The sequence below is a fragment of the Thalassospira sp. HF15 genome, assembly GCF_011806525.1.
Taxonomy (GTDB): Bacteria; Pseudomonadota; Alphaproteobacteria; order Rhodospirillales; family Thalassospiraceae; genus Thalassospira.
Genome location: NZ_JAAVKI010000008.1, coordinates 230,686 through 272,163, shown reverse-complemented (window position 1 = coordinate 272,163; position 41,478 = coordinate 230,686). Strand labels below are relative to the sequence as shown.

At 54.1% G+C, this 41,478-nt stretch carries 38 protein-coding genes (1 of these 38 only partly in view); 17 read left to right on the top strand and 21 right to left on the bottom strand.

Features of this window, described 5'->3' with window-relative positions; genetic code table 11:
- Positions 1–696 precede the first annotated feature (696 nt).
- Positions 697–2,004: a M23 family metallopeptidase gene (locus tag HED22_RS18120; RefSeq protein WP_254870273.1), complete on the top strand. Its 1,308-nt coding sequence runs from the start codon at positions 697–699 to the stop codon at positions 2,002–2,004.
- Between the two features lie 211 nt (positions 2,005–2,215).
- On the opposite strand, the gene HED22_RS18115 is transcribed toward HED22_RS18120, so the two are convergent.
- Positions 2,216–4,012 (bottom strand): ABC transporter transmembrane domain-containing protein, encoded by a 1,797-nt coding sequence (locus HED22_RS18115; protein ID WP_167724869.1) that lies wholly within the window; start codon positions 4,010–4,012, stop codon positions 2,216–2,218.
- Between the two features lie 46 nt (positions 4,013–4,058).
- Positions 4,059–4,412 (bottom strand): iron donor protein CyaY, encoded by a 354-nt coding sequence (cyaY, locus tag HED22_RS18110; RefSeq protein ID WP_167724868.1) that lies wholly within the window; start codon positions 4,410–4,412, stop codon positions 4,059–4,061.
- A 251-nt stretch (positions 4,413–4,663) separates the two neighbouring features.
- Here cyaY and rpmE point away from each other — a divergent pair, with 251 nt between their 5' ends.
- A complete protein-coding gene (rpmE, locus tag HED22_RS18105) occupies positions 4,664–4,888 on the top strand; it encodes a 50S ribosomal protein L31 (protein ID WP_008891651.1) in 225 nt (74 codons plus the stop codon).
- A 255-nt stretch (positions 4,889–5,143) separates the two neighbouring features.
- A complete protein-coding gene (locus HED22_RS18100; RefSeq protein WP_167724867.1) occupies positions 5,144–6,982 on the top strand; it encodes an adenylate/guanylate cyclase domain-containing protein in 1,839 nt (612 codons plus the stop codon).
- A gap of 89 nt (positions 6,983–7,071) precedes the next feature.
- Here the strand turns inward: HED22_RS18100 and HED22_RS18095 are convergent, their stop codons facing one another.
- Both HED22_RS18095 and HED22_RS18090 read right to left on the bottom strand, forming a co-directional pair.
- Complete coding sequence (locus tag HED22_RS18095) at positions 7,072–7,518, bottom strand: DUF1465 family protein (RefSeq protein ID WP_167724866.1); 447 nt, start codon at positions 7,516–7,518, stop codon at positions 7,072–7,074.
- A gap of 491 nt (positions 7,519–8,009) precedes the next feature.
- Positions 8,010–8,204 carry a DUF1192 domain-containing protein gene (locus HED22_RS18090; RefSeq protein ID WP_167724865.1) on the bottom strand — a complete coding sequence of 65 codons (195 nt, stop codon included), beginning with the start codon at positions 8,202–8,204 and terminating at the stop codon, positions 8,010–8,012.
- Positions 8,205–8,293: 89 nt separating this feature from the next.
- On the opposite strand from HED22_RS18090, the gene HED22_RS18085 reads away from it, so the two are divergent.
- The 3 genes from HED22_RS18085 to HED22_RS18075 all read left to right on the top strand — a co-directional run bounded on the left by HED22_RS18085 (position 8,294) and on the right by HED22_RS18075 (position 11,258).
- Positions 8,294–9,301, top strand: coding sequence for an NAD(P)H-quinone oxidoreductase (locus HED22_RS18085; RefSeq protein ID WP_254870271.1), 1,008 nt, complete (start codon positions 8,294–8,296; stop codon positions 9,299–9,301).
- A 298-nt stretch (positions 9,302–9,599) separates the two neighbouring features.
- Positions 9,600–10,280, top strand: a complete 681-nt coding sequence (locus HED22_RS18080) for a DUF1013 domain-containing protein (protein WP_167724864.1) — start codon at positions 9,600–9,602, stop codon at positions 10,278–10,280.
- A 165-nt stretch (positions 10,281–10,445) separates the two neighbouring features.
- Complete coding sequence (locus tag HED22_RS18075) at positions 10,446–11,258, top strand: DeoR/GlpR family DNA-binding transcription regulator (protein WP_167724863.1); 813 nt, start codon at positions 10,446–10,448, stop codon at positions 11,256–11,258.
- 94 nt (positions 11,259–11,352) lie between these two features.
- Here HED22_RS18075 and HED22_RS18070 read toward each other — a convergent pair whose 3' ends face one another.
- Both HED22_RS18070 and HED22_RS18065 read right to left on the bottom strand, forming a co-directional pair.
- Positions 11,353–13,287 carry a propionyl-CoA synthetase gene (locus HED22_RS18070; RefSeq protein WP_303047746.1) on the bottom strand — a complete coding sequence of 645 codons (1,935 nt, stop codon included), beginning with the start codon at positions 13,285–13,287 and terminating at the stop codon, positions 11,353–11,355.
- A 356-nt stretch (positions 13,288–13,643) separates the two neighbouring features.
- Positions 13,644–13,808, bottom strand: coding sequence for a YdcH family protein (locus HED22_RS18065; RefSeq protein WP_081944367.1), 165 nt, complete (start codon positions 13,806–13,808; stop codon positions 13,644–13,646).
- A 115-nt stretch (positions 13,809–13,923) separates the two neighbouring features.
- Between HED22_RS18065 and HED22_RS18060 the strand changes: the two genes are divergently transcribed.
- A complete protein-coding gene (locus HED22_RS18060; RefSeq protein WP_167724860.1) occupies positions 13,924–14,541 on the top strand; it encodes a UbiX family flavin prenyltransferase in 618 nt (205 codons plus the stop codon).
- Positions 14,542–14,553: 12 nt separating this feature from the next.
- On the opposite strand, the gene HED22_RS18055 is transcribed toward HED22_RS18060, so the two are convergent.
- A complete protein-coding gene (locus HED22_RS18055) occupies positions 14,554–15,018 on the bottom strand; it encodes a TIGR02444 family protein (RefSeq protein ID WP_167724858.1) in 465 nt (154 codons plus the stop codon).
- Between the two features lie 27 nt (positions 15,019–15,045).
- The gene (locus tag HED22_RS18050; protein ID WP_167724855.1) at positions 15,046–16,152 is read right to left on the bottom strand and encodes an ATP-dependent 6-phosphofructokinase; all 1,107 of its coding nucleotides are present in this window, start codon (positions 16,150–16,152) and stop codon (positions 15,046–15,048) included.
- Positions 16,153–16,272: 120 nt separating this feature from the next.
- On the opposite strand from HED22_RS18050, the gene HED22_RS18045 reads away from it, so the two are divergent.
- Complete coding sequence (locus HED22_RS18045; protein WP_167724853.1) at positions 16,273–16,479, top strand: YdcH family protein; 207 nt, start codon at positions 16,273–16,275, stop codon at positions 16,477–16,479.
- Between the two features lie 112 nt (positions 16,480–16,591).
- Here the strand turns inward: HED22_RS18045 and HED22_RS18040 are convergent, their stop codons facing one another.
- Complete coding sequence (locus HED22_RS18040) at positions 16,592–17,428, bottom strand: diguanylate cyclase (RefSeq protein WP_254870270.1); 837 nt, start codon at positions 17,426–17,428, stop codon at positions 16,592–16,594.
- A 260-nt stretch (positions 17,429–17,688) separates the two neighbouring features.
- Here HED22_RS18040 and purE point away from each other — a divergent pair, with 260 nt between their 5' ends.
- The 3 genes from purE to HED22_RS18025 all read left to right on the top strand — a co-directional run bounded on the left by purE (position 17,689) and on the right by HED22_RS18025 (position 20,250).
- Positions 17,689–18,189, top strand: a complete 501-nt coding sequence (gene purE, locus HED22_RS18035) for a 5-(carboxyamino)imidazole ribonucleotide mutase (RefSeq protein ID WP_167724851.1) — start codon at positions 17,689–17,691, stop codon at positions 18,187–18,189.
- A 112-nt stretch (positions 18,190–18,301) separates the two neighbouring features.
- A complete protein-coding gene (locus tag HED22_RS18030) occupies positions 18,302–19,390 on the top strand; it encodes a 5-(carboxyamino)imidazole ribonucleotide synthase (protein WP_167724849.1) in 1,089 nt (362 codons plus the stop codon).
- A gap of 179 nt (positions 19,391–19,569) precedes the next feature.
- Positions 19,570–20,250 (top strand): thermonuclease family protein, encoded by a 681-nt coding sequence (locus HED22_RS18025; RefSeq protein ID WP_167724847.1) that lies wholly within the window; start codon positions 19,570–19,572, stop codon positions 20,248–20,250.
- Positions 20,251–20,359: 109 nt separating this feature from the next.
- Here HED22_RS18025 and HED22_RS18020 read toward each other — a convergent pair whose 3' ends face one another.
- Together HED22_RS18020 and def are read right to left on the bottom strand one after the other, a co-directional pair.
- Positions 20,360–21,055: a COQ9 family protein gene (locus HED22_RS18020; protein ID WP_167724845.1), complete on the bottom strand. Its 696-nt coding sequence runs from the start codon at positions 21,053–21,055 to the stop codon at positions 20,360–20,362.
- The gene (def, locus tag HED22_RS18015; RefSeq protein ID WP_167724843.1) at positions 21,056–21,640 is read right to left on the bottom strand and encodes a peptide deformylase; all 585 of its coding nucleotides are present in this window, start codon (positions 21,638–21,640) and stop codon (positions 21,056–21,058) included.
- Between the two features lie 253 nt (positions 21,641–21,893).
- On the opposite strand from def, the gene rpsU reads away from it, so the two are divergent.
- From rpsU to HED22_RS18000, 3 genes are all read left to right on the top strand, one after another.
- A complete protein-coding gene (rpsU, locus tag HED22_RS18010; RefSeq protein ID WP_008891676.1) occupies positions 21,894–22,097 on the top strand; it encodes a 30S ribosomal protein S21 in 204 nt (67 codons plus the stop codon).
- A 249-nt stretch (positions 22,098–22,346) separates the two neighbouring features.
- Entirely contained in the window at positions 22,347–22,730 is a 384-nt protein-coding gene (locus HED22_RS18005) for a hypothetical protein (RefSeq protein WP_167724841.1), read from the top strand.
- Positions 22,731–22,818: 88 nt separating this feature from the next.
- A complete protein-coding gene (locus HED22_RS18000; protein ID WP_167724839.1) occupies positions 22,819–24,243 on the top strand; it encodes a PepSY domain-containing protein in 1,425 nt (474 codons plus the stop codon).
- Positions 24,244–24,288: 45 nt separating this feature from the next.
- On the opposite strand, the gene HED22_RS17995 is transcribed toward HED22_RS18000, so the two are convergent.
- The 7 genes from HED22_RS17995 to HED22_RS17965 form a co-directional block, all read right to left on the bottom strand.
- The gene (locus HED22_RS17995) at positions 24,289–25,053 is read right to left on the bottom strand and encodes an SDR family oxidoreductase (RefSeq protein ID WP_175581302.1); all 765 of its coding nucleotides are present in this window, start codon (positions 25,051–25,053) and stop codon (positions 24,289–24,291) included.
- Positions 25,054–25,187: 134 nt separating this feature from the next.
- Complete coding sequence (locus HED22_RS17990) at positions 25,188–25,709, bottom strand: hypothetical protein (protein WP_254870269.1); 522 nt, start codon at positions 25,707–25,709, stop codon at positions 25,188–25,190.
- A gap of 185 nt (positions 25,710–25,894) precedes the next feature.
- Complete coding sequence (locus HED22_RS17985; RefSeq protein WP_167724835.1) at positions 25,895–27,292, bottom strand: NAD(P)(+) transhydrogenase (Re/Si-specific) subunit beta; 1,398 nt, start codon at positions 27,290–27,292, stop codon at positions 25,895–25,897.
- Positions 27,293–27,304: 12 nt separating this feature from the next.
- A complete protein-coding gene (locus HED22_RS17980) occupies positions 27,305–27,736 on the bottom strand; it encodes an NAD(P) transhydrogenase subunit alpha (protein ID WP_167724833.1) in 432 nt (143 codons plus the stop codon).
- Positions 27,729–28,892 (bottom strand): Re/Si-specific NAD(P)(+) transhydrogenase subunit alpha, encoded by a 1,164-nt coding sequence (locus HED22_RS17975; protein ID WP_167724831.1) that lies wholly within the window; start codon positions 28,890–28,892, stop codon positions 27,729–27,731. Before HED22_RS17975 ends, HED22_RS17980 begins: the two co-directional genes overlap by 8 nt.
- Positions 28,893–29,639: 747 nt before the next feature.
- A complete protein-coding gene (locus HED22_RS17970) occupies positions 29,640–31,019 on the bottom strand; it encodes an AarF/ABC1/UbiB kinase family protein (protein ID WP_167724829.1) in 1,380 nt (459 codons plus the stop codon).
- Position 31,020: 1 nt separating this feature from the next.
- Entirely contained in the window at positions 31,021–32,796 is a 1,776-nt protein-coding gene (locus tag HED22_RS17965; RefSeq protein ID WP_167724827.1) for a M3 family oligoendopeptidase, read from the bottom strand.
- Between the two features lie 468 nt (positions 32,797–33,264).
- On the opposite strand from HED22_RS17965, the gene HED22_RS17960 reads away from it, so the two are divergent.
- Positions 33,265–35,085: a long-chain fatty acid--CoA ligase gene (locus HED22_RS17960; protein ID WP_167724824.1), complete on the top strand. Its 1,821-nt coding sequence runs from the start codon at positions 33,265–33,267 to the stop codon at positions 35,083–35,085.
- Positions 35,086–35,109: 24 nt separating this feature from the next.
- Complete coding sequence (locus tag HED22_RS17955) at positions 35,110–35,547, top strand: ATP-binding protein (protein ID WP_254870268.1); 438 nt, start codon at positions 35,110–35,112, stop codon at positions 35,545–35,547.
- 14 nt (positions 35,548–35,561) lie between these two features.
- Here the strand turns inward: HED22_RS17955 and HED22_RS17950 are convergent, their stop codons facing one another.
- Together HED22_RS17950 and clpB are read right to left on the bottom strand one after the other, a co-directional pair.
- Entirely contained in the window at positions 35,562–36,353 is a 792-nt protein-coding gene (locus HED22_RS17950; RefSeq protein WP_254870267.1) for a DUF4197 domain-containing protein, read from the bottom strand.
- 124 nt (positions 36,354–36,477) lie between these two features.
- Positions 36,478–39,069, bottom strand: a complete 2,592-nt coding sequence (gene clpB, locus HED22_RS17945; protein ID WP_167724820.1) for an ATP-dependent chaperone ClpB — start codon at positions 39,067–39,069, stop codon at positions 36,478–36,480.
- Between the two features lie 366 nt (positions 39,070–39,435).
- Here clpB and HED22_RS17940 point away from each other — a divergent pair, with 366 nt between their 5' ends.
- A complete protein-coding gene (locus HED22_RS17940; RefSeq protein WP_167724818.1) occupies positions 39,436–40,200 on the top strand; it encodes an MOSC domain-containing protein in 765 nt (254 codons plus the stop codon).
- A gap of 6 nt (positions 40,201–40,206) precedes the next feature.
- On the opposite strand, the gene HED22_RS17935 is transcribed toward HED22_RS17940, so the two are convergent.
- Positions 40,207–41,478, bottom strand: partial view of a type IV secretory system conjugative DNA transfer family protein gene (locus HED22_RS17935; RefSeq protein WP_167724816.1) — the 3' portion only. Its footprint extends 324 nt past the window's final position; the window shows 1,272 of its 1,596 coding nt (coding positions 325–1,596); its start codon lies beyond the right edge, outside the window; the stop codon is at positions 40,207–40,209.

Below are 41,478 nucleotides of genomic sequence, written 5' to 3'. Positions count from 1 at the left end.
GCACAGACTTTAGCGCCATAACGCTGCCCGCGCATCCCTTCCTTCTGATCTACAATGTCAAAGAACTCAAAGGCCGAGGCCTTAAACCGTCCGGTTCGTGTCGCTCACTCATGAGCGCCGCACCCCGTCGGTGGAGGCGGGTTATAGGCCCCACTCCCAAAAGTGTCAAACCCTTTTTTGGAAAAAAACGCCGGAAAAATACAAATTTGTGAAAACAGGCCAAACAGTACAGAACCAGCGGAATTCACCCCTCATCCCGCGGTTGAGAAACAGAGTTCAAACATGGATTGTACCGTTTTGGGTCTGACGACACGAGAAGCACTCTGGACACCCGAAAATAAGTCTGCTGCCCCGACCGCGCGACGAACGTAACAGGCGACCTATATATATGTGTTATTTCAGGCCCGGAATCCGTCCCGTTGGTGAAGAGGATTACAACCTGTTTTTGTCTGCCTTGTTGTTGCCATTCTGAACTGGCACATCATCGCCGCCCACCATATCCAAGGCAGCAGAAAGCCTTCAACGGTTCGTAAAGGAAATCGCGCCATTATGGTTACGAAGGGTTCCACTCTCACCCGTGGCAATTCGCATTTCACATCGCCTGAGCTTTTATGTATAAAGTCTGAGGCGATGTTGCCGGAAAGAGCAACGGCCCGGGTGAACTGAATATTGGCTTTTTAGGGGAGTTCTACGGCGATGGCCGGAAGAGACTTGGTTTCTATTGCAAGCGTGATGGTTATTCTGGGGGGAACAACCGGATATCTGCTATCCGATCATTATTCCAACGCCTCGGATACGGCCCTGTCCGCCAGTGCTGCCGAGAGCCATACGATGGACGGTGATAGCAACGTCACCGAGACTGCCAGCATCCCGGATCCCGAAACACGCCGCAAAACGGTTGTCCTTGAGAAAGGCTCCAACCTGATGGCAACCCTGACGGCGACCGGTCTTGAGCGCACATCTGCATATAATGCGATCGAAGCACTGCGCGATGTCTTCAATCCGCGCAAGCTGCGCGCCGGACAGGAATTCGATCTTGTTTACGCAGCCGACCCGCAGGACGATTTTGAACTTCTTGATCTGATGAGCTTCCAGCCGGACCCGGAAACAATTGTATCGGTGTCGCGCACCGATGAAGGATATCAGGCGTCCTCAGACAAAATTGAACTGACAGCTGCACGTAATGTTGCGTCGGGCACGATTGAACAGAGCCTGTTTCTGGCCGCCGAGCGCAACGGCGTGCCGATCCCGGTTCTGATGGATCTGATTGAGCTTTATTCCTATGAAGTCGACTTCCAGCGTGACATTCAGCCAGGCGACAGCTTTGAGGTCATGTATCAGGAGCTGACCAATGATGCTGGCGAACGGGTACGCTTTGGCGATGTTCTTTATGCCAGCATGACGCTGAGTGGTCATGAGGTTCGGCTTTATTCCTATACCGACAGCAATGGCGAGACCGACTTCTATAATCAGAAGGGTGAGTCTTATCGCCGTGCGTTGATGCGGACCCCGATCAATGGTGCCCGCCTGTCATCGGGTTACGGCAAACGTAAGCACCCGATCCTTGGATACACCAAGATGCACAAGGGCATCGACTTTGCCGCCCCGACCGGAACGCCGATCTTTGCTGCCGGTAATGGGACCATCGCAAAGATTGGCCGAAATGGTGGCTATGGTAACTACATCCTGATCCGCCATAACGATTCCTATGATACGGCCTATGCCCACATGAAGGGCTTTGCCAAAGGCCTGCGTCAGGGATCACGCGTTAAGCAGGGCGACGTTATCGGCTATGTCGGTACCACTGGCCGCTCAACCGGCCCGCACCTGCATTACGAGATTCTTAAAAATCATGTTCAGGTCAACCCGATCCGCGTGAAGATGCCAAGCGGCAAGACCCTTAAGGGTGATGAGCTGGATCGCTTCCTTGCAGACTCTGACGTACTCCGCCAACAATATGCGGAACTTTCGATTGGTAATCGGAAGATCGCCAGCGCCGAGTAAGATTAAAAATCAAACAGCACTTTCAAAACCCGCCCTTGTGGCGGGTTTTTTGTTTTCTGGCAGAACGGATGACAGAGGCGCCGCGCACCTATGTCACATGCTTATGTTGCTGAGGTAGGTTGCAATGACTGACTGCTATGAGAGTTGGCCGGGAAGCTACTTACAAGATCGCTGTGTCAGAGCATCCGGGGACAGGATAAACTGCTATGGCTCAGGCAGCGTCGCGATCAAACTGCAATTTGGCCAAGCGGCCATAGAGCGGGGAGCTTTCGAGCAACTCTGTATGCGTGCCGATAGCAACCAGCTTACCATCATCAATCACCGCAATGCGATCTGCATGCTGGACCGTGGCCAGACGGTGGGCAATCACGAGCGTGGTGCGCTCGGTCATGATGGTTTCAAGCGCCTTTTGCACAACCTGTTCACTTTCGGCATCCAGGGCACTGGTTGCTTCATCAAGCAAAAGGATCGTCGGATTGCGCAGTATCGCGCGTGCGATCGCAATACGCTGGCGCTGCCCCCCCGACAGGCGAACGCCCTTTTCACCGAGGAAGGTGTCAAAACCATCAGGCAGTCGATCCAGGAACTCACTGGCATGAGCAGCATCGGCAGCGGCCCGCACATCGGCGTCACTGGCCCCCGGTCGACCATACCGGATGTTATCCCAGGCATTGGCCGCAAAGATCACCGGATCCTGCGCCACAAGGCCAATGCGTTCACGCACTGCAATCGGATCGGCCGTTTTGATATCCACCCCGTCAACCCGGATCACGCCGCTTGCCGGATCGTAGAAACGCAACAGCAACTGGAACACAGTGGTCTTGCCCGCCCCTGACGGGCCAACAAGTGCAACAGTTTCACCCGGCTTGACTGACAGACTGAGACCTTCAAGCGCTGAGCTATCCGGGCGCGCCGGATAATGGAAGGTGACGTCTTCGAAACTGATATGCCCCTGATGGGGAACCGGCATTGCAACCGGGTTTTCTGGCGCCTTGATTTCCGGTTCGGTTGAGAGCAAAGCAACAAGGCGCTCGGCCGCACCGGCCGCACGTTGCAGATCACCGATCACTTCACTGATCGCACCAACAGATCCGGCAACGACCACGGCATAAAAGACAAAGGCAGATAGTTCGCCTGCCGAGATTGTGCCATCAAGAACGTCATGACCACCGATCCACAGAATGGTCCCGACCGCCCCAAACACCATGACGATGACAATCGCCGTCAGGAGCGCGCGCGCCGAAATACGCGCAACAGCTGTTTTGAACGCCCCTTCGACATGGCCGCTAAAGCGTTGGCTTTCGATTTCCTCGTGGGTATAGGCCTGAACGGTGCGCAGTGCATTCAGGGTTTCTTCGGAAAAGGCACTGACGTCGGCCACACGGTCCTGGGATTCACGCGACAGGCGCCTCACACGGCGACCATAGCCGATGATCGGGATCACGACCAAGGGTACGACCAGCAAAACCAAAGCCGTCAGTTTGGGGCTGGTAATCGCCAGCATCGTCAGGCCGCCGACAAACATCAGCGCATTGCGCAGCGCAATGGAAACACTTGAGCCAATAACCGATTGCAGCAGCGTCGTATCGGTTGTCAGGCGCGAGAGAACTTCACCGGTTCGGGTAACTTCAAAGAAGGCCGAATCCAGTCGAATGATATGACGATAGACAGCCGAGCGGATATCGGCCACCACACGTTCGCCAATCCAGGAAACCAGAAAGAAGCGCATGTAACTTGCGCCAGCCAACAAGAGTGTCACGGCAAAGAGCACAAACAGGGCGCGATCAAGCAACGCACCGTCGCCTTCGGCAAACCCCTCATCAACCAGCATGCGCAGGCCGTTGCCAAGCGCCAGCACTGTGCCTGATGCTGTTACCAGTGCAACCAGAGCACCAATCAGCTGCAAGCGATACTTTGTGACAAACGGCACAATGGCGCGGAGCGACGAGAGGTTCCGGCTGGTTTCACGATCGATGAGTTTTGCAGAAGAAGTCGGTGTACGCGCCAAGGCACTTTATTCCATATGCAATGCGAACCACACGGCCAATCAAAGATCAGCCAAGATCAAGTTTGTTACCGGTTTTGACCGCAAGATCAGCCGAAAGCTGATCATGAAGCGTGGTCGATCCGCGGGTCGAGGTCCAGGTTTCGTTGTCTTCGTCGAAATCATAGTGGCTGGCACCACTGACGGGTGAAGACAACCAGACCTGACGGTTGGGCCCGTGCTTATTGATGATGAACTGTTCGCCCGAATCGAGTTCGATGGTCAGGATGCCCGACTGCAGATCGACGTCAAGGTCATCGCCCAGTGCATCATCAATAACGTCAGAGAGCGTTTCGATGGTGTCGTCTGCAATCTGATGGAAGCGGGTTTCCTCAAGGGCCACAGTCTGTTCTCCGTCTGTCATCGGGGTCGTACACCCCGGTAAGGCGACAATCAATTGTTGGCGCACCATACTATATAAAGAGGCCTGTGCAAGTATGCATAAGCACGGGTGCGAGAAAAGCTTGAAACACGGGCCAAGCACTGCTAAACGACCGCCAGATCGCTACTGCACTCCCCTCATTTGGCGTTAATCGGATAATTCCCGGTTACAGGGGTTGCGCGAGCCGATTTTTTACACTATACACCGCGCTTCAAATTCCGGAGTGATAGGCGATGAAAAAAGATATCCATCCCGATTACCATGAGATCACCGTTCAGATGACTGACGGCAGTACCTTCACCACGCAGTCGACCTGGGGCAATCCGGGCGATGTGTTGAAGCTCGACATCGATCCGAAAAGCCACCCGGCTTGGACTGGTGTTCACCGTCTTCTGGACAGCGGCGGGCAGCTTGCGAAATTCAAAAAGCGCTTCGCTGGTTTCAATATCGGCAACTAAGCAAAGAACACATCTTTGTGTTCTGTGGGATCAGCGCCCGTCGCATCTTCTTGATGCTGCGGGCGTTTTTCTTTGTCTAAACCGACAATCTGCATAGCTGAGCACGCTAAAAACTGTAGTTAAAACAACTCTCGGCTGTTATTGAGCATATCTGATGGTGATTTCGGCATTTTTTTGCCATAATCCCATTCGTTAGGATAAGGCAGCGTTGATTCTGCAGCCCTGTTCTGCTTGCACGCATCACCAGGCTCTTAAATGAATCAAGTGACAGCACGTAACCAGGTTAGCTATGAGGTCTACGTTAAAGACCGTTCAGGCCGGTGGCAGATCCACGGTCATTTTTCTGGTGCGCAAAAAAAGCAGGCCGAAGAAGAAGCCAAACAGATCGAACGTGCGAACCATGTATCGGGTGTGAAGGTCATTCGCGAGGTTTACAACCACGCAACCAATAGCTCTGACGAATATGTTGTCTATGAAACGCGCGGTCAGGGCAGACTGGAAAACACCAACCCACAGGCAAAGCCAAAGCGTTCGTCGGCTTCCAAACCGCAGGGACCAGCTCCGACCCATTCGCCCGCACCATCGCCTTCCAGGACTGAAAAGTCCGATGACAAGGCCGATACCCAGGCATCGGCGGCAACCCAAAAAAACTCACCGGTAAGGTCATCCAGTGCTCTTGCAGAAAGCCAAAGCCTTGTTGGCCTGGGTCTCAAGATGGTGGTTGCCTTCTGTGTTGCGATTGCCGTTGGCCTTGCAACCATGCTGCTTGCCGCCAAAGGGCTCGAATTCTTGCCGGGTATGGGGCTCAGGATCAGTCAGGGCTTTTATGACAAGGCCAACTTCCTGTCCTTTACCGTTGGCTTTTTGGCCAGCGTCGTCCCGATGTTGATGGCGCTGACCAAAAAGTTCAAGGGCCGCGCCCGCAGGCCATCAAGCACCTCTCCGCGCCAGGCGCGTTCCAAAGCGCCACGCCCGGGCAAGAACCGCGGCGCAGAAACAGGCGCGAGTTCTGATGTTCGGCGCAAAACCGCGGCCGAAATGGCGGCTGAAATCGAGCGTGAAGATAACGGCGAGACCATTGACGACGCAGAAGCGGCGGACGATCAACCTGACGAAGACCCGAAGGAAGAATCCCAGGCCCCCATCGACGATACGCCTGAAAAGCCAATGGTCGAAACGCGTGAAATGCGTACGACCCGCGAACAGATGCGCGACTTTATCACAGGATCGATAGAGGCAATTCAGCGCTCGGTCCCGTCACTTGACGCGTATCACAAGTTTGGCGTCAATCTGTACGTTGCCGGTGCATGTGACGCATGCAGTGAAAAGAACGCCCTTGATCAGAAAGACGGGCGCTTGATCCTGCGTGATTGTATTTCGGCGTTGGGTGCAAACAAGAGCATGGCCGATACATTCTGCAAGAATGTCGACGACTACATTCTGGAACCGAAATACAAGGATATGTACGGTGCCGGTCGTGAGTCGATGGATGCCTATATCAAAAACGATAAGAGCATCAACTCATCGGTATCCAAGGCAATTGCAGACTGGAGCGAAAAGAACGCCGCTGGCCCGCAAGGGGCAGGAGGCAAGAAGCTCCACGCCCTGATGTTTACCGATATTGTCAATTCCACCGCCAAGACCCAGGAACTGGGTGATCATGGCGCACAGCAAATGGTGCATATTCACAACCAAATTGTGCGCACAGCCCTGATCAACAACTATGGCAAGGAAGTCAAACATATGGGCGACGGCATCATGGCCGTATTCCCGTCCTCGGCAAGCTCGGTCGAAGCTGCGATTGAAATCCAGAAGAACATGGCATCGCACAATGCCAGTCAGGACCTGAAGTTCCAGATCCGCATCGGCATCAATGCCGGTGAGGCGATTGCCGAGGAAAATGACCTGTTTGGCAGCGTTGTCCAGCTTGCAGCGCGCGTCTGCGCACAGGCCGGTGGAGACGAAACACTGGTTTCGGACAACGTCAAGAACACCTATAGCGGCAGCCGTGCGAGTTTTGTCTCGCAGGGAACCCGGCAAATGAAGGGCTTTTCCGAACCGATTGAAGTTTTTCAGGTTCAGGCCCGGACGTAACCAGCCAGCCCTTTGGTGTGCAGCCTGACTGCACCGTCTAAGACCAAACTTTCAAAATCATCATGTTTCAGTGATACCCGTGGCGGTGATCAACCATTACTGCGCGCGGCAACCTGAAGCTCCATGCGCGCGGCACGCATGTAAAGTGCGTGTGCCCGCCCCATCAGATCAAGTAGCCCAGGTGAAAGAAAGCCGCATTCTTCGCCACGATCTGCTGTACAGATGCGGATATCAACCATCAGATCATCGATATCGACCGCTTCGTCCCAGGCAATCTCGCCGTCTTCCACGGCACGCACGGCAAGAAGCCACGCCATTGCCCGGATCAATCGCGTGGTCATGCGCATTTCTTCTACGCATTGTACAACAGCCTCGCGGTTTCCATGTTTCTTGCTTTGTCCACGATTTGCCGAAAGGTAGTTTCGGGCCTCTACCAGCAGGGTAAAAGCTTCATCGTAGGTTCGCGAAAAATGAACAACCGAAAAATTGCCATGATACGACGCCTCATTGGACGCCGGTGGATGCTCGTACGTCATCTAAAATATATTGGGAAGGCGGTATGCGGCTTCAAGGCAGGAAGATGTCCAAATAGAAAGACCGCCCACTTTCTGGGCGGTCTCACCTCAACCTGCTAAACTTGCCGGACTTTTTTTGGTTTTGTTTTTTATTGTGCGCGAACTTTAGCCAGCGGTTCACAAGCGGTCAAGGCTATTCATGGCACAAATGTGACAATACGTATTAACCCGTACCCTTTTGCAGATTAATACCTGTCTTCAGCCCCGATCCGCAGGAAAGCCGTTGCCTTAAGTGACTGAATAAGAGGCATAAAGAAAAAGAACCGCCCAAAAATGGGCGGTCCAGTTTAACAGGGAGGCATCGAAACATCACGTTCGACAAGGGGGTCATCAGATGACCCTCTATCCCACATATAAGGCGGCAAGTTTAATTTTCAATTAATCTCAGGTTTAAAAACACCATCCTCACGTCTAGTATTTGGCAACCTACCCTGACGCGATTGTGTCAGATATCAGTTTTTAAACAGGGCTTCCGCCCCTGCGACAGCACCTTTGCGGTGCGTTAGCGCCTCATCCACATGTTTAATTTCGCGTTCCAGTGCCGCGCGATAGTCTTTCAGACTGTCGACTGACATGCCGTCTAGTTTGCGCGGCAGACCAAATTCACCACCCTTGAAGATTGCGCCATCTTCTTCGTCCACGGTCATCCTCCATTGTTTCCGCCTTGGTCTCGGTCATTGAATTTCCTAGAGAGCCTAGATAGGTATAGAACGCAGTTTTCGCCAACGAGGTCCCTATGTCCAACCCAGATTTTCCAGATCGCATGAAAGCCATCGAGATTACCAAGGACACTGACAAGCCTGCCCTTGTGGCTGGTGATGTCGCGGTCCCGGAATATGGGCCCGATGATGTGTTGGTAAAGGTTGCTGCAAGCGGTGTGAACCGGCCTGACCTGATGCAGGTCGCTGGCATGTATCCACCACCCCCGGGGGCATCCGAAATTCCGGGGCTTGAACTGTCGGGTGAGGTTGTGGCTGTTGGCGCAAATGTGAGCGCTTGGAAAGTTGGCGATAAAGTCTGTGCGCTTGTCACAGGTGGCGGCTATGCAGAGTATGCTGCTGTTCCGGCCGCACAGTGCCTGCCCGTCCCTAAAGGTCTCTCTATGACGCAGGCTGCCGGGTTGTCTGAAACCTTCTTTACCGTCTGGCACAATGTCTTTGACAAAGCCGGGCTGCAGGCAGGGGAAACGTTTCTGGTACATGGCGGCACGTCAGGTATCGGAACCACCGCCATCCAGCTTGCCAAGGCATTTGGTGCCAAGGTTATCACGACGGCTGGCACGGATGACAAATGTCAGGCCTGCCGCGATCTTGGCGCCGATGTCGCGATAAATTACAAAACAGAAGACTTCGTCGAAAAGGTCAAGGCGGCAACCGATGGCAAAGGCGCGAATGTTATTCTCGACATGGTCGCTGGCGATTATGTCAGCCGAAACTTCAAAGCGGCGGCCTTTGAGGCCCGCATCCTCATCATCGCATTCCTGCGCGGTCCCAAGGCGGAAACAAACTTTACCCCCCTCTTGCTGAAACGTCTGACTTTGATGGGGTCGACGCTGCGCGCACAGCCGGTCGCCAACAAGGGCGCGATTGCCGACGCCCTGCGCGAAAAAGTCTGGCCATTGATCGAAGCGGGTAAAATCGCGCCCGTGATCTACAAGACATTCCCGCTTGCGCAAGCATCGGAGGCACACGCCATATTGAAGGGTGGCGCGCACATCGGAAAAGTGATACTTGAAGTCGACTGATCATATGGACGAAGGTCTGATATCTTTTATCTGACCAACCCATGGCAACATGAGTATGCTTGCAGCACGAAAAGAAATATTCTTTTCAGAACGCCGCAACAGATTGTTGCATTTACCCGCACATTGATCGAAAAGAACGCAATGGCGGGTCCGATGATGCGCAGCAACCCCTGCGGTTGACCTTGCAGCATTGCCGGACCACCAAATGAGATTATATTCTGGGGCATACATTCCCGCGCTTTTTGGGCCTTATACCCATCGCCGGTCTCCAGAGAGAAAGAAGGAAACAGGAGGAAATATGGCACAGCCCCTCATGCCCAAAGCAACCGCTGTATGGCTTATCGACAATACCGGCTTGTCGTTCCGACAGATCGCGTCTTTCACCGAACTGCACGAGCTTGAGATTCAGGCCATCGCAGACGGTGACGTCGGCCAAGGCATTGTTGGCCTTGATCCGGTCGCCAATGGTCAGCTGACCCACGAAGAAATCGAACGCTGCGAAAAAGATCCGCGCGAACTTTTGAAAATGGCGAAATCCGATCTGCCGCGCCCGCGCGCGCAGTCCAAGGGTGCCCGCTACACCCCGGTTTCGAAACGTCAGGACCGCCCGAACGCAATTGCCTGGCTTCTCAAACATCATCCGGAACTTTCCGATGCTCAGGTTTGCAAGCTGATCGGTACTACCAAAGACACCATTGGTAAAATCCGTGACCGTTCGCACTGGAACTCGGCCAACCTTGCGCCGCGCAACCCTGTGACCATGGGCCTTTGCACCGAGCTTGATCTTGAAAAACAGGTCGTGATTGCGCGTTCGAAGAACCCGGAGAAAATTGCCAAGGATGTCGAACCGGATCCGCTGCCAGAAGAGCTGCAGATCAATCCGGAACCTGATTATCCGGGCAAAAAAGGCGAAGACAAGAAAGAAGAGCCAAAAACTTCCGACTACATGGAAGCGGCGGAAAACCTCTTCAAATCCTGATCGAATTCAAAAGGCCGCCAGTTGGGCGGCCTTTTTCATTGGGTACGCAAACAGAAACACGTAAGGTTTGTTTCACAGGATTGCAGCGAAACGGTAACGTAACCGACACGGATGCCCAATACCATTCGCCAGCTTTTCAAATGAACAACTCCGAAGAACGTTTACATGCAAAAACGTCCAACCGAACGCCAGGCTGGTATTGTCGAACTTGTCCGTGCAGATGGTTTTCGCACCATTGAACAACTTGCTGAACGCTTTGTTGTAACCCCGCAGACCATCCGACGCGATGTCAATGCACTGTGCGATGAGGGCCTGCTGCGCCGCCGCCATGGTGGTGTTGAACCGGCCCTTGAACATGAAAACATTGCCTATCGGGCGCGTAAGGTGCTCAACGTCAATGACAAGCGCAAGATTGCTGCACTGGTCGCACGCGAAATTCCCAATGGCGCATCGCTGTTCTTTTCAATTGGCACCACCCCCGAACTGGTTGCCAATGCGTTATTGCAACACCGCGACCTTCGGATATTTACCAACAACCTCAATGTCGCTTATGTCGCGGCCACCAATGACAGTTTTGAAGTTACCCTGATTGGTGGGCGCTTGCGCAATCGAGACCGCGATGTTCTGGGCCCTGAGGTCGAGGCATTCTTTAACAGCTACAAGGTTGATTACGGTATCTTCGGCGTTGGCGGAATTGACCCGGACGGAAGTCTTCTGGATTTCGATGAACAGGAAGTCCGGGCCCGGTCGGCGATCCTCAAGAATGCCCGAAAATCCTATCTGGTCGCCGATCATACCAAGTTTGGCCGTAACGCGGTTGTCCGGGGTGGTTCCATTCTTGATGTCAGTGCATTCTTTACCGACTGCCCGCCACCAGATCATATTCAACAGATTATCGAAAAATCCCGTGTAGCCCTGCATGTGCCGGAACCAGGTTCAGACTTCCCCACATTCGTCATTCCCGATGATCAGGTCTGATCAAAAAAACACCCGCTTTTGAAACCAAAAGCGGGTGCAAGGCTGCTCCATTAACAATGGGAGCGGGAGTTTGCATCTGTGATGGACAGGCTATCTATTTTGCATAGCCAATCTCTTTGAGAACTTCGGCGATTTCGGGAAGGATCGCCGGATCGTCAATCGTTGCCGGGGTGTTATAGTTTTCACCATCGGCGATGGACCGCATGGTCTTACGCAGGATTTTGCCCGATCGGGTTTTGGGCAAGCGGTCAACCACGGTCGCCTTTTTAAAGGCAGCGACGGGACCGATCTGATCGCGGACCATGGCAACGATTTCGGCCAGAATGGCGTCATGTGGGCGAGTAACCCCGGACTTCAGAACGATGAAGCCAAGCGGCAATTGCCCCTTAAGATCATCATGCACGCCAATGACGGCACATTCGGCAACATCGGGATGCCCCGACAGGACTTCTTCCATGCCGCCGGTCGACAGGCGATGGCCGGCCACGTTGATGATGTCGTCGGTACGCGACATGACATAGATATAGCCATCTTCATCAATGAAACCGGCATCACCCGTGGCGTAATAGCCGGGGAATTCTTCAAGATAGGATGACTTGAAACGGTCGTCGTTCTGCCAAAGGGTCGGAAGTGTCCCCGGTGGCAGCGGCAACTTGGCCGCAAGCGCGCCAATCTGACCGCGTTCAAGCGGTTTGCCAGCCTCATCAAGGACCCTGACGTCCCAGCCACAAGCGGCCACAGTCGGCGAACCGTATTTGATTGGCAGCAATTCGATCCCGCGCGGATTGGCACAGATCGACCAGCCGGTCTCGGTCTGCCACCAGTGGTCAATTACCGGCACACCCAGGCTGTTTTCGGCCCACTGCAGGGTATCGGGGTCCGAACGTTCACCGGCCAGATACAATGCCTTGAGACAGCTCAGGTCATAATTGGCCATATGAGCCGCCTTGGGATCATCGCGTTTGATCGCACGAAAGGCCGTCGGTGCAGTGAACAGGACCTTGACCTTGTGTTGGGAAATTACGCGCCAGAAGGCCCCGGCATCCGGGGTTCCGACCGGCTTGCCTTCAAACATGACCGTGGTGCAGCCCGCCAGAAGCGGCGCGTAAACAATATAGGAATGCCCGACAACCCAGCCAACATCCGATGCCGCCCAGTAAACGTCCCCGGCCTCAACATCGTAGATGTTTTTCATCGACCAATGCAGGGCCACCATATGGCCACCATTGTCACGGACAACGCCCTTGGGTTGCCCGGTCGTACCCGAGGTATACAGGATATAAAGCGGGTCAGTTGCATCGACCGGCACGCAATCAGACGGAGCTGCCTTGGCACATTCGACTTCCCAGTCGTAATCACGTCCATCGATCAACAACGCATCACTTTGCGGGCGCTGGTACAGGATGACGCTTTCGGGTTTGTGATCAGCCATTGCGATGGCCTTATCAAGCAGTGGCTTGTATTCAATAACGCGCGATCCTTCGATGCCGCAGCTTGCCGTCAGGATGAGCTTTGGCTTGGCGTCGTTGATACGCGTTGCCAGCTCGTTGGAGGCAAACCCACCAAACACCACAGAGTGGATTGCACCGATCCGCGCACAAGCCAGCATCGCCATCGCCGCTTGCGGGATCATCGGCATATAGATGATCACCCGGTCCCCTTTGGTCACACCGCGCGCATGCAGCGCCCCGGCAAGACGGGCGACATCATCGCGCAGATGGGAATAGGTAATTGACTGAACCGTATTGGTGACGGGGCTGTCATAGATCAGGGCAGGCTGGTCGCCGCGACCGTCTTCGATATGACGATCCAACGCGTTGTAGCAGGTATTGACCTTGCCACCGCTAAACCATCGATAAAACGGGGCGTTGCTGTCATCCAGAACGCGGTCCCATTTCTTGTACCAGGAAATGTTCTCAGCAGCTTCTGCCCAGAAGCCTTCCTTGTCAGCGATCGAACGTTCGTAGATTTCCTGATAGCGACCGGTCATTGGCGAATTATCCTCCGCGGCGTTTGGTCTGGCATCCAAGCAGGAGCCATCCGTAGCGTTGTGTTCTTAAATCGGCATCATAATACCGATTTAATTTACACATACCCCTTAGACATTGGTAGAGCCCTGCAATCCCTTGTTTTCTGCGGATTACAATTACTCAAAACAGATCAACGATTGATCCCCCGGAGCGGAGGATTCGTATCTGTTTGCATCGATAGAATTAATGTGGGAAGTCGCCGATGGTTTTGAAGTGCGGACATAAAGTTGCCGCCTCACGCGTGGGCGACAATATGAGGCGGCAAAAGCAAGAGTTAGGAAATCTGTGAGGTCTTCAAGCCGTTCGCATGGGAGATCGCGCGTTCTTGCTCACGCGTTTGGCCATGCCAGAACGGCTAATGGGTTATTCGGTTTATCTCGTCCTTGATTTCAAGCTTGCGACGTTTAATGTCTGCGACAACGGAATCGTCGGGCGCCGGGCGGCGCGTCTCGAGGTGGAGTTCCTGCTCAAGTGCAGCATGTTTGGCAGTAAGAGCTTCGATATGGCTTTGAACGCTCATTCGCCTACTCCTTATATCTGACATTGCCCACAAGAAGATGGTATTAATTTCGTAACATGATTTCCAGTGTTTCGATCAAGATCGTGAACAAGAACACAGTCTGGCAAGGAACGGCATGACGCAAAAAGATCGACTTATCATTGGCATAACCGGCGCATCCGGAGTGATTTACGGCATACGTTTTTTACAGCTGCTGAAAAATGCGCCAACCGAGACTCATCTGGTTCTTTCAAAAGCAGCCGAGCGCACCATCGCCTATGAAACCGATTTTAAAATCCGCGAAATCAAGGAGATGGCGGATATTGTTCATGATAATGCCGACATCGGTGCCCCGATTGCATCGGGTTCCTTCCGCGCACGCGGCATGGTCATCGCCCCCTGCTCAATGAAGTCTCTGGCCGAGGTCGCAAGCGGAGTCGCAGATAATCTGATTGCCCGTGCAGCAGATGTGATGCTGAAAGAACGTCGCCGGCTGGTCCTGATGGCGCGCGAAACACCGCTGCACGCGGGCCATATCCGCAACATGGCGCAGGCCACTGAAAACGGCGCGATCATTGCCCCACCGGTCCCGGCATTCTATGCCCGTCCACAATCACTTGATGAAATGGTGACGCAAAGCTGTGCCAGGGTTCTGGATCTGTTTGATATCGACCTGCCCGAAACAGCACGCTGGGGCGATCCCGAGGCCGCCAATTCGATTCCGGTTACCGGCAAACCGAAAAAGCGCGACTAGGACTTCCAAACGCTAGGCAATTCCCATCAACCGGGTCAGTTCGCCAAGCGCGTTGTCGCAGGCCTGCTGATCCATTTCAAACCGGTTGGGCGAAAGATAGGCATGGGCAGCGGCAACCGGATCGTCACTTGGCACCGTTTGGACCGCTTCGCACAGGATTTGCTGTTCGATACGTTCGGCTTGAAGTTCCTCTGTTTTGACCTTCTTACGCAGATCCTGAGCACTGGCACGTGGATCATGGCGCAGGTGGCGCCGCGCATGGCGGAGAGGCTTGATGACGTTTTCGCGCCAGTCGTGAACAGCCGCTTCAAGCGCGGAAATGCTCATTGGTGCCAAACCCTTTTGGCCCAGAAAGAACATGAAAAGCAGCATGTTCACATCAAGATCACAGCGTTCCTGAAGGTCGAGGCACAGTTTGGCCACGCCGTCGCGACCATACATCGCGACCGTAAAGGCCCAGACTTCTTCCTGATCCATTCCCAACCTGCTTGTTATGATTTTAAATCAGACGGTTTTTGCCGTTCTGGCGACTTTTGGCGGATGGCCCATATAGGCCCCAAGCCCTTTGGCAGTCGAGACCATCGTGCCTTGGGTATCAACCAGTCGCGGGCCAACAATAACATCTTCCATCGCCACATCGACGACTTTGCGCTGCTGCCAGGCGCAGACCCGATCAAACTTGTTCTCTGCGATCAAATCCACCGCATGCACCCCAAAGGCAGAGGCAATCACGCGGTCACGCGGTGATGGCGTCCCGCCGCGTTGCACATGACCCAAGACAGTCACACGGGTTTCCCAGCCAGTCCGTGCCCCCAGCTCATCGGCAAGCCAATGACCAATCCCGCCATAGCGGACCTTTTGCCCGTCATCCCCCTGCGTGACGGCCGATCCATCATCGCGTTTAACGGCTTCGGCAACGATGACCAAGGCATGATTACGTCCACTTTTGCGAATATTGAGGCAATGCTGGCTTAGCTCATCAAGGTCATAGTCCATTTCAGGGATCAGGATGACATCGGCCCCGCCCGCAACCCCGGCAAACAGGGCAATATGCCCGGCATCGCGCCCCATGACTTCAAGGATCATGATCCGCTCATGTGACGCTGCGGTTGGCTGCAGGCGATCAAGCGCATCGGTTGCGACATTCACTGCCGTGGTAAAACCGATGGAATATTCGGTCTGGGCAAGGTCGTTATCAACCGTCTTGGGAATACCGACCAGATTGATGCCGCCCATCTTGGCCAGACGATGCAGGATCGCCATGCTGCCATCACCGCCGATTCCGATCAGGGCATCAAGTCCCAGCTTGTGATAGCCGTCAATAACTTCACTAGAACGGTCGGCAAAACTGCCATCTGGCATCGGGTAATGGAACGGATCGCCCTTGTTCACCGTGCCAAGGATTGTACCACCAAGGCGCAGCAAGCCGTCACTATTGACCTGATCATTGAGATCAATTGCCTGGGGCGGGTCCTGCATCAGGCCATGCGTGCCCTGTCGAATGCCAACAACATCCCACCCATAGCCCAAAACCGCACGACGAACGACCGCAAGAATAACCGCATTCAATCCGGCGCAATCGCCGCCACTGGTCAAAACTCCGATCCGCATCTGTTTCCTTCCCAATCGTGCCAATATTGTTTTACAGGGTGGTACAAATCATATGGGTTGCCAATATGATATCTGGTATTATCAACATCCCCTCGCATTGGTTATTAAGCTGGATCAAAAATGGACGAAATCAATCAGATCGAGATTGAAAAGAAACTTCTATCGCTCCGCGAGGAACACCGCGATCTGGATGTCGCCATCGAACAAATGGTTCAGGCACCTCATCATGATCAGCTGCGTCTGGGCCGCATGAAAAAGCGCAAATTGGCCCTTAAGGACGAGATTCTCTATATCGAGTCGCAGCTGGTGCCAGACATCATCGCCTGATTTCTGATTCGCGTGGCGGCCTGCTGCGCCTTCTATACACATATTTTATCGCGTTCCGGACTGTCCGAAACCTTTCGCGCGATACGCGATCACAGCAGTTTATCGATGATTGTCAGATGCCCTGCGGAATGCGGGCAAGTTGCGCAAGATACATTTCCTTGTGCGCACGTAAGGCCGTATCGGCCGCATTCAGTGCCGAACGGGGCGTATCACCGCTATGGGCATGATGAAGACCAAAGACCGGCACAACCGAAATCGGCTGATCGTTATGGACAAAGGGATGTTGATCCAGCCATCGGGTAATCGCGTCGACGCGCTGCCAGATGTCTTCCTCGTCAACATTGTACATCAGTGCCGCAAAGTCATTGCAGCCGAGATACCCCAGATGATGCGGTGACATGATAAAATCTGCCATGATACGGCGGACATAGTTGAACAGGCCCTCTTTGCAGTCCTGACCGTGGCGCTGAAGGATTTCGTCAATATCGGCCAATTCGCACAGCAGCAGCGTGCGGTTTGTACGATCAGCCCCCACCAGCGCCATTTCATTTTCAAGTATCTGCATGAATGCCGGGCGACTGATCGCACCGGTAAAGGGATCACGGCCTTCACTGCGTGCAAGATGCGCCTGACGTTGCTTAAGTTCGCTCAGATTTTCAGTCAGCCCGTTGATCCGGACCATCAAACGACCAATGGCCTGTTCGACCGCAGGTGTTACCTGATTATCGGGAATGCCCAGCACGTTTGCCATATCGGGGGTATGGTAGGGTGCCTCTTCAACCGCGTCTGGAACATCGTTGGTATCAATATCGACCTGATGGTCCTGATTGGGCGCACGACGACGGCCAGAATCCTTGCCATAGGCAAAGAGTCCGTAGGGGCTTGATGGATATCGCCCATCCCCGCCCCCCATCGAGGGTGTCATTGATCCGGGCCTTGTGACTTTCATGTCTGACCTTCCCGTGCTACCTGCACAGTTATATGAGGCAATAGTAAATAATAGATCAAAAACGCAATCAATTCACCAAGATTTTCAATCCAGAGTGACATAGACCGCTATTTGTCCATATTTCGGATATTTCTTAATAAGATATTACTGATATACAAGGCTTTTCCCAACGATACAATCCCTCAAGCAGGCTTGCATGATAGGGCTTGCTGCATATAATGCGGGCCTTCATGAAACCGCCCGAAAACGGAGCCGCCAATATGAGCGATCAAACCCCGGTCATCGGCATTATCATGGGAAGCCAGTCCGACTGGGAGACCATGAAAAATGCGGCTGATGTCCTTGATGCGCTGAACGTCGCGTATGAGACAAAAATTGTCTCTGCCCATCGCACGCCTGATCGCTTGTATGATTATGCCAAAACGGCAAAGTCACGCGGCCTTAAGGTCATTATCGCCGGTGCGGGCGGTGCCGCCCATCTGCCGGGCATGGCCGCGGCCATGACGCCGCTTCCGGTTCTGGGTGTTCCGGTTCAAAGCCGTGCGCTTAAGGGGCTTGATAGCCTGCTTTCCATCGTTCAGATGCCCGGTGGCGTGCCAGTCGGCACCCTTGCCATCGGTTCCGCCGGTGCAAAGAATGCCGGCCTGATGGCGGCCGAGATCATGGCGCTGATGGATGACGGCCTTGCCGCCCGTCTTGATGACTGGCGGGCCGCGCAAAGCGCATCGGTCGCAGAAGAGCCCGTCGACCCGGCACCATGATCTTGAAAAGGCGCGCCCGACGGGGCGCGTTTTTGTTTGATTGCATCCATTTGACGATTGCCCGACATACGGCATCCTTTCCCAAAGCGGAAAGCATTTGATCGAGGATTACATGACGCAGGATTTCGACACGCGCATCATCGCCCCGGGCAGCACCATTGGCATCATGGGCAATGGCCAGCTTGGCCGTATGGCTGCCCTCTGTGCCGCGGAGCTTGGCTATAAGGTCCATGTGTTTGGCCCCGGTGCCGACAGCCCGACCGAGCAAGTCAGCGCCAAGGCGACTGTCGCCGATTACAGTGACCTTGATGCACTGCGCGCCTTTGCCGAGGAAGTCGATGTCGTGACGTTTGAATTTGAAAACGTCCCGCATGACAGCGTCAAACTGCTGTCCAGCCTTGTGCCGGTCCGTCCGGGCTGGAAATGCCTGCACATTTCACAAAACCGCCTGCGCGAAAAGACCTTCTGCAACGATCATGGCATCGGTACCGCCCCGTTTGAGGCGGTTCGCTCGCTTGCCGACCTTGAAGCCGCTGTTGCCAAGCTTGGCCGTCCGTCCGTTCTTAAAACCACCGAACTGGGTTATGACGGCAAGGGGCAGGTCAAGATTGCCGCTGATACCGACCTTGCCGAAGCATGGGCTGAAATGGGTGGGGCCGAAGCCATCCTTGAAGGTTTCATCTCGTTCGAACGCGAGATTTCGGTGATCGTCGCACGCGGCGTTAAGGGTGACACCGCTTGTTTCTGCCCGGTTGAGAATGTGCATACCAACCATATTCTTGATGTCACGGTCGCCCCGGCCGAAATTGCTGACAACCTTTCGAAAAAGGCCGAGGACGTCGCAATCAAGCTTGTCAGTGCGATGGAATTTGTTGGGCTTCTGGCGGTTGAAATGTTTGTCACCAGCGATGGCGATATTCTGGTCAACGAAGTCGCCCCTCGTCCGCACAATTCCGGTCACTGGACGATAGATGCCTGCATCACCAGCCAGTTCGAACAGTTTGTCCGTGCTGTGTGCGGCCTGCCGCTGGGCGATCCGGCGCATCATTCAAAGGCGCGCATGAAGAACCTTCTGGGGGATGACATCAATGACTGGCAGGCAATTTTGACCGAGCCGAATGCGAAACTGCATCTTTATGGCAAGGCCGAAGCAAAGCCGGGCCGCAAGATGGGCCACGTGACGTGGGTTCTGCCGAAGTAACCCTGCCACCACCGTAACCCGAAACAATAAAAAGCCCCGGATACCACGTGCATCCGGGGCTTTTTCGTAAGCTTGTCATAGCGTTACGCGAAAGATCATTCGACTGGCATTTTATGCCCAGTCGATTGGCATCCGGTTTGCTGTTGGTAGGACAGGAAACTCTTACAGGATGACATGTGATGAAAAAACTTCTGATCATTCTTTCTTTGACGCTTGGCCTGATCGCCGTTGAAAGCCGCACGAACACCGCCTTGGCGGTGCCGGGTGCAGCTGGCTTCCCCGACGTGATCGAGGGCGACAAGCTGCGTTTTGGCAACCTGATTGTCGAACTGTTTGGCATTCGCGCGCCGAAACCCGGCATGATCTGCCGGGCCGGGTCGGTGGAATTCCAGTGCGGAGCTGCGGCAGCCCAGGCGCTTGATCGCATCATTGAAAATTACGCCATCAAATGTCAGCAGGTCTCGGACGTCCAGCTGTTCCCGATGCTGACTGAATGCCAGATGGGTCAGAATGACCTGAACCGTCTGATCCTTCGCGCCGGCTGGGCCATGGTTGATATGGTCAGCTGCGACAGCCATCCGAGTTGCACCACCTATCTGCGCGATCAGCAATTCGCCAAGGACAACAAAAAAGGCATCTGGATGGGCACCCCGCCATCCGAACTGGTTGCCCTTGCTGCCAAACCGACCAAGCACGACCTGCAGGATACCGATGATGCCAACGAGCTTAAAAACATGCTCGATGACGTATTCGAGCCGCAGCGCGTTGAAACCCCGATCAAGATTGATCTGGCCTCTGAACTTGAAGAAGCCAACGCACCGGACCCAACCTTGCTGAGCTTCCTGACCAATCAGTTCTGATCCGGGCGACACCCGACATCGAAAAGAGTTTCCTTCCCTCAAAACTCAAAACGCCACCGGCAGAATGCACGGTGGCGTTTTTGTTTTAATCGAAAAGCTTGGCTACGTATCAGCCGCCAAACTGACGGCGCATACGGCCCGGTGTTGGCATACAGCGCGCGATTTTTGCGCCCATCTTGAACGGGGCGGCGGCAAACTTGCCTGCCTTGCCAATCTTGGCCGTGATTTTCGGGATTTGCATGACATTGGCGATCCGGCGATCCAGAAATGCCCAGCTATCGGCATGGCCCTCTGAGGTATCATCAAGCCAATAGGTCAGGGTCGATCCATACACACCAGCCAACAGCATACGCTTGGTGTACCAATTATGGTCGGTCGATGTATCGCCAGCCGCAACCCACATCTTGTCCACCGTGCCATGGGTCAGCTTCAGACCAAGGGCGGCATTTTGAGGCAAAGCCAGATAGGAAAGGGCTGCACGCACGGTATCTTTCTGATCCTCGACCAGATCAAGGCGGGTTTTAACCGCAGCCGCAATGCGTTCACGAATTTTCAGGTTTTCAAGGCCCATTTCATCAAGGGCCGCGACCATCTTGCGATCCGTCAGCTCGACATAGGTTTTGATGGCCTGACGAATACCGTTGGGCAGAAGACGATCAACTTCACCCGGCGCAAGATCAAGGTCTTCGGCGCCGGCCTGAAGCGCCTGTTTGGTCCAGCCATCGAACGGCACATGTTCAAGGGCTGCCTCGACCAGTGCTTCGCGCTGGGCTTGCAGGCGGGTCATGCTTTCAGTGACAGACATTCAGGCCTCCTCGTCATCTGATTGGGCGTCGGTCGCAGCCGACTGCCTAAAGGTAGTCTCGGGCGGGTTTTCGCGCAATTCCTCGTTAAAACCAAGCAACGTCATATCTTCCATACGTTCGGGATACATCACCCCGATCAAATGATCATATTCGTGCTGAACGACGCGCGCATGGAAACCACCGGCGGTGTATTCCACAGTTTCGCCCTTCTCATTTAACCCGCGATAACGGATTTTGTTCCATCGCGGCACCACACCCTGCAGGCCGGGAATCGACAGGCATCCCTCCCAGCCATCAACGATTTCATCGCCAATCGGCTCGATTTCGGGATTGATCAGGACACTGAGCGGCACCTCGGCATCGTCCGGATCGTCGCTTTTGCGCAAGGCCGGAACGTAATAGACCATGATCGCCAAAGACTGAAACACCTGCGGGGCCGCAAGGCCAACGCCCCCGGCATCCTTCATGGTGTCCTTCATATCCGCAATCAGGCGCTGGATTTCAGGATCAAGCGGGTCTTCGACCCGGTCCGCAACACGGCGCAGAACCGGGTGGCCCATCCGGGCAATTTTCAGAATCGACATCCTTGTCTTTTAACCGAAAATGGACAGGTTGGCGACGCGATGGCTTCGATATATCCCCGGATTGCCGTTTACACCAGCGCAATTCGGCAAATTCCCGCCGCGCATAAACGTCAAAGGCGAATATCCCCTTCCCTCTTTTCTTTTTGGCTGGTTTGCACTATATACAGCCCACGGTCAGTGTGACCGTAAATCCAACCGGGGGGCATTCCGCCACTCCGGGTGTTTTTGTTTTTTTGAAAGGAGCGTGGTTTCCGTGCAGGTAATCGTTCGCGACAACAATGTCGATCAGGCTCTGAAAGCGCTTAAGAAAAAGATGCAGCGCGAGGGCATTTTCCGTGAGATGAAACTCCGTCGCCACTTTGAAAAGCCGTCGGAGAAGAAAGCTCGCGAAGGGGCGGAAGCAATCCGTCGTGCCCGCAAGCTGGAGCGTAAGCGCATCGAGCGCGAAGGCTTCTAGTCTTTTTCACTTTCGGGGTATCTCGAACGTGACTGTACGATCGAATTTAGTTCGCTAAATTCGGACCCGTGCGCCAAACCCGCCTCGGAGCAATCCGGGCGGGTTTGGTTTTTTATACCCACTCCCAATCCCACCCCAGGGTTTTAAATCAGGAATAATTCACGTGGTCTAACGCGTTGAAAGCGGGTAAAAAGAATACGGGATGTTGTCATTGACCACCCATCAATGACATCACTTGGGGAACGATCCATGTCAGGTTTGCGATCAAAAGCACGGTTGATGGTCCGCATTTTATGCGTGACAGCGCTGATGCTTGCGGGTGTGTCGCACAAGCTGGCGTCGTTTGGACCTGTTCCCGATGCGGATATTGCTAATTTTGCCCTGCCTGATGGCACACTTCCCGTTCTGTGCCTGAGCGGCCAGGCAAGCGATCCGGACAACAATACAGGATTGCTGGAGACCTGCGAATTCTGCCGTATCGTTGCGGCGGTTATCCTGCCCGATAACCCGTCTGTCCCGACGCGGATCGAATTCGCAACACGTGTGTTCGCCCACCTGCCCAGACGGGTCGAGCTGCGTCTGGCAATCCATGCCACACCCGCCATACCGCGCGCCCCACCCTTTATCGTTTGATCTGCCCATCATTTACCGCAGTGATTTCACGGCATTAGCGCCGCTTGCTGTGGTTCTTTGTGCATTTCCAATGAAAAGGTATATCTCCATGACAAAGCAAGCCGCTTTGGCGGATGCGGCTGTTCGTGATCGCGAACAGCGCACGGTTGCACGCAAATTCTATATGGCTGCATGGCGCTGGCATTTTTATGCTGGCCTGTATGTCGTCCCGTTCCTTTTGATGCTGGCTGTGACCGGCCTGATGATGATGTATTTCAACGTCATCGAAACACGCTTTGGTGACCGTATCCTTGCCTCGGACGGTCAACATCAATCCCTGACAGCACAGGCCAAAGCCGCTGCCAACAGCCTTCCGGACGGATCAGTCAGCCAATATATCGCCCCGCTTGAAGATAACCTTGCCACCATGTTTCTGGTCGATAGCGGCGGAAAGCAGCATGTTGTCACCGTTGACCCTGTCACCACCGACATCCGCGAAACCATCGTCAAGGATGACAGTTGGTTTTATTGGGCAAGTGAAGTCCACGGTGAACTTCTGATTGGTGATCTTGGTGACCGCTTGATAGAAATTGCCGCCGGGCTGGGCATCGTTCTGATCGTGACAGGGCTCTACATGTGGTGGCCGCGCAATGGCAAAGGCCTTGGCAGTGTGCTTTGGCCCGATTTTTCCGCAACGCGTCGGACATTCTGGAAAGAACTGCATGTCACATCAGGCTTTTACATATCTGTCGTTCTATTCTTTTTCCTGATTTCAGGCCTTTCTTGGGCTGGAATCTGGGGCGGTCAGTTTGTTCAGGCCTGGAGCACCTTTCCCGCAGAAAAATGGGATAATGTTCCACTATCTGACGATATCCATGCCGATATGAACCATGGCGCACTGCATGACGCACCTTGGGGCCTTGAACAAACACCGATGCCCGCATCCGGATCAGACGTCGGCACAACCGGCCTTCCGGCGGGAACGGATATCAACCTTGACAGCATGAATGCCTTCGCGCGCTCCATCGGGTTCAGCGGCCAGTACCGCATCAACCTGCCAAGTGGCGAAGACGGCGTTTACACTCTTTCCGCCGACAGTATGAGCGGCGATAGCGTCCCACCCACCGGGGACCGCACCATTCATGTCGATCAATATAGCGGCAAGGTATTGGCCGAAGTCACCTATGATGACTATTCGCTTGGCGCCAAAAGCATGGCCGTAGGGATTGCTCTTCATCAGGGTGATCTGGGGTGGTGGAATATCATCGCCAATACGCTGTTCTGCCTGACTGTCATCTTCCTGTGTGTCAGTGGCATTGTAATGTGGTGGCTGCGCCGTCCGGCAAATGCGCAAAGTTTGCGTTTAACGCCACCGCCGCTTCCCAACAATTTGCCGCTGTGGAAGGGCGCAGTGTTCCTCATGCTGGTTCTGTCTCTGGCCTTCCCGCTTACCGGAATCACTCTTGTGACAGTGCTGGCACTTGATGTCCTGATCCTGTCGCGCGTGCCAGTCCTGCAACGTGCCTTTGGCTAAATCGAAATCCCCCTGCCAAAACGCACTGGCGGGGGGATTTCTTTTTTACGCTGCCTTGCAGATCGAATTTCCGCCATCCGCCAGCATCGCTGTTCCGGTAACAAAGCTTGAGTGATCAGACGCCAGGAATAAGGCGGCTTTGGCAATTTCAACCGGATCGGCGATCCGGCCAAGGGCGTGGAACTTTTCCACCATTGCCCGTGCTTCCGGATCATTGGCATAGCTTGCCGCCATCGGGGTATCTGTTCCGCCCGGCAGTAACGCATTAACCCGCACATTGGCCGCGCCATATTCGACGGCCAGACATTGCGCCATACCGATCAGGCCCATTTTGCTTGCCGCATAAGCCGTCATTCCCGGCAAACCAATCGTATGGCCAACAAATGTCGAGGTGAAAATCACCGATCCACCGCCACGCTTGGCAATTTCGGGCATCTGATATTTTGCCCCGAACATGGCAGACGTCAGATTTGTGCGCAGGGTTTTCTCCCATTCCCCAACGTCAATATCCGTCAGCGCACCGGGGGACCCGAGTGTCCCGGCATTGTTGAAACCAACATCAAGCCCGCCATACGCGTCGATGGCCGCATCGACCAATGCCTTGGCAAAAGCCTCGTCACAGACATCCCCGGCAAGGGCAAATGCCTTGCCGCCTGCCCCATTGATTTCCGTAACAACCTGATCAAGCCGGTCTTCCGAGCGCGCGGCCAACACAAGCCTGGCGCCCTGTTCAGCGAACAATTTGGCAGAAGCAGCCCCGATCCCCGAGCTCGCACCTGTGATGATAACAACCTTGTCTTCAAGCAACATGATCCATCCAATCCATCTGGCAACAGCCCTGCGGATTGAGCTGTGCGGTTAACGATGGAAAAAGGATATCGGCGGCCATCAGATGTTGCTCGCCGGTTTCGGACCTGACGTTTGGAGATCACAGGGGCAAAGGATCAGTTGCCCGAAACCCATGCTTTGATGTCATCAAGCATCGTCGGTTCATAGCCAATCGGATCGGGCATAGGTTCGGACCGCACGATGATCCCTGACTGGGTCCGGTAGACGGTATAAAGCGTATCTTCTGCGATATCGGTAAAGGTCGAACTGCCATATTCGGCATCGACCAGGAAATTCCATTCCGCCAGATAGTTCACCAGATCAAGCGCATCACCCTGCCCCAGATCATAGGCCATCTTTGGTTTGGTATTTTCATCCTCGGTATCGCGATAGCGGCCTTCAAAACGCACCAGCTTATAACGCGCATCCATGCCCATCACATTGGCCCAGGGCTTCAGCTTGATGAACTCGGCATCAATCCGCCACTGATCGCCGTAAATCTCATAGATTCCAACATCTCCACCAGCATCTGCTGCTAGATGCGCTTCAAAAACATCCTCACCCAGCGGTTCGAAATACAACTTGGCAATCGGCTCCTCGGCGGTCAGGCGGACATAGGTCAGGATCGTCAACCCCATGGACGCGACCAACGCCACGGACAAGATAACTACCAAAAGCAGGGAAACCCTTACCAAACGAAACATATGACCTTCCGAATTAAAACTTCAGGGCGACGCATAACCGAACTATAAGGCGTTGTACCGACGAAAAAAAGGCGGCCCATCGGGGGCCGCCTTTTGTCACTTCAAACCAAATGGTTTGATCAGTTATCGAGATGCATGACGATTTCTTCGCACATCTTTTTGGCATCGCCGAACAGCATCATGGTGTTGTCCTTGAAGAACAGTTCGTTCTGGATGCCAGCGTAACCCGCTGACATGCCGCGTTTGACGAACAGGACCGTTTTGGCCTTTTCCACTTCAAGGATCGGCATGCCGAAGATCGGACTTGCCGGGTCGGTTTTTGCGGCCGGGTTGGTGATGTCGTTGGCACCAATCACAAAGGCCACGTCGGCCGATCCGAAATCACGGTTGATTTCGTCCATTTCCATGACGTCTTCGTAAGGAACGCTGGCCTCGGCCAAAAGCACGTTCATGTGACCTGGCATACGTCCAGCCACCGGATGGATAGCGTAGCGGACATTGACACCCTCGGATTTAAGGATATCGGCCATTTCGCGCAGCGCATGCTGGGCCTGTGCGACGGCCATGCCATACCCCGGCACGATGATGACGTTCGAGGCATTCTTCATGATGAAGGATGCATCGTCGGCCGATCCGGATTTGACCGAACGGTCGCCATCGCCACCGGGACCAGCGGCTGCTTCGCCCTCGGCCCCAAAGCCACCAAAGATGACGTTGAAGATTGAGCGGTTCATGCCCTTACACATGATGTAGGACAGGATCGCACCCGAGGCACCGACAAGCGCACCGGTAATGATCAGCGCGCTGTTTTGCAGGGTAAAGCCGATGCCACATGCCGCCCAACCCGAATACGAGTTCAGCATGGAGACAACAACCGGCATGTCCGCCCCGCCAATCGGAATGATCAGCGTGATGCCCAGAACAAGCGCAAGCGCAACCAGGATCCAGAAAGCCATATGGCTTTCGGTCACCACCAGAATGATGCCAAAGACAACAATGCCAATCCCGATGGCAAGGTTGAGCATATGCTGGCCCTTGAACCGCACAGGCGTGCCCGAAACGATGCCCTGCAATTTACCGAACGCCACCAGCGAGCCGGTAAAGGTGATCGCACCAATCGCAACACCAAGGCCCATTTCAATCAGGCTGGCCGCACCGATATTGCCCGCCGTCCCGATGCCATAGGCACCCGGCGAATAAAGCGCAGCCCCCGCGACAAACACGGCCGCGAGACCGACGAGCGAGTGGAAGGCCGCAACAAGCTGTGGCAGTGCGGTCATCTGGATCTTGAGCGCGATGACCGTCCCGATGGCCCCACCGATCAGGATACCGACGATGATGGTTGTGTATGACAGCACGGCCGGGCTTGCCAGCGTGGTAAAGATGGCGATTGCCATACCCACCATGCCAAGGATGTTCCCGGTACGGGCCGATTCAGGTGACGAAAGTCCGCGCAACGAAAGAATGAAGCAGACCGAGGCCACCAGATACAGGAAAGCCGATAGGTTTTCCGACATTGTGTGTTCCCCCTACTTCTTTTTCTTGAACATATGCAGCATGCGCTGGGCGACGATGAAGCCACCAAAAATGTTGACCGAAGCCAACACCACCGCAATGAAGCCCATCATCTTGGAGAAGTTCATCTCCACCGGGCCTGCTGCCAGAAGCGCACCGACGATAATCACCGACGAAATGGCGTTGGTCACTGCCATCAAGGGTGAATGAAGGGCCGGGGTAACTTTCCATACGACGTAATAGCCCACAAAGCAGGCCAGCACGAAAACGGTCAGACCAAGGACAGTCGGGCTAACCCCCGATCCCTGGACAGCGACGGCGGCATTGCCCGCCGCATCAGACGCGTCACTTGCCAGACTATCGGCAAGCTGAGCCGCCTTTTCCGCAAGGCCAAGTGCGGCATCGCGGAGTTCATTTGCATTCTGGGCTACGGATTGATCAGCCATTTGCGACCTCCTCCCCGCCGAATTTCGGATGAACGACCTTTCCATCGTGGGTCAGGCGCGTTTCGACAATGATCTGGTCTTCGCCATCAAACGCAAGCGTGCCTTTGTCCGTATCGACGGAAAGGGTGATGAAGTTCAAAAGGTTCTTGGCGTACATCGCGGTTGCGTCGGTTGCAACGGAACTGGTGATGTTTTCAGACCCGATCAGCTTGACACCATTATCGGTCATCACCGTTTCACCAAGCTTCACACCGGCAACGTTGCCACCGCGTTCAGCAGCCAAATCAATGATCACCGAGCCCGGCTTCATGCCAGCCACCATGTCGGCGGTGACGATTTCCGGCGCGGGACGGCCGGGAATAAGGGCCGTGGTAATGACGATGTCGGTCTTGGTCAGAACCTCTTTAAGCTTTTCAGCCTGTTTCTTTTTGTAGTCGTCCGACATTTCCTTGGCATAGCCACCCGATGTTTCGGCATCAGAGGCACCATCGTCTTCGACTTCAATAAAGGTCCCGCCAAGCGATTGAACCTGTTCCTTGACCGCCGGGCGCACATCAAATGCCGACACAACGGCACCAAGGCGCTTGGCGGTGGCAATTGCCTGAAGGCCCGCAACACCGGCCCCGACCACGACAACGCGTGCAGGTGCAAGTGTCCCCGCAGCTGTCATCATCATCGGATAGATACGGCCAAATTCATGGGCGGCATCAAGAACCGCGCGATAGCCCGCAAGGTTGGATTGCGATGAAAGCACATCCATTGACTGCGCACGCGAAATACGCGGCATCAGTTCCATGGAATAGCCATCAACACCGGCCTTTGCCATCGCCTCGATCAGGTCCTTGCGATCATAAGGTTCCAGCAGGGCCACAACCGCAGCCCCCTTTTTATAGGCGGTTAATTCGTTGGATTTGCCATCAATGACAGGTGGGCGCACCTTGAAGATGACATCGGCATCCTTCACGGTGGTTTTCATTGTTTTGGCAATGGTTGCACCGGCATCGACAAAGCGATCATCCGGTATGGCTGCGTCTATTCCGGCACCAGCCTCAATTGCAACGTCAAACCCCAGAGTCTTGAGTTTCTTGACAGTCTCTGGCGTGACGGCAACGCGCTTCTCTCCGGGCCATATTTCCTTTGGAACGGCCAGTTTCATCGCGTTAGACCTCCTTCCCTTGTGATTTGGTAAGCACGGTAATTCTTTTTCTTGATTACAAAGCAACCGGTTCCAGAACGTCGTTCCGCGTTCCTTTCGGACCGGTCACGGGGCTACCCTTGTCCAGTTCAGGTCTTTCGGGCCAACACCACAGACCCGAAAAAGAAAAAGGCGGTTCTTCAGCAATCGCAGAAGAAACCGCCCACTTTCCCACCACGCATTACAAGGCAAAAACCTTGCTGACATGTCAGGTCCCACCCGTCATTGGTGCTCAGGACAAACAATCAATGACGCCCCGCATGTCTGCGTTGAGAGCAAGATGCGATTTCTCGCCGACAACCACAATCCGAAAAAACGACAAAAAAACAGTTTAACTTTATATTGGTTAAATTCATTAAAAATCAAATATGTGCGAAAATTCGCACACTTAATTTCCACTGTGGAACAGGTTCTTATCCTGTATGTCACACACCAGATTATTGATTTTTCGCAGTTTCCCCTGTTTTTACCCCACGTTGTAAGTGAATATTATCTTACAAACAAACGCCAGAGTCTTCATTTAATGGTCATCGATCAACCAATACGTAACGCGCCAACCACAAAAAGGTTCGCGCGATGCTTCCTGAATTTTTCGGATTTGTTTGCGGTTAAGTGCACCAAATTCGGGTTTTAAGCCCGAAACTTCCATCAAGTGATCACGTGATTCCACTTCAAACGATCGACTCGCTTGGCCTGGTTACCACTGGCTTACGCGTCGGGCCGCTCCAGCCCGATCTGATCAAGGGCTTTTTTCTGGCGGGCTTCGAGTTGCGTGACATCAAAGTCGCCGACAAGGTCGTTGAACAGGCGATACCAGTTTACCTGTGCATCCAGACGCAAGAATACCGCCCCCAACCCGACAGCCGCCCGGTCGACCAGCACGAATTCGCGCGGCGGTTTGACGCCCCCTACTCGACGCAGTTCCTGATGCACCTTGCCAGCCACTTCTGCGCCATAGGCAACCGAGTTGGTTTCACCCATCTTGCGTTCGCGGTCATCAAGGATCGGGCCATAAACAAAGCTGGCCCAGATATTAAGCACATCAATCAATTCACGTGACGGGTTTTCAAAGCCCCAGCTTTCATAAGCTGAAACCGCCTTTTCCTCGTCCTCGTCGCGGAGTGCTTCATAAAGCGTAATCACCGCCTTGACGAAGTCGGGTTTGAAAATGCGGATACAGCCAAAATCGAGAAGATTGACAGACAAGTCATCACGCAATGTGTAATTGCCAAGATGCGGATCCCCATGGATCACACCATAGCGATAAAACGGCACGTACCATGCCCTGAACATATTAAGCGCCACCGCATTGCGCGCATCCTGATCGGGATTGCTTTCGATGAGCTCGCGGAATTTCTGCCCCTTTTGCCAGGTCATGGTCAGAAGTCGGCTGGTGGTCAGTTCATCGACCGGCTCTGGCACATGAACGCACGCCTCATCGGCCAGCATATGACGATACAGGCGCATATGCTTGGCTTCGCGTTCGTAATCAAGTTCTTCACGCAGGCGGGCGGCAAGTTCTTCCTGAATGTTTTGTGCATCAATCGCACTGTCATAGCGCTTGTAGATCGCAAAGGCAGCACGCAGCTGTTTGAGGTCGGCCTCAACCGTTGCCGACATGTCGGGATATTGAAGCTTGCACGCGACGTCACGCCCGTCGGGCAGTAAGGCCTTATGCACCTGCCCAAGAGAAGCAGCTGCCACCGCATCATGGCTGAATTCGGTAAATCTCGATTGCCATCCCGCACCCAGTTCGCTGCGCATGCGACGTTTGACAAACAGCCACCCCATGCTGGGCGCATCGGCCTGCAGTTCCGCAAGCGCTTGGGTGTATTCCTTGGGCAGGGCATCGGGGATGGTTGAAAGGATCTGGGCGACCTTCATCAACGGGCCCTTGAGCCCCCCCAACGCCGAGGTCAGTTCGGCGGCGTATTTAGCGTGATCGACCTCGCCGCCGAACATTTTTCCCGTGGCAAGGCGCGCGGCCAGCTTGCTGGCCGATGCGCCTACCCGTGCATAACGACGAACCCGCCCGCCAAACCTGTTTTCCTCGTTTGCGGCGGTGTAATCATCGTCGTTATCACTCATCTCAGGAAAGCTCCTCCAGCTCGTCGATCATGCGCTTGATCATATTCAGGCCCCGTTGCCAGAAGGCCGGGTCCGATGCATCAAGTCCGAACGGTGCCAGAAGTTCCTTGTGCCGTTTGGTGCCACCAGCTTTCAGCATATCAAGATACTTCTGCTGGAAGCCGTCTTCAGCGCCCTGGTAAACATCGTAAAGCGAGTTCACCAGACAATCGCCAAAGGCATAGGCATAAACATAGAACGGCGAATGGATGAAGTGCGGAATATAAGACCAGTAGTACTTGTATTCATCTTCATAGCGGATGGCATCGCCCAGACTCTCATGCTGTACGGCAATCCAGATGTCGCAGATCTCATCAACGGTCAATTCACCTTCGCGGCGCTTTTCATGAACGCGTTTTTCAAACTCGAAGAACGCGATCTGACGCACGACGGTGTTGAGCATATCCTCAACCTTGCCCGCCAGCATGATGCGCTTCATCTTCGGATCCGTTTCCGAACGCAGCATCGACTGGAAGGTCAGCATTTCACCAAACACCGACGCGGTTTCGGCCAGCGTCAGCGGCGTATCCGACAGGAAATAGCCCTGCTCACCTGCCAGAACCTGATGCACGCCATGACCCAGTTCATGGGCAAGCGTCATCACATCGCGCGTCTTGCCGTGATAATTCAGCAACAAATAAGGGTGTGCAGACGGCACGGTCGGATGGGCAAAGGCCCCCGATGATTTACCGGCACGCGGCGGCACATCAATCCACGGATTATCAAAGAACTTCTGACCAACCTCGGCCAGTTCCGGTGAAAATTCGCCGTAGGCCTTCAAAACGGTTGAACGCGCCGTATCCCAGTCGATCTGACGATCATCATCATCAGGCAGCGGCGCATTGCGGTCCCAGTAATCAAGCTGATCGACACCGAACCATTTCGCTTTCAGGCGATAGTAACGATGTGACAGATCAGCATGGCTGTTTTTGACGGCGGTATTGAGCGCATCGACAACGTCATCTTCGACCTGGTTGGACAGGTTGCGCGAAGAAACCGGTGTTGCAAAGCTGCGCAGGCGGTCATCAATTTCCTTGTCCTTGGCAAGGGTATTGGTGATGTGCGCCAGAAGCTTGATATTCTTGCCCAAAACGTCACCAATCGACTTGGCAGCCTTCTTGCGGTCTTCAACCTTGTTCGAGGACAGCATGTTGGCCGCATCTGACATGGTCAGCTCTTCGCCATCAATCGGGAAGCGCAGCTCGGCCATGGTCTGATCAAACAGGCGCACCCATGCGGCCGATCCGGCAACACGACGTTCATGCAGGACCTGTTCAACTTCATCGGAAAGCTGATGCGGGCGGAAGGCACGGTTTTCATCCAACCACGGACGATAGCGACGCAGGGCTTCGCTTTGTTCGTACTTGGCATCCAGCGATGCTTCTTCGATCCGGTTAATTTCAAGACCAAAGAACAGCGACAGGCTGGAAATGCCGGTCATTTCTTCCTGAACGAACTGATAGAACTGGCCAATCGCCGGGTCGGAGCTGTCACCGGCATACATCAGTTGGGCGAACGATCCGATCTTGCCACAAATCTCGCTGATGGCTTCGTATTCGGCGATGGCCGAAGCCAGCTCATCACCGGACAGATCATTGAGCTTGCCCTGATAGCTTTGCTGGAATGCCTGAGAGCGGCTTTTGGCATCATCAAGATCGCGCCGGATATTCGGGTCTTTCAGATCGTTATAGAGATCGGTCAGATCCCAGGTCGGCAAATTCTTGTTGATCGCGTTCATTTGTCCTCCAGACAGTGTCTTTAGATCTTGTGTCCGATCCGCGAAGCAAAGGGCGTATCCCCTTCACATTCAAACTCCAAACCCGATATATAGCCCGTCAAAGCCATAGCACCAGACCCGTTCACAGATACGGTTTCAAATTGCTGGGTCGATCATATCGTTCCTTGTATAATCGACAACAGCAAAGCGCCCCTGGAACCCAAATAGAACAGGATTTTGCGCGGGCTGACACCGGAACAAAGCCAACAATCACGCGTTGCTGTGACATCGGTGACAGATCGGTCTTTAAAATGTCATTTTCAGGCTGCGCAATGCTGCAATCCCTGATAACAAATTCATCTTGGAACGTTCGTTTTTTTCCGATCTGTACCGCGTTTATGTCGGTATAAAGATTGAGGACAACGTCCCCAGCAGGGCAGCGCAAAGATTGCCCGTTCACGGGAACAGACAGTGATGCAAGGAAACGCCATGACGAGTTTGCAGGATTATGCCGATTGGCAAAACTTGCCGACCATGTTTTTCGACAAGGCAAAGAAGCATGGCGACAAGCCGTTTCTTTGGACCAAAAACCCCGACACCAAAGAGTTTGTTTCCACCAGTTGGCAAGAAGCCGCAGATCAGGTGCGTGCACTTGCCCGTTCCCTTTATGACATCGGCGTGCGGCCCGGTGACCGGGTGCTGCTGGTGTCGGAAAACCGTACCGAATGGGGCATTGCCGATCTTGCCATCATGTGTGTTGGCGCCATGACCGTTCCGGCCTACACCACCAATACCGAGCGCGACCATCTGCACGCGATCGAAGACAGTGGTGCGGCGATTGCCATCATCTCGACCAAGAAACTTGCCCAACCGTTCCTGCATGCCGCCCTTGATAGCGGGCGCTGCCGACATGCGATCATGATGGAAGAATGGGGACAAAGTTTTGTTGGCGATATCACAATTTCTCGCTGGGACGATCTGATTGCCAAGGGGCGCGGTCTGTCCCATGACGTTGATGCTTGGATTTCAGCAATCAATCGCGAAGACCTTGCCTGCCTGATCTACACGTCAGGCACCGGCGGATCGCCCAAAGGGGTGATGTTGAGCCACGGGGCGATCCTTTCGAACTGCATGGGTGCGTTTGACATTATCGAAACACTTGGCATCGACAAGGAAATCTTCCTGTCCTTCCTGCCACTGTCGCATTCCTATGAACACACCGCCGGCCTTTATTTTCCGATCAGCATTGACGCCCAGATCTACTACGCCGAGGGGCTTGATAAGCTGGCTGCCAATCTGGCAGAGGTCAAACCGACCATCATGACCGCCGTGCCGCGCCTTTATGAAATGTTGTATCAGCGCATGAGCCGCATGGTCGAAAAGGAAGGCGGGCTGAAACAAAAGCTGTTTAACCTGACCCTTCGTTTGGGCCGCAAGAATTATGAAGGCGAACGTCTTAACCTGATCGAGAAATTCCAGAACCTGGCCTGTGAACTGCTGCTGCGTCGCAAGCTGCGCCAGCGCTTTGGCGGACGGATAAAGGCGATGGTATCAGGTGGCGGCCCCCTGAACTATGAGCTGGGCGTATTGTTCGTTTCATGCGGCATCCGCATTCTGCAGGGCTATGGCCAGACCGAGTTCGCCCCGGTGGTATCTTGCAACCGTGCTGAAAATAACAAGCTGCGCACCGTCGGCCCGCCAATGGTCGGGGCGGAGGTCAAAATCGCCGATGACGGCGAAATTCTGCTGCGCGGTGAAAGCATGATGAAGGGTTACTGGAACCTGCCTGACGTCACGGCTTCGACCATTATTGACGGTTGGCTGCATACCGGGGATATCGGCAAGTTCGATGAACAGGGCAGCCTGATGATCACCGACCGCAAGAAGGACATCATCGTCAATTCCGGCGGCGACAATATTTCGCCCCAGCGGATCGAAGGCCTGATGACCCTTGAAACCGAGATTTCGCAGGCGATGGTTTATGGCGATGACAAGCCATATCTGGTGGCGGTTCTCTGGCCAGACGAAGACTTCATGCGCGAATTTGCCCGTGACAACGGTATTTCCAATTCCATCGACGAACTGGGCAAGAACGACGAATTCCGCAAAGTCATCCGCAACGCCATTGACCGGGTTAACAAGCGCCTGTCGACAATTGAGAAGGTGCGTAGCTTCATGTTTGCCGAAACCGCCTTTACCATCGACAACGAAATGCTGACCCCATCAATGAAAATCCGCCGCCACAAAATCCGCGAGGCCTATGGCAAGCAGCTTGGCGGCCTTTATCAGCGCAAACGTGGTGGCCAATAAAAGCCCACACTAAAAGCCCAACGATTGACCACAAAGAAAATGACTCGCCCCAAGGAAATCAAACAAACCCTTACGCTGGTCCGGGGCCTTCCCGGATCGGGTAAATCAACGCTTGCCAAAAATCTGTGTCAGGCCACCGGTGCCGTTCATCTTGAAGCCGACATGTTCATGGTCGACGACGAGGGCTTTTACGAGTTTGACGGTACCCGCCTGTCACAAACGCACGCACGGTGCGAGGCCGAATGCCACAATGCGCTGTCGGGTGGACACGACGTTGTCGTATCCAACACCTTCACCCGTTTTTGGGAAATGAAGGCCTATATCGACATGGCAGAAAAGCACGACATTCTGTTGCAGATTGTCGAATGCCATGGCCGTTTCGGCAGCATCCATATGGTACCCGACGAGACGTTTTCCGATATGCGTGACCGTTGGGAACAGCTACCCGAAAAATATCGCTAAGCGCCGATGGCACCTCAGTTCACGCTGGAAAATACTCTTTTGAGGATGTCGGTGGTCCAACGTGTCGGGTCGCTTCGAATGTCGGCTTCCTGCACAGCGATATAATGGAAGAGCACCTCCATCGCCTTGTCTGTTGCATGATTGGTCAGCGACGCCTTGAGATCTGGCACAAAAGGAAGCTTGGCATATTGACCAAGCATCTGATCATAAATTGACAAGGCACCGGTGTCTGACAGGGCATCGGTGATCATCGGGCGCAGGCGGCCCTCGATATCACTGCCAGATACACGTCGCAGATACTGGGTCGCGGCATCATCCGGGCCTTGTAAAATCCCCTTGGCATCTGCAACCGTCATCTGACTTACCGCATTGACCAGAATATCCCCGGCATCCTGCATGGTCTGCTCAGCCGCCCGGTTCATGCGTAGTTCGATTTCATCGGCATAGCTGCCCAGCCCTGCCGCGCTCAACAATTTCTGTGCCGTTTCAACTTCTTCGGGCAAGGGGATATGCGCCACAGGATCGGCATTAAAGCCATCAACCGCGCCAAGCTGATCGGTAACCAGTTCCACTCCGATATCAAGCGCCTGTTTAAGCCCCTGTTCGACCGTATCTGATGAAAGTGCTGAAACCGCCGAGCCACTGCCGCCGGAAGCACTCCCCGAGCCAGACGAGTTCATCGCATCACCAAGGGCTTCCTTGGCCTTGTCAAAGAAGGACTGGGCATGAACAGGTGTTACGAGATTGCCAAGAACAAGTGCAACAGCACCGGCTTTGAGAAGGCGATTGGAAGTACTGTTCTGCATGCGCGTTCCTGCCGTTTTGGTTAAGGCGTCCTGGAGCCAAATATAATGAAAAACAATCATGGCCCGAAAAAGACAAAACCCCGGTTAACCAACCGGGGTTTTGTATGTGAGATGTCAGGTGACCTTAGTCAACAACATCGACTTTTTTGCCGTTGAGCAAAAGATCACCGCCTTTCGCCGAGACCGGGACCTTATCCCCATCGGCAATCCCGCCTTCGAGGATCTGCATCGCCAGCGGGTTCTGCAGATAACGCTGGATCACGCGTTTAAGCGGGCGCGCGCCATAGACCGGATCATAACCCTTCTCGGCCAACCACTCCTTGGCGGCATCATCCAGGGTAAGCTCGATCTTGCGATCAACAAGAAGCTTCTCAAGACGGCCAAGCTGGATATCTACGATCTTGCTCATCTGATCGCGATGCAAACGATGGAACAGGATGGTTTCATCCAGACGGTTGAGGAATTCCGGACGGAACGATGCCCGAACGATTTCCATGACCTGCGCACGGACTTCCCCGCTGTCATGACCCGGTTCCTGATTGGCAAGGATTTCCCCACCCAGGTTCGAGGTCAGAATGATCAGCGTGTTGCGGAAATCCACAACCCGGCCTTGGCCATCGGTCAGACGCCCTTCATCAAGAACCTGCAGCAGGACGTTGAACACATCTGGATGTGCTTTCTCGACCTCGTCAAACAGGACAACCTGATACGGACGACGACGCACCGCCTCAGTCAGTGAACCACCTTCTTCATAGCCGACATAGCCCGGAGGCGCACCGATCAGGCGGGCCACCGCATGCTTTTCCATGAATTCGGACATATCAATCCGGACCATGGCCTGTTCATCATCGAACAGGAACTGCGCAAGTGCTTTGGTCAGCTCGGTTTTACCGACACCGGTCGGACCAAGGAACAGGAACGAACCGATCGGTCGGTTTGGATCCTGCAGCCCGGCACGCGCACGGCGTACAGCGTTGGAGATCGAGCGCACCGCATCGTCCTGACCAACAACCCGTTTGCGCAGCGTGTCTTCCATTTCAAGAAGCTTTTCACGCTCACCCTCGAGCATCTTGTCGACCGGAATACCGGTCCAGCGCGAGACCACGGATGCAATGTGCTTTTCGGTGACCGCTTCTTCCTTGATGCCGCGCGACGGATCGTTTTCCGCCTTTTCAAGCAACGTCATCAGAGCCGGGATTTCTTCGTATTGAAGCTGCCCGGCACGATCAAGCTTGCCATCACGCATCGCGCGTTCCAGTTCGCCACGGGCCTGATCAAGCTGTTCCTTGATGTGGGTCGAGGCTGCAAGTTCCTTCTTCTGGGCTTCCCATTTCGCGGTCAGCTCAGCTGATTTTCCTTCCAGCTCGGCCAGCTCCTTGTCCAGACGGCCAAGACGATCCTTGGATGCGCTATCCTGCTCTTTCTTGAGCGCTTCACGCTCGATCTTGAGCTGGATGATACGACGATCAAGTTCGTCAATTTCCTCTGGCTTGGAATCAAGCTCCATACGCAAGCGCGATGATGCCTCATCCATCAAGTCAATTGCCTTATCGGGCAGGAACCGATCCGTTATGTAACGGTTCGAAAGTGTGGCGGCTGCCACCAACGCGGCATCGGCAATACGCACCCCGTGATGAAGCTCGTATTTGTCCTTGATCCCGCGCAGGATCGACACCGTGTCGGTCACTGACGGCTCGTTGACAAAGACCGGCTGGAAACGACGGGCAAGTGCCGCATCCTTTTCAATATGCTGTCGGTATTCATCAAGGGTCGTCGCACCAACGCAGTGCAACTCACCGCGTGCCAAGGCAGGTTTAAGCAGGTTCGATGCATCCATCGATCCCTCGGCCTTGCCCGCACCGACAAGCGTGTGCAACTCATCAATGAACAGCACAACATTGCCGGCCTCGGACTCGATCTCGCTCAGAACGGCTTTGAGGCGTTCTTCGAATTCACCACGGAATTTCGCACCAGCAATCAGGGCACCAAGATCAAGCGACAGAAGTTTCTTGTCTTTGAGCGTTTCAGGCACGTCACCCTTGACGATACGCAGCGCCAAGCCTTCGGCGATTGCGGTTTTACCCACACCGGGTTCACCAATCATCACCGGATTGTTCTTGGTCCGGCGCGACAGAACTTGCACGGCACGACGGATTTCCTCGTCACGACCAATGACCGGATCAAGTTTGCCTTCGCGCGCGGCCTCAGTCAGGTCACGGGCATATTTCTTAAGCGCGTCATACTGGTTCTCGGCACCGGCACTATCGGCCGTACGGCCCTTGCGGATGTCATTGATCGCACCATTAAGGCCCTGTGCCGTTACACCGGCATCGGCCAATACCTTGCCCGCGGCTGACTTTGGATCAAGTGCGATCGTCAGAAGCAACCGCTCAGCCGTGACAAAGCTGTCGCCAGCCTTTTTGGCGATTTCCTGTGCCTGGTCGATCAGGCGGGCAAATTCAGATGAAAGATAAATCTGACCATTGCCGCCCGATACCTTGGGCAGCTTTGCGAGTTCTTGCTCACACCGATCAAGGGCAACCTTGGGCTTGCCGCCGGATGCCTTGATCAGATTGGCTGCCAGACCTTCTTCGTCGTCAAGCAGCACTTTAAGAAGATGGATCGGAACAAATTGCTGATGATTTTCACGCAGCGCAAGCGACTGAGCCGACTGCAGAAATCCTTTTGACCGGTCCGTAAAGTTTTCGAATTCCATTCCTGTCACTCCTTGAGCCAACAGTATTCAAACGATGTGGACCTTCTTGGAAGCGTCCACGGCATTGGTGTCATTACCGAATTTAAAAATTATAGATTATTTCGACAGCGACAACATTGATATGTCTCAGTCTAGCCTGTTTGCAACCATATACCCCTACAAAAGTTGCAAGAATTAATTGTGCACCGCAGCACGACTTTCTGGCATTATTCCAGATAACAGGCGACCGTCCTGAATTTCGCGTATTGCCATTGGGCCTGCTTGGGGGTTGCCCTTGGCAAAACAACGTTCTAACGTCGCCCGAATATGCATGCCACTCGTCCCGCATATCCTGGCATGTCAAAGCGCCAAACAGGAACTCAGATCATGACGATCGAACTCAAAGCCATCAAAAGATACCCGGTCAAGGGAATGCGCGGTGTTGATCTTTCAGAAGCAAAGATCAACGCGCACCACATGATCACTGATGATCGCCGCTTTGTCATTGCCACCCAGTCTTCGGTCGGGCAGGAAGGCGTGCATGAATGGGCTCGTAAAAGCAACTTTCTGCAGTTGGTCAACACACCCAAGCTGGCAGAAATCGGTACGGATTACGATGATGCCACCAGCACCCTGACCATCCTTAGAAATGGTCGCGCAATCTGCAAAGGCAAGCTTGATGACAGCATGGGCAGAACCGTGGTCGAGGATTTCCTCAAGGCATTTCTGAAAAACGAGATCGCTGGTACGCCAAAAATCTATTCCGTACCTGATACCAATTTCGGCGACATGAAAGAACCGTTCATATCGCTGCTTAATCTGGCATCGATCCGTGATTTCAGTACCCGCATCGTCCAAAGCGAAATCGACCCGATGCGCTTTCGTGGCAATCTTCTGATTGACGGGCTGGAACCCTGGAAAGAGCTGGAATGGAACGAAGACAAGATCATCAAGATCAATGATATCTCGTTCCGCGTTGTGCACCCGATCACCCGCTGCAAGGCCACCAGTGTTAATCCTGATACCGCCGTTGCCGACATCAACGTTCCGCTGATGCTGCGCAAGGGGGTCAATCACCTTTACATGGGTGTTTACCTTGAGGCGCTTGAAGACGGCACGATCACACCGGGCGATAAACTGACGATCGCCTAAGAGCGGTCAGTCATTGCCAGAGCTGAATGTCGGGGCGTGAACTGCCATGCCCTTGAACATTTCGTCATGATACCAATCAAGGCGATGTGCGCGAATGGGCGGGCATCCTTTCCGGAACAGGATTTGCTCTTCCTTGGGAAAACGGGCCACCTCGGCTGATCTAAGGATCGGCTGATTGTCCTGTGAGCGCAGATGCACCGGTCGGCTGGTATCTTTGCCGCCGCCGGTATCATCAAATTTCGACATTGCCGTCAGACCTGAAACCCAATCAAGGTTAAAGGCTCCTTCCTGGCTTAAAACCGAAATGGCATCGACACGGCCCACCACATTTTCCCAGTTCAGACAAACATCCATCAGGCCACTGACCCCTGTGAAGCCGGGCCAGACGATCATCCCATCACCATAACCACCGCCCAACAGGCGCTCGAACAACGGCATGCGACCGACACTTTCAATTCCATCCAGAAGCACAAGAAATTCAGGATCACCGGATTTCCATCCACGCTGATTGATCAGGTTCATCATGCCCGACAGCATCACACGGCTAAAGGATGGCTGAACTTCCGGGTTGTCACCGCCAAGTTGACCGATCACGAAGATCGAAACCGGGCCACTTGTAATGTCGTCGAGCGTAAAGCTGCTTTTACTGACCAGTCGTGAGATCTGCGGATTATCGAAATCCTCGGTTGCAGCCCGGCAGGCCTCGATGATTTTCATGCGCTGATCTTCGGTCATATCGAGGATATTCAGCGCAACCTCGGAGATGCGGCCATCAGCGGACTCAATGCTCATCAGTTCTTCAAGGATCTTGTAGAAACGATGTGATGGCATGATCAGGTTGCGACGCACTTCCCCAAGATTGCGGTCTTCCTTGGCACTTCTCTGGATCGTAAAAACAATAAAGCCCTGAAGAAGGGTTCTTGCCGTGCGGACTTCCTGTTCATCAAGTTCGTTGACGAACATCGGCGCGAGAAGCGTGTCGGCAATAAAGCCAGTATCGGTAATCAGGCCTTCGCCTTGCTGGCGAATGAAATCGAACGGATTGAACTGCTCGGTTTCCACACCGGTCTGCTTGTGTGGGTCAATCACAATCAGTTTTTGACCAAGTTTGGTCCGACGGTCATGAATGGCGCGAAAAACGCTGCCATAACGCTCGTAAACACACAGGTTTCCGGTATGCAAAAGGGCGTTCGGCTCTGCCGATGCACGGTAATATTCCTCCGGCTTGGTCGCAAAGGTCAGAACACGCTTCAGGCCATTGGCACCAATCAAACGCTT

What these genes read in the sequence shown, in the direction of transcription:
- HED22_RS18120 (WP_254870273.1), top strand. Translation starts at nt 697, where the DNA reads ATGGCCGGAAGAGACTTGGTTTCTATTGCAAGCGTGATGGTTATTCTG.
- cyaY (WP_167724868.1), bottom strand. Translation starts at nt 4,412, where the DNA reads ATGACAGACGGAGAACAGACTGTGGCCCTTGAGGAAACCCGCTTCCAT.
- rpmE (WP_008891651.1), top strand. Translation starts at nt 4,664, where the DNA reads ATGAAAAAAGATATCCATCCCGATTACCATGAGATCACCGTTCAGATG.
- HED22_RS18100 (WP_167724867.1), top strand. Translation starts at nt 5,144, where the DNA reads ATGAATCAAGTGACAGCACGTAACCAGGTTAGCTATGAGGTCTACGTT.
- HED22_RS18095 (WP_167724866.1), bottom strand. Translation starts at nt 7,518, where the DNA reads ATGACGTACGAGCATCCACCGGCGTCCAATGAGGCGTCGTATCATGGC.
- HED22_RS18090 (WP_167724865.1), bottom strand. Translation starts at nt 8,204, where the DNA reads ATGACCGTGGACGAAGAAGATGGCGCAATCTTCAAGGGTGGTGAATTT.
- HED22_RS18085 (WP_254870271.1), top strand. Translation starts at nt 8,294, where the DNA reads ATGTCCAACCCAGATTTTCCAGATCGCATGAAAGCCATCGAGATTACC.
- HED22_RS18080 (WP_167724864.1), top strand. Translation starts at nt 9,600, where the DNA reads ATGGCACAGCCCCTCATGCCCAAAGCAACCGCTGTATGGCTTATCGAC.
- HED22_RS18075 (WP_167724863.1), top strand. Translation starts at nt 10,446, where the DNA reads ATGCAAAAACGTCCAACCGAACGCCAGGCTGGTATTGTCGAACTTGTC.
- HED22_RS18065 (WP_081944367.1), bottom strand. Translation starts at nt 13,808, where the DNA reads ATGAGCGTTCAAAGCCATATCGAAGCTCTTACTGCCAAACATGCTGCA.
- HED22_RS18060 (WP_167724860.1), top strand. Translation starts at nt 13,924, where the DNA reads ATGACGCAAAAAGATCGACTTATCATTGGCATAACCGGCGCATCCGGA.
- HED22_RS18055 (WP_167724858.1), bottom strand. Translation starts at nt 15,018, where the DNA reads ATGGATCAGGAAGAAGTCTGGGCCTTTACGGTCGCGATGTATGGTCGC.
- HED22_RS18050 (WP_167724855.1), bottom strand. Translation starts at nt 16,152, where the DNA reads ATGCGGATCGGAGTTTTGACCAGTGGCGGCGATTGCGCCGGATTGAAT.
- HED22_RS18045 (WP_167724853.1), top strand. Translation starts at nt 16,273, where the DNA reads ATGGACGAAATCAATCAGATCGAGATTGAAAAGAAACTTCTATCGCTC.
- HED22_RS18040 (WP_254870270.1), bottom strand. Translation starts at nt 17,428, where the DNA reads ATGAAAGTCACAAGGCCCGGATCAATGACACCCTCGATGGGGGGCGGG.
- purE (WP_167724851.1), top strand. Translation starts at nt 17,689, where the DNA reads ATGAGCGATCAAACCCCGGTCATCGGCATTATCATGGGAAGCCAGTCC.
- HED22_RS18030 (WP_167724849.1), top strand. Translation starts at nt 18,302, where the DNA reads ATGACGCAGGATTTCGACACGCGCATCATCGCCCCGGGCAGCACCATT.
- HED22_RS18025 (WP_167724847.1), top strand. Translation starts at nt 19,570, where the DNA reads ATGAAAAAACTTCTGATCATTCTTTCTTTGACGCTTGGCCTGATCGCC.
- HED22_RS18020 (WP_167724845.1), bottom strand. Translation starts at nt 21,055, where the DNA reads ATGTCTGTCACTGAAAGCATGACCCGCCTGCAAGCCCAGCGCGAAGCA.
- def (WP_167724843.1), bottom strand. Translation starts at nt 21,640, where the DNA reads ATGTCGATTCTGAAAATTGCCCGGATGGGCCACCCGGTTCTGCGCCGT.
- HED22_RS18005 (WP_167724841.1), top strand. Translation starts at nt 22,347, where the DNA reads ATGTCAGGTTTGCGATCAAAAGCACGGTTGATGGTCCGCATTTTATGC.
- HED22_RS18000 (WP_167724839.1), top strand. Translation starts at nt 22,819, where the DNA reads ATGACAAAGCAAGCCGCTTTGGCGGATGCGGCTGTTCGTGATCGCGAA.
- HED22_RS17995 (WP_175581302.1), bottom strand. Translation starts at nt 25,053, where the DNA reads ATGTTGCTTGAAGACAAGGTTGTTATCATCACAGGTGCGAGCTCGGGG.
- HED22_RS17990 (WP_254870269.1), bottom strand. Translation starts at nt 25,709, where the DNA reads ATGGGGTTGACGATCCTGACCTATGTCCGCCTGACCGCCGAGGAGCCG.
- HED22_RS17985 (WP_167724835.1), bottom strand. Translation starts at nt 27,292, where the DNA reads ATGTCGGAAAACCTATCGGCTTTCCTGTATCTGGTGGCCTCGGTCTGC.
- HED22_RS17980 (WP_167724833.1), bottom strand. Translation starts at nt 27,736, where the DNA reads ATGGCTGATCAATCCGTAGCCCAGAATGCAAATGAACTCCGCGATGCC.
- HED22_RS17975 (WP_167724831.1), bottom strand. Translation starts at nt 28,892, where the DNA reads ATGAAACTGGCCGTTCCAAAGGAAATATGGCCCGGAGAGAAGCGCGTT.
- HED22_RS17970 (WP_167724829.1), bottom strand. Translation starts at nt 31,019, where the DNA reads ATGAGTGATAACGACGATGATTACACCGCCGCAAACGAGGAAAACAGG.
- HED22_RS17965 (WP_167724827.1), bottom strand. Translation starts at nt 32,796, where the DNA reads ATGAACGCGATCAACAAGAATTTGCCGACCTGGGATCTGACCGATCTC.
- HED22_RS17960 (WP_167724824.1), top strand. Translation starts at nt 33,265, where the DNA reads ATGACGAGTTTGCAGGATTATGCCGATTGGCAAAACTTGCCGACCATG.
- HED22_RS17950 (WP_254870267.1), bottom strand. Translation starts at nt 36,353, where the DNA reads ATGCAGAACAGTACTTCCAATCGCCTTCTCAAAGCCGGTGCTGTTGCA.
- clpB (WP_167724820.1), bottom strand. Translation starts at nt 39,069, where the DNA reads ATGGAATTCGAAAACTTTACGGACCGGTCAAAAGGATTTCTGCAGTCG.
- HED22_RS17940 (WP_167724818.1), top strand. Translation starts at nt 39,436, where the DNA reads ATGACGATCGAACTCAAAGCCATCAAAAGATACCCGGTCAAGGGAATG.